This window comes from Pseudomonas sp. H2_A10 (assembly GCF_054680085.1).
Genome location: NZ_CP162821.1, coordinates 4,570,122 through 4,627,792 on the forward strand (window position 1 = coordinate 4,570,122; position 57,671 = coordinate 4,627,792).

Genomic DNA, 57,671 nt, shown 5'->3' on the forward strand with positions numbered 1-57,671 from the left:
GGATGTCATCATGGTCATTTCACCGGCGGCGGCCTTGGCCGCGCCACCGGAAATCGGCGCATCCAGATACAGCAGGCCGTGTTCGCCCAGGCGCTGCCCCAACTCCACGGCGTACGTCGGCGCCACGGTGGCGCAGCCGATCACCAGGCTGGCCGCACGTAGCGACGCCACCGCCCCGCCCTCACCGAACAGCACGGTCTCGGTCTGTTCGGCGTTGACCACCACCGTGATGATCACATCGCAGGCCTGCGCCATCTGCGCGGGCGACGCACACGCCACCCCGCCTTCGACGGCGAACTGCTGGGTGACCGTTTCACGTACGTCACACGCATGCACATTGAAACCTGCGCGCAACAGCGAGCGGGCAATGCCCAGCCCCATCGCGCCCAAACCGATCACACCGACATTCTTATTATTCATGGGGTACTCCAGGGGAAAACGGCGGCTGACACCACACCGGCGAGCCGCGTTGGAATGGCGATCGATCATCCACCAATGAACGGATTATGTGAAGTATTTTTTCAATCTAACATTTTTTAACATCGGTAGCCCTGGCCGTTGTCGCCTCGCGCAGGGCCGGCGGCATGCCCGCGTCGTCCGGCGGCCAGGCTTTGTGTGAAAGGACGTGATGGAACACAAGCAGCAACGCCCGCGTGTAGGCGGGCCGATGATGCACAGGACAAGGAAGGCGCAGGCGTGGTGTATCGAGGAGGTAGTGACGGCGTTTCGTTGAACGTACCGTACGCGTCGCGCGGCACAGGCGCGACGCGTACAGCCACGCAGATCAGCTGAACAGGTCTACCCCGAGCTGGAACGCTACCCACAGTGCCAGCCCCGTGGCGAAGAGCAGCGCGATGTTCTCGAACAGGTTATTGCGGTATTCCTTGCCGAGCAGCGACTTCTGGTTGGACATAATCAGCAGGCCCAGGGAAATCACCGGCAACCCGATGATGTTCAACGCGCTGACGCCGATGGTCAGCGTGACGAAGTCCGGCATGCCAGGCAGCGACCAGACCAACGGGGTCACCAGGATGAACAGCATGAACCACTTATGCATCGGGTCATGGTGGAATTGCTTGCCGTAACGCTCGCGCCGCCCTGGCCGTACGTGCTGGAACGCGTCGGTGATCAGCATCGGAAACGCAGTGGTCTTGCCGGAGATGCTGGCAAACAGCGTGGCGAACACGCCGATGAAGAAGATGTACCAGCCAATCGGGCCAAAGAAGATTTCCAGCGCCTTGCCCAGATCGCCCAGTGTCTTCACTTCGATACCGTTGGGCCGAAGGATTTCGGCACCCACGATCCAGATCGCCAGGTTGATCACAATGCCGACGAACACCGCAAACAGCAGGTCGTTACGCTGGATGCGCTTGTGTTGCGGGCCCGTCCACCCCTTCTGGCGCATGACATACGGGTGCACGAAGTTGGCGATCGAACCCGCCACCGCGCCGATCACCGATACCGCGACCAGCAGCGCGCCATGCACGCCCTCGTCCGGCGGGATGCTGAAACCGATCGTGCCTTTGACGATCCCTGCCATGTCCGGCCCGGACATGACCGCCAAGGCAATGAATGCCAGGGTCATGATTGCCAACAGGCCTTTCATTACGCCTTCGATCATCGAGTAGATGTTGCGCCCGACCAGCATCCACACCGCCAGCACCACCGCCACCGAACACAGCAGTGCGTAGTCGGTCTTGAAGAGCATGGCCAGGGCCTCACCCGCCCCCTTGATCATGTAGGCATTCATCAGGTGCCCCATGAGCAATGCGTACACCAGCAGGAACCAGGCAAAAAACGGGTTCAACTGGGCGTAGCCCTGCAGGATCGTCATGCCTCGGTTATTGCATAACTGGAAGCGCGCAATGATGTTGACGATCAGGTACCTGAGCAGCAGAGACACCGCCAGCACCCACATCATGGCGTAGCCATAGTTGGCGCCCGCCACCGAGGAGGTGATCAGATCACCGGCTCCCAACCAGGACAGCACGGCAATCACGCCAGGGCCAAGCAGCTTTAGAAGTCGTACAACACGGCCGGACGCAGGTGCCGCAGCCTTGCCTTCGATGGAAGGGAAACCGGTCATCGGAGAGTCTCCTTTGTTTTTTTTGTGAGAGCGCGGCTAGTCGAACACAGTTGATATGACGTCGTACAACCATAGGGGTTGGATAAGTATTAAAAAATGTTTCTTCTGCACGAGTGGCAATACAGCCCTCAATCACACGCCACGCCGTGCTGATACTCCCGTGGCGTACACCCGTACTCACGCCGGAACACGGTGTGCAGGTACTGCGCCGACTTGAAGCCGCACTGTTGGGCAATGTCGGTAATCGCCAAATCGCCGTGTTCCAGCCCCTTGGCCGCCGCCGCCAGTTTGAAACGCAGAATCTCGTCATGCACGCTGCAACCGCGCACCTTGCGAAAGTGCGACTCCAGGGATGAGCGCGACACGCCGACATAGGCCGCGACCTGGGCGGTCTTGATGCCCTGGCAGGCGTATTGCCGGATAAACAGCAGCGCCTGCATCACGTAAGGGTTGCCCAAGGGTTGATGCAAGCTGGAGGCCTGCACATTGATGGCCTCCGGCGGCACCAGGATTTGCGTACCGGCGCAAGGCTTGCCGTGCAGCATCTGATGCAATAGCGCGGCGGCGGTGCGGCCCATGGTTTCAGTGCCCTGGATCACCGAGCTCAAGGGCACGCGCGTAAGGGTGCGGGTCAGCGGGTCGTTGTCGATGCCGATCAGCGCCACCTGCTCCGGTACCGCGATACCGGCGGTAAGGCAGGCCTGCAGCAATTGCCGAGCGCGGGCGTCGGTGACGGCGATGATGCCGATGGGTTTGGGCAGGCTATGCAGCCAGGCGATCTGCAGTTCCACGGCGCTGTCCCAGAGTGGCGCGCTGGTGCCCAGGCCGCGATAGATCTCCACGTGCAAACCGTCGCGCTGCATCAGCCGGCGGAAGGCTTTTTCGCGCTCCTGGGCCCAACGGTTGGCCTGGGCTTCGGGCAAGCTGAAACAGGCAAACCGCGTCAGCCCGGCCTCGATCAGATGCTCATAGGCCAGCTTCATCAACGCGTCATTATCGGTCGCCACGTAGGGAATGCCCTTGGGGTAGGCACGCGCATCCTCATAAGAACCGCCCACCGCCACCACCGGCAACTTGATCCCCGCCAATGCTTCGCCGATCAACGGGTCGTCGAAGTCGGCAATGATGCCGTCGCCCTGCCAACGCTCTATGCCTTTGAGGCGGCATAGAAAGTCCTCTTCCAGAAACAGGTCCCACGACGCACGGGTGCTGCTCAGGTAATTGCCGATGCCGGCGATGATGCCACGGTCATAGATTTTGCTGCCGTTGAACAGCAAGGCGATGCGGTGAACGGGCGGTAGGGTTTTCATTGTTGTTGTCCTGTGGCCGGTCGCCAGAGACTAGCCCCCGCCACTCAAAATCGCACGCCCCTTTGGTGATTTTCATAATCAGCAGCCCCCAGGCCATTGCTAGTATCCAGACACCGCCAAGAACAATAAGGAAAACGCCATGCCGTACTTCCCAGGTGTCGAGAAGGTTCGCTTCGAAGGCCCCACCAGCGACGCCCCCCTCGCCTTTCGCCATTACGATGCCAACAAGCTGATCCTCGGCAAACCCATGCGTGAGCACCTGCGCATGGCGGCCTGTTATTGGCACACGTTCGTGTGGCCGGGTGCGGATATGTTTGGCGTGGGGACGTTCAAGCGGCCGTGGCAGCGCAGCGGCGACCCCATGGAACTGGCCATCGGCAAGGCAGACGCGGCCTTTGAGTTTTTCTCCAAGCTGGGCATCGACTACTACAGCTTTCACGACACCGATGTGGCCCCCGAAGGCAGCTCGCTCAAGGAATACCGCAACCACTTTGCGCAGATGGTCGACCACCTGGAGCGCCATCAGGAACAAACCGGCATCAAACTGTTGTGGGGCACCGCCAATTGCTTCAGCAACCCACGCTTTGCCGCCGGCGCCGCGAGCAACCCGGACCCGCAGGTATTCGCCTATGCCGCCGCCCAGGTATTCAGCGCCATGAACGCCACCTTGCGGCTCAAGGGCTCCAACTACGTGTTGTGGGGCGGCCGCGAAGGCTATGAAACCCTGCTCAATACCGACCTCAAGCGCGAGCGCGAACAGCTCGGACGTTTTATGCGCATGGTCGTGGAGCACAAGCACAAGATCGGCTTTAAGGGCGACCTGCTGATCGAACCCAAGCCCCAGGAGCCGACCAAACACCAATACGATTACGACAGCGCGACGGTGTTCGGCTTCTTGCATGAGTACGGCCTGGAACACGAGATCAAGGTGAATATCGAAGCCAACCACGCCACCCTGGCCGGGCACAGTTTTCATCATGAGATCGCCACCGCCGTGTCCCTGGGGATCTTCGGCAGCATCGACGCCAACCGCGGCGACCCGCAAAACGGCTGGGACACCGACCAGTTCCCCAACAGCGTCGAAGAAATGACCCTGGCCACCTATGAAATCCTCAAGGCCGGCGGCTTCAAGAACGGCGGCTACAACTTTGACTCCAAGGTGCGCCGCCAGAGCCTGGACGAGGTCGACCTGTTTTACGGCCACGTCGCCGCCATGGACACCCTGGCCCTGGCCCTGGAACGCGCGGCGGCCATGGTGCAAAACGACCAGTTGCAGCAATTCAAGGACCAGCGTTATGCCGGCTGGCAGCAGCCGCTGGGCAAGGCCGTGCTGGCGGGCGAGTTCAGCCTGGAGTCGCTGGCCGAGCATGCGTTTGCCCATGAGCTCAACCCGCAGGCCGTGAGTGGGCGCCAGGAAATGCTTGAAGGAATGGTCAACCGTTTTATCTACAGTTAAGGGGTTGTCGTGAGCGGGCTTGCCACAGGGGCGGCCCGCTAGCCACACCCACAGTGTTCGCCTAAAGTCTTCACCCAGTGTCTTTCCAACAACAATAAAAGGACGCACCACCATGAAGTCATTCAAACGTACCCTGCTCGCCACCACCCTGGCCCTGCTGACCCTGCCGGTCATGGCCGACCCGGCCCATCCGAAAATCGGCTTCTCTATCGATGACCTGCGCCTGGAGCGCTGGTCCCGTGACCGCGATTACTTCGTGGCGGCCGCGGAGAAACTCGATGCCAAGGTCTTCGTGCAGTCCGCCGATGCCAACGAACAAAAGCAGATCTCCCAGATCGAAAACCTGATTTCCCGTGGCGTCGATGTGATCGTGATCGTGCCGTTCAACGCCACGGTGTTGACCAACGCGGTGGCCGAAGCCAAGAAGGCCGGGATCAAAGTGGTGTCCTATGACCGCCTGATCCTCAACGCAGACATCGATGCCTACATCTCCTTCGATAACGAAAAAGTCGGCGAAATGCAGGCCGGCGGCGTGCTGCAAGCGGCGCCCAAGGGCAATTACTTCCTGCTCGGCGGCGCGCCCACCGACAACAACGCCAAGGTGCTGCGCGAAGGCCAGATGAAAGTGCTGCAGCCGGCCATCGACAAGGGCGATATCAAGATTGTCGGCCAGCAATGGGTCAAGGAATGGAACCCCACCGAAGCGCTGAGCATCGTCGAAAACGCCCTGACTCGAAACGACAACAAGATCGACGCCATCGTCGCCTCCAATGACGCCACCGCCGGCGGTGCGATCCAGGCCCTGGCCGCGCAGAAACTGGCGGGCAAGGTGCCGATCTCCGGCCAGGATGCCGACCTCGCCGCCGTCAAGCGCGTGATCGACGGCACCCAGACCATGACCGTGTACAAGCCGCTCAAACTGATCGCGACCGAAGCCGCCAAGCTGTCGGTGCAGTTGGCGCGTAACGAGAAGCCCACCTACAGCTCGCAATACGACAACGGCAGCAAAAAAGTCGACACCATCCTGCTCACTCCGACCCCGCTGACCAAGGCCAATATCGATCTGTTGGAGAAGGACGGGTTCTACACCAAAGAGCAGATCGGCGGGCAGTGAACGCCATGGCCGCCGACTACCTGTTGCAAATGAACGGCATCGTCAAAAGCTTTGGCGGTGTCAACGCGCTGAACGGCATCGATATCAAGGTGCGGCCGGGGGAATGCGTGGGTCTGTGCGGCGAGAACGGTGCCGGTAAATCCACCCTGATGAAGGTGCTGTCGGCGGTGTATCCGTACGGCAGCTGGGACGGCGAAATCCTCTGGGACGGGCAGCCGCTCAGGGCGCAGTCCATCAGCGAAACCGAGGCGGCCGGCATCGTCATCATCCACCAGGAACTGACCCTGGTGCCCGACCTGTCGGTGGCCGAGAACATCTTCATGGGCCACGAGCTGACCCTGCCCGGCGGGCGCATGAACTACCCGGCGATGTTCCACCGCGCCGAAGCGTTGATGCGTGAACTCAAGGTGCCGGACATGAACGTGGCGCTGCCAGTGTCGCAGTACGGCGGCGGTTACCAGCAGTTGGTGGAAATCGCCAAGGCCCTCAACAAACAGGCGCGCCTGTTGATCCTCGACGAACCCTCCTCGGCGCTGACCCGCTCGGAAATCGAAGTGCTGCTGGACATCATCCGTGACCTCAAGGCCAAGGGCGTGGCCTGCGTATACATCTCCCACAAACTCGATGAAGTGGCCGCCGTGTGCGACACCATCGCGGTGATCCGCGATGGCAAGCACATTGCGACCACGGCCATGGCCGACATGGACATCCCGCGCATCATTACGCAGATGGTCGGCCGCGAGATGAGCAACCTCTACCCCACCGAGCCCCATGCGGTGGGCGAGGTGATTTTCGAGGCGCGCCATGTCACCTGCTACGACGTGGACAACCCCAAGCGCAAGCGTGTCGATGATATTTCGTTCGTGCTCAAGCGCGGTGAAATCCTCGGCATCGCAGGTCTTGTGGGCGCCGGGCGTACCGAGCTGGTGTCGGCGCTGTTCGGCGCCTACCCTGGCCGCTACAGCGCCGAGGTGTGGCTGGACGGCGCGGTGATCGACACGCGCACGCCGCTCAAATCAATCCAGGCCGGGCTGTGCATGGTGCCCGAGGACCGCAAGCGCCAGGGCATCATTCCCGACCTGGGCGTGGGCCAGAACATCACCCTGGCGGTGCTCGACACCTACGCGCACCTGACCCGCATCGACGCCGAAGCGGAACTGGGCAGCATCGACCAGCAGATCGCGCGCATGCATCTCAAGACCTCCAGCCCGTTTTTGCCGATCACCAGCCTGTCCGGCGGCAACCAGCAGAAAGCCGTGCTGGCGAAAATGCTGATGGCCAAGCCCAAGGTGCTGATCCTTGACGAGCCCACGCGCGGGGTGGATGTGGGCGCCAAATATGAGATCTACAAACTGATGGGCGCGCTGGCGGCCGAAGGGGTGGCGATCATCATGGTCTCCTCGGAACTGGCCGAAGTGCTCGGCGTGTCCAACCGTGTGCTGGTGATCGGTGACGGCCAACTGCGCGGCGATTTCATCAACGAGGGGCTCACCCAGGAACAGGTGCTCGCCGCCGCGCTCAGCCAACACAATAACAATCGGAAGACCGCGTAGATGAATCAGCTCAAACAGCTGTTTACCCGCTACAAAATGCTCGCCCTGGTGATCGCGGTGGCCGTGATCTGGCTGTTTTTCAGTTGGCAGACCGAGGGTGGCTTCCTGACGCCGCGTAACCTGTCGAACCTGCTGCGGCAGATGTCGATCACCGGGATTCTGGCGTGCGGCATGGTGCTGGTGATTATCAGTGGCGAGATCGATTTGTCGGTGGGCTCGTTGCTGGGGCTGCTGGGTGGGTTGGCGGCCATCCTGGACGTGGTCTATCACATCCCGCTGCTGGCCAACCTGAGCCTGGTGGCGCTGTGCGGACTGATGATCGGCCTGGCCAACGGCTACATGACCGCGTATCTGCGCATCCCGTCGTTCATCGTCGGCTTGGGTGGGATGCTGGCGTTTCGCGGGATTTTGCTGGGGATCACCGGCGGCACCACCATCGCGCCGGTGTCGCCATCGCTGGTGTATGTGGGCCAGGGCTATTTGCCGCATACCGTGGGTGTGGGCCTGGGCGTGCTGCTGTTTGCGCTGACCTTGTTCCTTACCTGGAAACAACGGCGCAACCGCGCCTTGCATGGTTTGGCGGCGCATTCACGGGTGCGTGACGTAGTGCGCGTAGGGGTGATCGGCGCGGTGCTGGCCGGGTTCGTCACTACGCTCAACAGCTACGACGGCATCCCGGTGCCGGTGCTGTTGCTGCTGGTGCTGCTCGGCGTGTTCAGCTACGTCACCAGCCAGACCGTGTTCGGCCGCCGCGTGTATGCGGTGGGCAGCAACATGGAGGCCACGCGCCTGTCGGGCATCAACGTACAGGCGGTAAAACTGTGGATCTTCGGCATCATGGGCGTGATGTGCGCCCTCGCCGGCCTGGTCAACACCGCCCGCCTCGCGGCCGGCTCACCGTCGGCGGGCAACATGGGCGAACTGGACGCCATCGCCGCGTGCTTTATCGGCGGCACCTCAATGCGCGGCGGCTCGGGCACGGTGTACGGCGCGCTGCTGGGGGCATTGGTCATCACCAGCCTGGACAACGGCATGTCGATGCTGGACGTGGACAGCTACTGGCAGATGATCGTGAAGGGCAGCATTCTGGTGCTGGCGGTATGGGTGGACGTGAGCACGCGCGCGGGCCGGCGCTGAACCCATTCTCACCGACACCACATAACCCTTGTGGGAGGGGGCTTGCTACCGATGGCGGTGCATCAGCCAGCTTATCGGTAGCTGACCCACTGCCATCGGCAGCAAGCCCCCTCCCACAGTTGACTGCATTTCAAGGTTGGATCGAGGTGGCCAGTCTTATTCAAACGCCTGGCGATTCTCCGGCGTGATCAACTTGAACGGCACCCATACCACCGTCGACTCCAACACTTCGCCGCGGACCAGGCGGAGCGCGGTGTCCACGGCACCGCTGGCCTGGCCGGCGGCGTCCTGGAACACGCTGACCGCCATCTTGCCCTCGGCCATCAGTTTCAAGCCGTCCGGTGTGCCGTCGATACCGCCGACCCAATAGTCCTTGGCCTGCTTGCCAGCCTTTTCCAGACCCATGATCGCGCCGATTGCCATTTCATCGTTATTGGCGGCGACGATCGAAAAATCGACGCCCTGCTTGACCCAGTCAATGACAATCGTGGCGGCCTGACTGCGCTCCCAGTTGCCGACTTTTTTCTGTATCACTTTCATGTCCGGGTATTTGGCGACGACTTTTTCCACATCCTCCGTGCGCATCAACGAAGATGCGTTGGCCGGGTCGCCCACCAGAATCACCACGTTGCCTTTGTAACCGGCACGGCGCGCCAGTTCTTCCATCTGCAAAGTGCCCGACTCCAACTCGTTGGAGCCGACAAACGCGGTCTGCGCCGGCCACTTTTCCGGGTTCGGGTTACGGTTGACGAACACCAGCGGGATCTTGGCCTGCGAGGCCAATTGCATCATTTGCGCCGCGCTCTTGCCGTCCACCATCGCGATGATGATCGCATCCACTTTGGAATTGACCAGATTGCGGAATTGGCGCATCTGCAAATCGACGCTGTCCTTGCCGTTTTCCATAAAGATGTCGGCGTTCATGACGCCGGCCTGCTGCTGCACCCCATTGCGCAGCAGGGTCTGGAAGTTATCGTCGTATTTTGCCATCCCCACACCCAGCAAGGGCGTGGCGGCCTGGGTGGGGCCCGGAACGAACAGCGTCGCCCCCAGCGCGAGCATTAACCATGCTTTCATGTTCTGACTCCTGCGGCTCAAACGCTGAAATGATGGAGCAGCTCGCGCTGCACTTTGGCCATGTCCGACAGTTCCTGGCTGCTGACGGCGGACTGTTCGGCGCCGTTTGCGGTCAGTTGGGCCGAATCGTTGATCTGGATGACCATCCGACTGGTTTCCTGCACCGTGGCGCTTTGCTGCTCGGTGGCAGCGGCGATCTGAATATTCATGTCGCGGATACTGTCGACCGCGCCGCTCATGGACAGCAACAAATCACCGGCGCCCGAGGCCAGGGACACGCATTGGCTGGACTGCGCCTGGCTTTCGTTCATCACGTGCACCACCGAGTGAATTTTTTCCTGCATGAGCCCGATCATGTCCTGGATTTCGCTGGTCGAGGCCTGCGTACGGCTGGCCAGGGAGCGCACTTCATCGGCCACCACCGCAAAGCCGCGTCCCTGCTCGCCGGCCCGGGCCGCTTCGATCGCCGCGTTCAGGGCCAGCAGGTTGGTCTGTTCGGCAATGGTGCGAATGGCCACCACAATGCCCTCGATGTTCTGCCCGTACTTCTGCAGCTCATCGGTCACCTGCGTGGCTTTGTTCACCTGGTCGGCCTGCTGGCGGATATTGACGATGGTCTCGGCCACGCGCTCCTGCACTTTGTGCGTGAGGTCACTGGTATCGTCCACCGCCTGGCGGGTGTCCTGGGCGCGCCGCGCCACTTCTTCGACCGTGCTTTCCATCTGCGTCATGGCCGAGGCCGCCGACTGCAAACGGTCTTTCTGTTCATCCACCACGCGGGTGGTCTGCTCGCTGTTCAAGGCGTTGCTTCCAGCGGTCACGGCCAGTGCATCGGCAGAGCTGATCAATTCACGGAAGGTTTTCTGCAGGGCCTTGGTCAGTTCGTTCAGGTAGCCGCCCAACTCACCGAACTCATCTTTGCGGCTGACATCGAAACTGACTCGCATGTCGCCGGCGGTGAGTTTCTTGAGCACTTCACGGAACGCCGCCAACGGCCGCCGCAAGCTGAAGGCGACCCACGTACCAATCGCCACCGCCGCCAGCACCGCCAGCACACACGCAATCAACAGCAAGCTGCGGCTGGTGCCGATGGTGGCATTGGCCGAGTGACTGGCCTGGTTGGCGACCTCCAGGGACTGGCTGCCGAACTCGCCAATCCGCTCCAGGGTGGCTTTGAGCGCCGCATCCACCGCATCGCGTTGTTGCTGCACCTGCGTGGCGAGTTTCGCCTCCACTTGATAGGCCTGGAGCAGCCCGTCAGGGGCGGTCAGGTCCGTCAGCAGGCGATTGACCATCACGCCGGCGATACGCCCGGCTCGCGGGTCAATCGAGGTGAGGGCCTGGGCGCGAGAACTGATCACTTCGTCCTGCAGATTGAGCACGCGCTGTAATTTATCAATGGCGGGCGTGACGGTATGAGCGGCGAAGCCATCGTAGGATTTGTTGACTTCCAACAGCAGTTTTTCCGCGGCGGCCACCTGTTGCGGCTCGCCGGCACTGCGTGCCTGCGCGATGTAGTCGCGCAAGTAACTGGTCAACTGTATCGCCTGCGCACTGCTGTAGCCTTGCAGTTTGCGCGTCAGCACCAGCTGCTGCACATGCTGCAAGTGGGAGGTCATCAACGCTTGCGCCTGCTCGGCGTAGGCCGCGACCTGTTGCCGCTGCTGCGCCAGGTTCGCCCGCAGAGCCTCATGCTCGCCGGTATAGGCAAGGGTGCTGTCGAGCAACTGGTTGAACTGGGCGACGCTCTCGGTAAACGGGCGCTTGCCGTCCTCGATCTGCTTGGGGTCGGCACTGATCTGAATGGCCAGCAACGCCTGGTTGGCGCGCAGGATATGCACGTACAACTCACTCGCGGCCCGGCTCAAAGGCGCCGACTGGCCGGTGATAATGGTCAAGCGGCTGCCGATGGACTGCGTGTTCTGATAGCTGATCCCGGCCATGATCAGCAGCAACAGCACCAACACCGCAAATCCGCCGATCACGCGCTGCAATATGGTCATGGCTACCCCTTTTTGATTTTTATTGGTTGACCTGAACGACGACCAGGTATGCACCTAGTGGCTATATCGGCCTGGCGGGCGGGGACTTGAGTGCTGAAGGCAGGTTGAAACGCGGTCAAAAAAAAGTGAGAGGGGCTTGCTCCCGATGGCGGTGGGTCAGTCGATATCTACCTTGACTGACCTACTGCTATCGGGAGCAAGCCCCCACATTTGGATCGGTTTACACCTGATGGGTCAGGCTGATTTTTACACCGCGGTTACTGGCTCAACACCACATCGCGCATCGCCGGGATGTAACCGTAGTCGTAAGCCTCCTGCACAAACGAGCGATCGCCCTTCAAGACAATCCTCACCGTGGGCGCTTCGGTGCCGCCGATGCGGAAGTCGTCACCGGTGGTGGGCACGCTGTCGATAAAGGACGTCACCAGGCCGTTGGGCATCACGCAATGAGAATAGGTCTGGAACGGCTGCGAAGGTGGGTTGCCGAGTACCAGCCCGGACGCGTTCATCGGCGTGTAAGGACCAAACAGATGATCGCCAACAAAGCCGTAGACGCCATCAGGGCCGGTCACCCCATCCGCGTAGGTGAATTTATGGCTGATGGTGAACAGGTAGTATTTGCCGTCCTGGAACACATAATGCGGCCGCTCGGTTTGATCGTTCACCCCCACGGCAGTAACCAGCGGCGGCAGGATTTCCCATTCGTCACCGGCAAGGTCCTTGGCGACCGCGAGGCCGATGCAGCCGACCTGATAGCGCGCGCCACCCACGCCCTCATGCCCGGGCGGCACCAGGCCCAGCTCATCCGGGCCCACGTCGTGGGTGCCGCGTTCGCCGGCGACGTTGCCTTCAAACACCATGTACAACTTGCCATCCACCGGGTCGATAAACGGGCTGGGGTCGCGAAAGTTCCAGGTCGAGTTCTGCGCTTCGGTCTGGTAATAGGTGCCGTCCGCTTCGAATAGCGCCTTGACCTGGGTGAAACCGCGTAGCTCCACACCGTTATCGGACGTGACGACTTGGCCCCTGACCTTGGCGATGGTCGCACCTGGAGTCACACAGGTGTAATACAGGTCGATGTCGCCGCCGTTGTTGAGCAGGATCGGCGTGCCGGCCCATTCACGCGTGGTCGGCGATACCCCTTCGGCCATGACCCGGCCGCCGAAGATCCAGTCCTTGCCGGTGCGCGAGTACCAGTAGCAGATGCGCGCATGGCCATGGCGATCTTCCCAATCGCGTTTGATGTCGTAGCGGCCGTCGGCATTGATGAACTGTGGATCGTGGGGACGACGGTCGGCCGTCAGGGTGAAAATAACGGACCAGCCGTCGACCGACACCACCGTGCCATCCAGCGTGCGCAATGGCATGGTGTCCCAGATAAAGACTTTGTCGCTCATCACTGGAAAGTCGCCAGGCACCAACGGCTGGGTAGTGGTCGGGTCGTTTTCGTTGACTTTGAGCGCATCGGCGCGCGTCCAGCGAGTGGGGATGATCGTTGTGTGTTTCATCATTAAGTCCTTTTAATACCGGTGAGTTAGTCCATGACTGCACACAGTGCCTTGGGTGGCTGACATGACCCTTCCTGGGTGATCAGCACTTAAACACTGTGTTTATATACAGTATTCAGCGTTCGCCACGCCGTCAACCCTTACGCAAAAAAAATGTGGAAGGGGGCTTGCTCCCGATTGCGGTCCGTCAGTCATGGAGAGGTCGACTGAACCACCGCTATCGGAGCAAGCCCCCTCCCACAGGGGTGCTGGAGTGCCTGTTGAATCCTATTTGGAAACCGGCATCGCAAACTCCGCGCCCTGTTCGATGCTCTCCGACCAGCGCTGCATGATCGACTTCTGCTTGGTATAGAAGCGCACGCCTTCAGTGCCATAGGCATGCATGTCGCCAAACAGGCTCTTCTTCCAGCCGCCAAACCCGTGCCACGCCATCGGCACCGGGATCGGCACGTTGATGCCGACCATGCCCACCTGAATGCGCCGGGCGAATTCGCGGGCGATGTTGCCGTCGCGGGTGAAGCAACTGACGCCGTTGCCGAATTCGTGGTCGTTGACCAGTTGCACGGCTTCGGCGAAGTCGTTCACGCGCACGCAGGCCAGCACTGGGCCGAAGATTTCTTCGCGGTAGATGCTCATCTCTTGGGTGACGTGGTCGAACAGCGTCGCACCGAGCCAGAAGCCGTTTTCCAGGCCGGGTTCGGTGGGCACATAGTCGCGCCCATCGAGCAGCAATTGCGCGCCGGCCTGCACGCCTTGTTCGATGTAGCCGCTGATGCGTTCCAGGGCAGCGCGAGACACGATCGGGCCCATTTCGGCTTTCAGGTCGCGGCCGTCGGTGATGCGCAGTTGCTTGGCACGCTCGCTCAGGGCGGCGATGACCTTGTCGCCCACATCGCCGACCAGCACGGCCACGGAGATGGCCATGCAGCGTTCGCCGGCACTGCCGTAGGCGGCGCCCATCAGTGCGTCGACGGTTTTTTCGATATCGGCGTCAGGCATCACCACCATGTGGTTTTTCGCACCGCCCAGGCCTTGCACACGCTTGCCGTGACGCGCACCGGTCTCGTAGATGTATTGGGCAATCGGCGTGGAGCCGACAAAGCTCACGGCCTTGACGTCCGGGTGTTCGATCAGCGCGTCCACCGATTCCTTGTCGCCTTGCACCACGTTGAACACGCCTTTGGGCAGGCCGGCTTCGCGCAGCAGTTCGGCCATGAACAGCGATGCACTCGGATCGGTAGGGCTTGGCTTGAGGATGAAGGTGTTGCCCGCCGCGATGGCGATCGGGTACATCCACATCGGCACCATCACCGGGAAATTGAACGGGGTGACACCCGCCACCACACCCAGGGGTTGGCGCATCGTCCAGTTGTCCATGCCACGGGACACCTGGTCGGAATATTCACCCTTGAGCAGGTTGGGAATGCCGCAGGCGAATTCGAGGATGTCGATGCCACGGTCGACTTCACCCTGGGCGTCGGTGAAGACCTTGCCGTGCTCGGCGACGATGATGCGCGCCAGGTCGTCCTTGCGCTCACGCAGCAGGTGCAGGTATTGGAACAGCACACGGGCGCGGCGGATCGGCGGGGTGTCGGCCCAGCCGTCGAAGGCGGCCTGGGCGGCGGCGACGGCTTCGGCCACGGTCTGGCGGCTGGCCAGCGCGACGCGTGCGGTTTTTTCGCCGGTGGCCGGGTTGAAGACGTCCTGATAGCGATCATCGCGGCTCACGCGCTGGTCGTTGATGTAGTGCTCGATGGTGGTGGTCATGGCAGTCGATCCAGGTGGGTAGCGGTGGAACACACCTTAGGCTTTCGCTTTGTTCCAAACCAGAGCAGAATCCTGAACTTATTGTCCATAAACACGAACAATACACCCATGGAAAAAACTGAGATCGAGGGGCTTTGGACCCATATCCACTGGCTGTCGGTGCTGGAAGAGCAAGGCACCTATACCGCCGCCGCCGCGCGCCTGGGGGTGAGTAAATCGGCGGTGAGCCAGCGCATTTCCGATCTGGAAAAAGCCACCGGCACACGGCTGGTCACGCGCACCACGCGCAGTGTGCGCTTGACCGATGCGGGGCTGTCGTTGACCCGTGAAGTGCGCAGCGCCTACGCGCAAATCGCCCGCGGTTTTTCGTCCGTGCGCGACTCGGTCGGGGAGATTCGCGGGCTGGTGCGGCTGACCGCGCCGGTGGCGTTCGCCAGGCAGCAATTGGTGCCGCATCTGTCGGAATTTTTACAGCAGTACCCGCAGGTGCGTATCCAACTGGATGTGTCCGATGCCTTGAGTTCGCTGGCCGCCGAAGGTTACGACCTGGCCGTGCGCCACGGCTTCCAGGTGCCGGAAACCCACGTGGCGTGGAAGCTCTGCGACACCGGCTCGGTGCTGGTCGCCAGCCGTGATTACCTGCAGCGTCACGGCGAACCGCGCGCCCCCGGGGACTTATCCGCCCACAACTGCCTGTTTTACCCTCGGGGCACCGACCAACCGGCGTGGACTTTCGAGCGCGGCAGCCAGAACGTCGAGCGTCTCACCGTGCCCATCGCCGGCAGTTTCGCCACCAACAACAGTGAAGCCCTGCGCGATTCGGCCCTCAACCACCTGGGCATCGCCCTGCTCCCGGACTTCAGCGCCCACGCCGCGCTGGCCAACGGCACGCTGGTACAAGTGCTCAAAGACTGGACGCTCAAGGGCGCCTTTGCCGATGAGATCTACTTGATCCGGCCGTACTCGCCCCACGTACCGAAGTCGGTGAGCGCACTGGTGGGTTATTTGAAGGAAAAGTTGTCGCTTGGTTTTCGCTACGGTGGGTAAAGCTGACCGTGCACCGTTTGAAGACGTGACCAGCCATGACGTTTTTGCACAACGCATCGGTATTTTTAGGCGTTCATCTTCAGATTTATGCATGCCTATACTCGGTCCGGCCTGCTGTTGAGCCGCAGGCAGCCGCACAATAAAAAGGTCCCTACAACAATAATCAAGGACATCGACCATGACGCATCCCTTCCTGGCCGCCCGGGATTTCCTGCTCGCGCACCGCACCGACTATGCCACTGCCGTCCGTGACTTCCGCTGGCCGCAGTTGGATGCGTTCAACTGGGCCCTGGACTACTTCGATGTGATGGCCGAGGGCAATTCGGCCAACGCACTGTGGATCGTCGAAGAGGACGGCAGCGAGCAGCGCTACAGCTTCGCGCAATTGGCTGCGCGCTCGAACCAGGTGGCCAACCATCTGCGTGCCCTCGGGGTGCGTCGTGGTGAACGGGTGTTGTTGATGCTCGGCAACGACGTGGCGCTATGGGAAACCATGCTCGCCGCCTTCAAGCTCGGTGCCGTGGTGATCCCCGCCACCGCCCTGCTCAACCCGGATGATTTGCGTGACCGTATCGAGCGCGGCCAGGTGCGCCACCTGGTGGTGGGTGCGGCGCATGTCGATAAGTTCGTCGGCCTGGGCGACGGCTGCAGCCGCGTTTGCGTGGGCGCGGCGCCCGCGGGTTGGGTCGCGCACAGCGCCGCCTTCAATTACCCCGAGCAGTTCCAGGCCGAGGGCCGCACCCTGGCCACCGACCCGATGCTGCTGTATTTCACCTCCGGCACCACGTCCAAACCGAAGATGGTGCTGCACAGCCACCAGAGCTACCCGGTGGGGCATCTGTCGACGATGTACTGGATCGGCCTGCAACCGGGCGACCTGCACCTGAACATTTCGTCTCCGGGCTGGGCCAAGCACGCCTGGAGTTGCCTGTTCGCCCCCTGGAATGCCGGTGCGTGCATCTTTATCCATAACGTGGCGCGGTTCAGCGCACAGGCTTTGCTCGGCGCGCTGCAACACTATGGCGTGACCAGCCTGTGCGCCCCGCCCACGGTGTGGCGCATGTTGATCCAGGAAGACCTGGCCAGTTACAAGCCGCGCCTGAGCCTGCGCGAACTGGTGGGTGCCGGTGAGCCGCTGAACCCGGAAATCATTGAGCAGATCCAGCACGCCTGGGGCTTGCCGCTGCGCGACGGTTTCGGCCAATCGGAAACCACCGCCCTGGTCGGCAACACCCCCGGCCAAGTGCTCAAGCCGGGCTCCATGGGCCGCCCATTACCGGGCTACCGCGTGGCGCTGCTCGACCCCGATGGCGTGCCCGCCAGCGAAGGCGAAGTGGCGCTGCCCCTGGATGTGCGCCCGCTCGGCTTAATGCTGTGCTACGAGGACAGCCCGGAAAAAACCGCCGAAGTGATGCGCGACGGTTACTACCGCACCGGCGATACCGCGCAGATCGACAGCGACGGCTACATCACCTTTGTGGGCCGCGCCGATGACGTGTTCAAGGCCTCCGACTACCGCATCAGCCCGTTCGAACTGGAAAGCGCGCTGATCGAACACCCGGCGGTCATGGAAGTGGCCGTGGTGCCCAGCCCCGACCCGCTGCGCCTGGCGGTGCCCAAAGCGTTCCTGATCCTGGCCCACGATGCGCCGGGCAGTGCGGAGCTGGCCGCGCACATCCTCGCGTTTGCCCGCGAGCATCTGGCGCCCTATAAGCGGGTGCGCCGTATCGAGTTTGTGAGTGAACTGCCCAAGACCATTTCCGGGAAGATCCGCCGGGTGGAACTGCGGCAGATGGAGGTGGTGCGGCGCCAGGGGCAGACGCGGGGCGAGCACGAGCATTTCGAGGAGGATTTTTCTTGAGGGCAAAACCTGGTGTTGCGGCAGGTTACCAGTGGTACCAGATGCTCCAGATAATTGAGGCACCGAACCATATAGCTCCAAAATTATAGGGCCACAACGCCCAACGCTTAAGGGATAGGGGGATGGCGGCCAGCTCGGCTTCGGTCACATCCCCTCGCTTGATATGCGTTTTGGGCATCGCCAACAACTGATTGATCAGGCACATGCGGTGAAACCTGTCGATATGGGTATTTCTGCCCCAAAAACGTTTGTTATCGCAGACCACCTTGTTCTCGCTGAAGTAGCTTTCCAACTCTTCGAGCTTTGTGTATTCGGCGTAGAAAGTGAGCCCCGAGAAAACCAGGCACGCTGCAAATACAAGAACTGTAAAGATGAGAAAAAAATCCATGGTTAGGCGCCTTCTGGTTGATAGATAAAGTCACCATCGATCTCCAGGATGTTGCCGCCCAGAAATGCGCCCCCGTCGCCAAATATATTGCCTCCCGCATACCCTCCCGCAGCGCCGCCAATAACTGCACAGGCCAACGCACCGTTTCCTTTAGCCGCAACGCCCAAAAGAATCGTACAGACTTGAGAGGCGAATTTTGCACCGAACTTCCCTCCTCCATAAGCTCCCGCCACGCCAGCCACCAACCTCCCAGTCTCCACATACTTGGCCCGCCGACACTGCGCCTCTCGCCCTTCGACACACGCTTGCTTGATCTCCAACCCTGCCACTCCCACATCCATCGCCAATCCCACGTACGTCCCCTTCCCCAACCATTTCGACGTCTGCGCAATCGCCCGCATCCGCTGCGCATACCCGGCAATCTCGCCCTTGTGCAGATAGCTTTTGGTGGAAATCCCCAGCACCTTCTTCAACGCCTGATTGCCCCGCAACCCCGTGCCAAATCGCGCCGCGCCTTGCAGCTGGGTTTCCAGCAGCCCGAACAGGACCTTGCGCTGGTGAAAAAACGCTTCTCGATCCAAACCGCCCTCCCTCAGGCGCTGATGCAATCGCTCGATCTCCTCCAGCGTATGCGCCACCTCATCCAGATGCCGTGACCATGCCGATGTTGCGCTGCCGATGCCCAACGAGCTGTACCCCAACAGGCTTTGCAGCAAGTCATAGTCATTGACCACCTGGGTTCCGCCCGCATTGTCCAGCTCCCGGCGAATCGCCTGCGCCTGACGCACCAGCCAGGCCTCCTCCATGGAACAGCTGGCGCTGTAGGCATCGGGAATAATGACCAACTGCCCGGGCATCACCAGCCCACGGCGCAGATGATGGTTCAACACATCGAAATGGTCCGAGCGTTCCCGACTCAAACCGCTGGCCATCAAGCGGGATTTCAAGCTCTGGTAGTCCGCCGTGCGGTCGTTGATATAGCCCTGCGCCATGTCCTACATCCCAGGAGGCAATGAAGATGGCGTCGGAATATAAGCAAGGGAATAGACCCCGGACACAAGCCCAGGGGGTCTGAATTACATTTGGGAAGTTGCCTACATCGCAGGGAAAAAGCGCCTACGCAAAAGCCGCACTTGAACCTCGACGGACAACTGCCCCCATTCAGGGCAGTGCCGCCAAGCTGCGGTGTGACCGTGCGAAACCGGCCCCGCGCGAGTGGTGAAGGGGTGCCGCTTACAGGTCGTAACGCAACGCCATGCCAAAGGTGCGTGGCGCTCCCGCATCGATGATTTCGTCATCGCGGTTGTTGGTGACGTAGCGCTTGTCGAAGGCGTTTTTCACGAAGCCCGACACCGCCACGTGCTGGGTGACTTTGAATTCGCTGCTGAAATTGGCCAGCACGTAGTTGTCACTCCTGCGCTCGCCATTGACCTTGCCCGCCGCATCGAACTCGTACGCGGACGGGGTCGTGCTCTGATACGTAACGTCGGTGTTGAAGGTCAGGCGGTCGTTGATGCGATAGATGCCGCCCACCGACATCTTGTACTTGGGCGCGTACAGGAACGCCTGGCCACTGCGGTCCTGGCCATTGCCCGCGATGAAGTCCTTGTATTTGCCGTCGGTGATCGCCCCCCCGACGGTCAAGGTCAACTGCTCGCTGAGGTCTTTTTCGACGAACACTTCCAGGCCCTTGATATCACTGCGACCGGCGTTGTAGACGTCAATGATATTGGTGTTGGCCTGGCGCACGCTGACCTGTTGGTCTTTCCAGTCGGTGTAATACAGGTTGGCGCGGGCGCGCAGGGTGTCTTCGAAGAATGAACCGCGGTATGACAACTCGTAGTTGGTGGTGTACTCAGGGTCGTACGACTGGTGGCCGCTGCCGGAGCGCACATTCACGCCGCCGCCGCGATAGCCCTTTTGCACCATAAAGCCCAGGTACTGGCCGGCGGCGAGTTCGTAGTTGATACCGAGTTTGGGCAGCACGGCGGCGAACGACTTGTTGACCTTGGCGGCGTCGGACAGATCGTCCTGCTTGATGTCAGTGTCGTTGGTCTCGTGGTCGTAGCGCAGGCCGGTGACCAGCGTCCAGCGCGGGGCAAAGGTCCAGTTGACTTCACCGAACAACGCTTTGTTTTCGATAGTCGTGTCGCCTTTGACCGTCGCTGCCAACTCACCAGCAGACAACAACCGGTCGTGGAAATTGTTGGTGTTGTGGCCGTAGTAGGCCCCGATGAAACTCTTCACCGTGTCCGAGCTGTAGTTGAGGCGCAGTTCCTGGCCGAACAGTTTGCCATCCTGCTTGCGCAGAATGACGTCGTTGTCCACGGCGTTCTGGTCGAAATCCAGGCGGTTGCTGTAGTCCGAATTCGTGTTGGTGGTGAGGCTGGTCAGCGACCACTGGTCGTCGAGGCGGTAGTCGAGTTTGGCGCTGACGGTGTCCTGGAGAAGGTTGTCGAACGCCTGGGTGTTGGAAGACACCTTGTAGTAACGCACCTTGTCCGGGTTGCGGATGACCGAGTTGTCACCCTGGCGGTGTTCGTTGTGGGCATAGGTGAGCAAGACGTCGAGGTCGTCGCTGGGCGTGATCAGCAGCTTGCCGCGTGCATTGCTGGTGCGATGGGGGTTGGCGTCCTTGCCGAGCGCGATGTTATCGATATAGCCATCGCCATCCTGGTAATCCAGGGCGATGCGCCCGGCGATCTTGTCATCGACAATGCTCCCGCCGCCGGCAACCGCCGCGCCTTTTTCACCGTAGTTGCCCACGTTGGTTTGCGCCGAAAAACTGGGTTGGAACGTCGGGTTGCGGGTCTGCACCACCACCGCACCGGCCAGGGAGTTGCGCCCCTGGGTGGTTGATTGCGGGCCGAGGAAGACCTCGACTTGCTCGACATCCCACAATGTCGTGGGGCTCAGGGTCAGGGTACGGTTGGGTTGCACGGCGCCGTCCACATACACCGACACAGCGCCGTTGAGGGTGGCCGGGCCCTGGTCGTCGAAACCGGACACCGGCACACCGCGAATACCCCAGTTTTCGTTACCGGCCTGGCTGTACACGCCCGGCGTACGAGCGAAGACATCGACCAGGCTGTGGTCGGCCTTGTCGCGCAGTTGCTGTTCAGTCACCACCACTACGCTGGATTGGGTTTGCTCAAGGCTGCGGTTGATTTTTTCCCCGCTCACCGTGATCGGGGCAATTTCCAGGGGGGCCGTTTCAGCCGCCCAGGCGCCACCTGTCACGCACACCACCGACCCTACCGCCAGTGCAATTGTATTCTTTTTGAAATTCACGCCCGCGCCCCTGTGACCGATCATTATTGTTTTTGCGGCGTGCCAAAAAGCAGCCAAACGCCAGCAGGGCGGAGTTTAAGGGATACCCAACAGGAAGTGAATGTAATTGATAAACAATATCATTCGTCATGAATGCGCATTCGTGTATCCGATTGATTACATCGGCCCTGCGTCAGCGTGATCCGGCCGCAACGCAGTCAGAAATCGACCGTGGCCGACAGCTGCAACGTACGTGGATAACCCGGCGAAAACGCCCCATACGACGCCACACCCGACCAATACTCGCGATCAAACACGTTCTGTACGGTCGCGCGCAAAGTGGTGGGCCGCCCTTCTATCTTCGTCACATACCGCGCGCCCGCGTCGATGCGCGTCCAGGAATCCAGCGCCTGGGTATTGGCCTGATTGACGTATTGGCTATCGGTGTAGATCGCGCCGCCGGTGAGGGTAAAGCCTTCCAGCCACAGGGTGTCGTACTCGGCCCACAGGTTGGCCTGGATGTCCGGCACGCCCACGGGTTTGTTGCCACGGTTGGCTGCGGTGGCGGACTTTGTCAGCTCACCCTCAAGAAAGGTCACGCCGCCCATCAACCGCGTGCGGGGTGCCACTTCGCCGTACGCGCTCAGTTCGACGCCACGGTTGCGCTGCTCGGCCTGTACCGAATACACACCATTGGCGCCCAGTTCGCCGCTGGGCTTTTCGATCTGGAACAACGCCACGCTGGTCATGAAAGTACCGTGCTCATACTTCACGCCCAGCTCATGCTGCTTGGACTTGTACGGCGCAAAGGTGTCGCCGGCGTTGCTCGCCGTGCCTGGGGCGGTGTCGCCTTTGCTCAGGCCCTCGACATAGTTGTAGTAGAGCGACACGTCATCCCACGGCTTGACCACCACGCCCACCAGCGGCGTGGTCGCGTTGTCTTTGTAGCGTGAGCTGACCGCGCCCGCGGCGTTGTAGTTACGTGACTCAATCGCCTGGCGACGCACGCCCAGGGTCAGTTGGATGCGCTCATCCAGAAAGCCCAGGGTGTCCGTCAGCGCCACGCCGGACAAATCCGATTCGGAAACGCGCAACACCCGGGGCGCGTTGATTGATTGCTTGGGCGCGTCCACCGGGTGATACAGATTGGAGCGAACCAGCGTGCCACTGTTGATGCCACGGGACAGTTCGTCCTGGTAACGGGTTGCCATCAGCGTAGCGGTATGGGTCACCGGGCCCGTCGCGAACAACCCGCGCAGGCCCACATCGGCGGTGGAGCGGTCAACGTTGAACTTGTAGTAACCGGGCGTGTTGCTGGTATCACCGGCGGCGTTGAGAATTTGTGGCACCTGGTCGGACATGCGCTTCACATCCGACCTGCCGCCACCGGCGTGGGCGAACACGGTGAGCGAGTCGCTCAGGTCATATTCGCCGCCGAGCAACGCCGACTGCTCCTTGGTGTCCGACCAGCCCCACTTCTGCGGCAGGCTGGTGCGGCCGTTCGCGGCAGACGGCACGTCCGCGCCCGGCGCAATGGTGAAAGGCCGCGAAGCGCCTTCAAAGCTCTCTTTCTGACTGAGGTAATCGAGGTTCAGGCGCAGCCGCTCGCCGCGATAATCCAGGGCGATGGCGCCGATACCGACATCGCGGTTCTGGCTGTCCACGGCAGTGTCGCCGCCCTGGAGGCTACCGTTGAAGCGCACGCCAAACTGGTTTTCGTCGCCAAAGCGCCGGCTGATGTCCAGGTGGCCACCCACTTGGGTATCGGAGGCGTAACTGCCGGTGAAGCGGGTCAAGTCCTGATCCAGCGGGCGCTTGGGCACGATATTGATCACCCCGCCGACGCCGCTGTTGGGTGAAATGCCGTACATCAACGCTCCCGGCCCCTTGAGTACTTCGACGCGTTCGGCGTACTCGGTAAATGCACGGTAGTTGGGCGCCACGCCGTACACGCCGTCATACGCCAACTCGCCCAGGTTGCCCTCGCCGATCGCAAAGCCACGCACGAAAAACGAGTCGACGATACCCCCGGTCTGCCCGGTGGAACGCACCGAGGGGTCGCGCTCCAGGGCATCGGCCACGGTCACGGTTTGCAGGTCGGCGAGGGTCTTGGCGGTGTAGCTGGTAACGCTGAACGGCGTGTCCATCACATCCTTGTTGCCCAGCATGCCCAGGCGCGCGCCACGGGCCACCTGGCCACCGGCGAGCACATCGGGCAGGTCGGTGGGGCCGGTGTAGCGAGCGTTGACGTTCGTCGCGTCAAGGGTCAGGGGCGGCGGGCTGTCGTCGGTCGGCTCGGCGATAGCGGCCCAGGCGTTGCTGCTGGCAGCCGCCAGCAACAGGGCGGTACGAATGGCGAGTGTTAACCGGCTGGCAACAGGCATGGCGTCAGGGTCCTTTCATCGAGAGCAGAGGGGAATTACTGCTGATGCCAGCCGACGCGCGAAAAAGTATCACCTGCCCTGCGTTTTCTTTCGAACCAGGCGGTCGCCGCGTGCGCGATTGCAATGCGCGGCGGTTGTCACTTAGTATTGGGAATACTTCTCAGTTGCACGAATCCGCACCATGAGCGACAGCCTCCCCGCCCCCAACACCTCTCACCTGCGTGCAATCGAGGCGCTGTACAGCGGCCATCACGGCTGGCTGTACGCCACGCTCAAACGCAAACTCGGCAACGCCATGGATGCGGCGGACCTGGCCCAGGACACCTTCACCCGCATCCTCGCCTCCCAGGTCACGGTGATCGACCAGCCCCGCGCTTATCTGACCTGCGTGGCCAAGGGCATCCTGGTCAACTGGTACCAGCGCAAGGCGTTGGAGCGTGCGTACCTGGAAGCGCTCGCCAGTGTCCCGGCCCACGAGGTGCCGTCACCGCAAGCGCACTTCATCGTGCTGGAGACCCTGCACGAAATCGACGCGATGCTCGACGCGCTGCCGCCGCTGGTCAAGCGTGCGTTCCTGCTGTCGCAGCTCCACGGTCTCAAATACCAGGCCATCGCCGAGCAACTGGGCGTGTCGCTGATCACCATCAAGCGCTACATGAAACAGGCGTTCATGCAATGCCTGATGCGGGTCGAATAAGTGCTCAGCCTGGGCAAGGAACCGCCGCTGCCCGCCGATGTTCTGGAAGAAGCCGCCGAGTGGCTGATGCGCCTGAGCGAAACCGACCTGAGCGCCAGCGAGCGCGCCGAATGGGAACGCTGGAAGGTCAGCAGCCCCGAACGCGCTCGCGCCTGGGCTCGGGCCCAATTGCTGCAAAGCACGCTCGGTGGCCTGCCGCCGTCCCTGGCGATGTCGACCCTGGACCGCCCAAGCAACCCGCAACGCCGCGCCGCCCTGGGCAAACTGGCGCTGCTGTTGGCGGTGATGCCGGTAGGCTGGGGCAGTTGGAAGCTGACACAGTCCCAGCAATGGACAGCCGACCACCGCACCCGCGTCGGCGAACGCCGCGAACTGACCCTGGCGGACGGCTCGCGCGTGACCCTCAACACCGACACCGCCATCGACGTGCTGTTCGACAGCCAGCAACGCCTGCTGCACCTGCGCGAAGGCGAAATCCTGGTGCAGACTGCCGCAGACACCGCACGCCCGTTTCTGGTCAGCACGCGCGAGGGCCGCCTGCAGGCCCTGGGCACGCGTTTTACCGTGCGCGAACTGAACGAACGTACCCACCTGGCTGTGCTCGAAGGTGCCGTTAAAGTAGTGCTGGCCGAAAACGACCAGCGGCCGCCGTTGATCGTCAACGCCGGGCAACGCATAGACTTTTCCACTCAACATTGGGGCGCGCTCAGCCCCACGGATCGCAATGTCGGTGCCTGGACCCAAGGCATGCTGATGGCGGACAACATGCGCCTGGCCGACTTTGTCGCCGAACTGACGCGCTATCGCCGTGGCTTCGTGCGCTATGACCCGGCGATTGCCGACCTGCGCATTTCCGGCGCGTTCCCCATCGCCGACACCCAGCGCACCTTGAACATGCTGGTGCAAACCTACCCGGTTCTCGCCAGCGGCCATCTGAACGGCTATTGGGTCACCCTGTCCCCGGCCTGACAGCCGCAACAATAAATCCGCGCCGGGTGATACTTTTTTTGATCTCGACTGGCAAACACAAGCCCCCTTCCCTCTTATCCATAGGGCTGCCTTCCATGCTTGTCATTCGCAGCGCGCTGCTCAGCCTGGCCCTGGCCGGTACCGCCCTGGCGGACGTGCCGGCGCCATTGGAGACGGCGCGGGTGCGTGCTTATCAGATTGCCCCCGGCCCGCTCGGAGCCACGCTGTCGAGTTTTGCCATGGAGGCCGGGATTGCCCTGTCGTTCCTCCCTGCCCTCACCGAAGGCCTGACCAGCCCGGGTTTGTCCGGTAACTACTCGCCCCGGCAAGCCATGAGCCGGTTGCTGGCCGGCAGCGGCCTGGAGGCGGTACTGCGCAACGACGGCAGCTACACCCTCGTATTGCGCCAAGTCACGCTGTCGGACACCACGGTCAGCGGCGTCGAGCCACGCACCAACAGCCTGCCACCGCTGTACTCCGGCAACCAAGTGGCCACCGGTGGACGCCTGGGCATGCTCGGCAATACCGACATCATGGACGCGCCTTTCAGCGTCAGCACCTACAGCGCGGCGTTGATCAAGGACCAGCAGGCGACCACCGTGGGCGATGTGCTGGAACGCGATTCCTCGGTACGCTCCACCGGGCAGACGGGCGGCATTGTCGACTCGTTTTTCATCCGTGGTTTTCCGGTAGGTGAAGGCAACCTCGGCGAGTTGGCATTCGACGGTGTGTACGGCGTGGCATCCAATTACCGCGTGTTTACCGATTACGCCGAGCGCATCGAAGTGGTCAAGGGCCCCGGCGCGCTGCTGTACGGTATGGCGCCCAACAGCGCGGTAGGCGGGGTGATCAACATCGTGCCCAAGCGCTCTCTCGATGAAGACCTGACCCGTTATACCGCCAGCTACGCCCAGGATGCGCACTGGGGCAACCACCTCGATATCAGCCGACGGCTTGGCGAGGCGCGGCGCTTGGGCGTACGCATCAATGCCAGCGTGCAGAATGGCGACACGGTGATCGACCAACAGTCGCGCAATATCGACATCGGCGCCCTGTCTCTGGACTACCAGGGTGAACGCCTGCGTACCAGCCTCGACCTGATCTCCCAGCAAGAGACCTTCGATGCGGCCTCCCGCCCGTTCCTGATCGATAGCGGCGTGGCCATCCCAACCGCCGCCAACGGCCGCACCAACGTCAGTCAGGACTGGGGCTGGTCGCGCACCCGGGACAAATCGGCTTTGCTCAGCGGCGAATACGACCTCACCGACGCCCTCACCGTGTTCGCCCACGCCGGCGGCGGCAAATCGGCCGTGGCGCGCCTGTCCGACCAGACCCCGAGCATCGTCAACGCCGCCGGCGACACCTCGTCGATCCCCGGCTACTACCGCTTCAACGTGCAGCGCTACACGGTCGACGTCGGAGCATGGCTGCGCTTTGACACGGGGCCGATCAGCCACCGCAGCACGCTACAGGCCAGCCGTTATCGCGATGAACTGTCGCGGGGGATCATTTCTGGTGCGCCGGTACTGTCGAATATCTATCACCCGGTGAACCGGCCAGAACCGTCGATTGCCAAGCCGGATATGCCCAAAGTCTCGGCCTCCGAACTCTCCGGCGTCGCCATCGCCGACACCTTGTCGATACTCGACCAGCGGGCGCAGATCACCCTCGGCCTGCGCCAGCAGCGTATCCAATCGAGCAACTACAACAACGCAGGCGCCGTCACCAGCGCCTATGACGACAGCCAGATCACACCGCTGTTTGGCGTGGTGCTCAAGCCCTGGGAGCATGTGGCGTTCTACTACAACGCTCTCGAAGGCCTGAGCAAAGGTGACGTGGCGCCCTCCAATGCCGCGAACGCGGGGGAGGTCTTTGCGCCTTACGTGTCCAAACAACACGAAGTCGGGGTCAAGATCGACTACGGCACGTTCATGTCGACCCTCGCACTGTTCCAGATCCACAAGCCCAGCGGCGAATTGGCCGCCGGGCGCTTTTCGGTACAGGGCCAACAGCGCAACCGCGACCTCGAACTGAGCGTGTCTGGCGAAGTCACCCAAGGCACGCGCCTGCTCGGCGGCGTGACCCTGCTGGACGCGCGACTGACCAAGACCGCGAATGCCGCCAACCAAGGCAACGCACCGGTGGGTGTGCCCAAGGTGCAAGCCAACCTGTGGGCCGAATGGGACACGCCATGGGTCGAGGGCCTGACGCTCACCAGCGGCGCGCTCTATACCGCCCGCCAGTACGCCAACCAGGCCAACACGCAACAGCTCGATGCCTGGACACGCTTCGATATCGGCGCGCGCTTCAGCACCCGCATCGCCGAACAGCCAACCACATTTCGCGCCACGGTACAGAACCTGTTCGATCGCCAGTATTGGTCAGGCGTTGCCTCATACGGCGCGTTTTCCCAAGGCTCGCCACGCACGTTGTCGTTGTCGGCTACGGTTGATTTCTGATCGAGACCGACAGTCAAGGCCACACAAAAAAAGCCCGCAAGCGCACCCACATGCACTCACGGGCAACACCAAGCGACCTGCTTCAAAAACGTGGTTTGACGGTTTTCCAGTCCGGTTGATAACGCCGCATCTGTTTCACATCGTCGCGCTGGCGAATGCCGCAGCTCAGGTATTGATCGTGCAGCATGCCCAACTGGTCATGGTCCAGTTCCAGGCCCAGCCCCGGTGCGCGGGTGACCTGCACGCAGCCATCGATGATCGGCAATTTGCCGCCCTTGATCACTTCCTCGTCCGGTTCCTGCCACGGGTAATGGGTGTCGCAGGCGTAGTCGAGGTTGGGCACCGACGCGGCTACGTGGGCCATGGCCATCAGGCTAATGCCCAGGTGTGAATTGGAATGCATCGACACGCCCAGGCCAAAGGTCTGGCACATCTTCGCCAGCACCTGTGTGTCACGCAGGCCGCCCCAATAGTGGTGGTCGGCGAGTACGATCTGCACGCTGTCCAAGGCCACGCTGCGCCGAAATTCGTCAAAGTCGGTCACGACCATATTGGTCGCCAGGGGCAAGCCGGTGCGTTTGTGCAGCTCGGCCATGCCGTCCAGGCCGGGGGTCGGGTCTTCGTAATATTGCAGGTCGTCACCAAGAAGTTCAGCCATGCGAATCGAGGTTTCCAGCGACCAGTTGGCGTTCGGGTCGATGCGCAATGGCACGCCGGGGAAAGCTTTCTTCAAGGCCTTGATGCACGCCACTTCATGTTCGGGCTCCAGGGCCCCGGCCTTGAGCTTGATGCTTTTGAAGCCGTAGGTTTCGAGCATGCGCCGGGCCTGGGCGACGATCTGTTCTTCGTTGAGCGCTTCGCCCCAACTGTCGGGCTTGTAGGGCGAGTCGATGTGCTGGGCGTATTTAAAGAACAGGTAGGCACTGAACGGGATCCGATCGCGAACCGCGCCACCGAGCAGGTCCACCAGCGGTACATTCAGCGAATGCGCCTGCAAGTCGAGAAACGCCACCTCGAACGCCGAATAGGCATTGCTCACCGCCTTGCTCGCGTGGGAGCCCGGCGCCAGCTCGGCACCGGCCAGGCTTGCCGGTTTATGCGCCGCCACCGTGGCTTGCACAATGGCGCGCAGTTGGTTGAGGTTGAACGGATCGAGCCCGATCAGCTGCGACTGCACCTGTTGCTGGATCGCCAGCGCCGGGGCATCGCCATAGCTCTCGCCGAGGCCGATGTAGCCGGTGTCGCTCTCGATCTCGATGATCGAACGCAGCGCGAAGGGTTCGTGAATACCGCTGGCGTTGAGCAATGGCGGGTCACGGAAAGCAATCGGGGTGACGGTAACGCGGACAATTTTCAAGAGGCGGCTCCCTGTGGACCTGGACGCATGGCGTGATGATGAGAAGAAGGAGTTGGCCCTCGAGGCGTGGCGCGGGCAAAGAACACCATCACCGCAGCCACCAGCGAGGTCGCGGCGAGGCCATACAAACCACCCTCGATGGACCCGGTGGTCTGCTCCAGCAACCCGAAAGTGGTGGGCGCCACGAAACCGCCCAGGTTGCCCACCGAATTGATCAAGGCAATTACCGCCGCCGCAATGCGCGCATCCAGGTAGCCCTGAGGGATCGGCCAGAACAGCGCCGAAGCCGCCTTGAAGCCGATCGCGGCAAAACAGATGGCGACGAAGGCAAACACCGGCCCGCCGGTGGTGGACATGAACATGCCGAACGCGGCGATCACCAGCATCAGCGACACCCACGCCTGCTGGTGTTTCCACTTGCTGGCCAGGGATGCGAACCCGTACATGGCGACGATCGAAATCAACCACGGAATCGAGTTGAACAAGCCCACCTGGAAGTCGCCCAGATTGCCCATTTTCTTGATCATGCTCGGCAACCAGAACGTGGCGCCGTAGATGGTCAGGGCGATGGAAAAGTAAATAAAGCAGAACAGCGCGATCTGTTTGTCGGCCAGCAGCTTGAACATCGATGGCCGCACGCTCTGGCTCGCCTCGCGTGCCTGCTGCTCAAGCGCAATGGCGCTGACCAGCGCGTGTTTTTCGTCGTCGCTGAGCCACTTGGCCTGCTGCGGGTGGGACTGCAACCAGAACCACACACACCCACAGAGCGCGATGGAAGCAAAACCTTCGATCAGGAACATCCACTGCCAGCCGTGCAGGTTAAGACCGCTGACATTAAGCAACGCCCCCGACACCGGCCCGGAGATCACCGAGGCGATGGCCGAACCACTGAGAAAAATCGCCATGGCCTTGCCGCGCTCGCTGGCCGGCAACCATTGTGTGAAGTAATAGATGATGCCGGGGAAGAAACCGGCCTCGGCGGCGCCCAGGATGAACCGCAAGATATAGAAGCTGGTTTCCCCGCGCACAAACGCCATCGCCATCGCCGCCGCGCCCCAGGTGAACATGATGCGCGTCAGCCAAGCCCGCGCGCCGTAGCGCTGCAGCAGCAGGTTGGAGGGCACTTCGAAGATCGCGTAGCCGATAAAAAACAACCCGGCCCCCAAGCCGTAGGCCGCCGCGCCGATGCCCAGGTCGGTTTCCATATGGCTGCGTACGAAACCGATATTGACCCGATCGATGTAATTGACGATGAACATCACCACGAACAGCGGCAGCACATGGCGCTTGACCTTGGCCGCCGCGCGGGCAAGCACGGTCGGGTCTGGCGGACTCTGGAGGATATCCACGGGCAACTCCCATTGATTGTTTTTTTAAGGGACGAGTCGATGATGGACGCCGAGGATTGTTCCCGTCTAATCTAACCTGACATGCGATTGATACCGGAATTAGATCAATGTTTGAGCTGACGCAATTGCGCTGCTTCACCACCGTGGCCACCGAGCTGAATTTTCGCCGCGCCGCCGAACGGCTGAACATGACCCAGCCGCCACTGAGCCGGCAGATCCAGTTGCTGGAGCATCACCTGGGGGTGGAACTGTTTACCCGCACCACCCGCAGCGTCGCGCTCACCGCCGCCGGCCGGGCCTTTTTCATCGAGGCGCAGAACCTGCTCGAACGCGCCCAGCAAGCGGCCATCACCGCGCGGCGCTTTGCCGAAGGCGATATCGGCACGGTCAATATCAGCTTCGTCGGCAGCGCGGTGTATGAGTTCCTGCCCAAGGTGATCGCCGAAGCGCGGCTCAAGCAGCCGCAGGTGAAGATCGACCTGTCGGAGATGAACACCTACCAGCAATACGAAGCCCTGCGCGCCCGGCGTATCGACCTCGGCATCGTCCGCGCACCGCTGCTGGAACCGGGCTACGCCACCGAATGCCTGGTGCGCGAACCGTTTGTACTGGCGGTGCCGAGCAGCCATCGGCTGGCACACGCCGATACGGTGAGCGTGCAGGACCTGGATGCGCAGCCCTTTTTGATGTACGCCCACGCCGCCTACCCGCCGTTCAACGAACTGCTCACCGGCCTGCTGCGCTCGGCCCGCGTCGCGCCGCAATACGTACAGTGGCTGGGCTCGTCACTGACCATCCTCGCGCTGGTCAACGCCGGCATGGGCCTGGCCCTGGTGCCGCGTTGCGCCAGCAGCGTGGTGTTCAAGAACGTCATGTTCCGCGACATCGACCTGGGCGAAGGCGCACAGAGCGAACTGCACCTGATCTGGCGCGAAGACAATGACAACCCGGCGTTTGCCATGTTGCTGGAAGGGATTCGCAGCGCGGTGCGCGAGGGCTGGGCGTGAGTGTCGATGACCGACAGGCCATTGTGGGAGGGGGCTTGCTCCCGATAGCGGTGGGTCAGAAGAAAGTCACGTGACTGATTCACCGCTATCGGGAGCAAGTCGAATCATCGCACCGCCCCACCCACATTTGCAGCACGTTCGGCGTTGCATACCGGTCGGCTCTAAGGCCGCCGCGCTTTTGATCTTGATCTTGGATCGCCCCGACAAACACGCTGGCCGAAATTCGATATTGATTGGGGGGGGCAAACCGGCAGGGATGCCGGTTTAGCCGCCCCGCGCCATGGATGGCGCGTGGCGGCGGCCCCCCCAATCAATGTCGGATTACGGGCACACCGAGCCTGAGCGAGGTGCCGAGTGTTGGGGCGAAGGCTTTTTGGTTACTTTTGTCTGGGCCGGCTTCCGGACTTTACAAAAGTGACACGCCGTAAGGGCGTAACCCTAAGTGGCCGTTACCGCAGCAACGGATATGTACTCGATCTGATCCAACATCCTGGCCGGCTGTCAGGCTGCTATCGGGAGCAAGCCCCCTCCCACAGGGGATCTGCGCTTGACTGACTGGCATTGGGGCAAGCCCCCTCCCACACAGGCAGCCAACCACCAAAGCCCGACGCAGTCACCCAATCCTGTTGAATACTTGCCTGATCCTCTGAACTTGAGCCCCATCAGATAGATAGCCCTTGCGCCGTAGTCTAGAGTTCGACGATGGGCGACCTGCGGTCGCACCCTCCTATAAGAAACCCGCACCACCAACCGATGATCAGCAGGTGAGCCCGCCATGGAATTACGTATCAACCAAAAGGCCTATCAGGTCGATGCCGACGCCGACACGCCACTGCTGTGGGTGATCCGCGACGATCTGGGCCTGACCGGTACCAAATACGGCTGCGGCCTGGCCCAGTGCGGCGCCTGCTCGGTGCTGGTGGACGGCAATGTGGTGCGCTCGTGCGTGACGCCAGTGGCCGGGGTGGTCGGTCGCGAGATCACCACCATCGAAGCCATCGAAGCCGATGAGGTGGGCAAACGCGTGGTCAGTGCCTGGGTCGAGCATCAGGTCGCGCAATGCGGTTATTGCCAGTCCGGCCAGGTAATGGCGGCCACAGCCCTGCTCAAGCACACCCCTGCCCCCACCAAGGGCCAGATCGACGCGGCGATGGTCAACCTGTGCCGCTGCGGCACCTACAATGCCATCCATGCCGCCATGGATGACCTGGCCGCCGGGAAGGAGACCGCCTGATGAACACGCCTGAACTGATTCCCGGTGTGCCCCTGGGCGAGCCGATCAACCTGTCGCGTCGACGCTTCCTGGCCAGTACCGCCGTGGGTGCGCTGGTCATCGGCTTTGGCCTGCCACTCGGGTCTGGCCGGGTGCAGGCCGCCACCGGCGTGGAGCGCGGCACCCAAGTGCCGGCATTTCTGGAGATTCGCCCGGACGGTACGGTGCGCCTGCTCAGCCCGTTCATGGAAGGCGGCCAAGGCACCCACACCGCCATGGCGCAAATCGTCGGTGAAGAACTGGATGCCGACCCGGCCACGTTCATCGTCGAAGCCGCGCCGCCCGGCGATGCCTACGTGGTGATGGACAACGGCATGCGCATCACCGGCGGCAGCATGTCGGTGCGCATGAGCTACCCGACCATGCGCCGCCTCGGCGCCCTCGCCCGCGCCATGCTGCTGCAGGCCGGCGCCGAGCAACTGCGCGTGCCGCTGAGCGAACTGAGCACCCAACCCGGCCGCGTGGTACACGCCGCGTCCGGCCGCTCCGTGGGCTACGGCGAGTTGGCCGCACGCGCGCTGGATATGCCGGTGCCTGACCCGGCCACTATTACCTTGCGCGACCCGAGCCAGTTCCGCTGGATCGGCAAACCGGTCAAACGCGTGGACGCCTACGACAAATCCACCGGCAAGGCGCTGTACAGCATCGATTTGAAGGTCGACGGCATGCTCCACGCCGCCGTGCAGCACGCGCCGCGCCTGGGCATGACCGTGGGCGTCCTGCGTAACCAGGCACAGGTCGAAGGTATGAAGGGCGTGCATTCCGTGCACACGTTGCCTGGCGCGGTGGCCGTGGTGGCCGAACGCTGGTGGCATGCCAAGCGCGCGGTGGAGGCAATCCAGGTTGACTGGCAAGAACCGACTGCCGACTCCACAGTGCGCACCATGCCCGCTGAGTTTTCCAGCGATGGCTACCGCGACTTCCTTGCGACCCAGCAAGGCCCGGCCCGCGACGATGAAAACGAAGGCGACGTGGCCGCCGCGCTGAAAAACGCCAAGACCCAGGTCGAAGCCACTTACCACAACCAATACGTCAACCACGCCCAGTTGGAGCCGCCTTCCGCCCTGGCGCGTTTCAACCCCGACGGCTCGTTGGACATCTGGTTGCCCAACCAGGCACCGGACATGTTCCGCGCCGACATCGCCAAGCGCACCGGCCTGGCCCTTGAGCAGATCAACCTGCATTCGCCGCTGCTCGGCGGCTTTTTCGGCCGCCACTTTCTGTATGACTCGGCCAGCCCTTACCCACAGGCCATCGCGTTGGCCAAGGCCGTGGGCCGCCCGGTCAAGCTGATCTGGAGCCGGGAAGAAGAGTTCCTGCGCGATGTACTGCGCCCGGTCGCGGTGGTCAAGTTCCGCGCCGCGCTGGATGCCGACGGCTTGCCGGTGGCCATCGAAGCAGTCAGCGCCACCGAAGGCCCCACCGAAGCCATTGCCGGCAAACAGGGCGATAAAATCGACCCCACGGCCCTTGAGGGGTTGTCGGGCAAGAGCTACGCCATCCCCAACAAACGCATCGCGCAGATCTACGTCAAAGGCCCGGCGATGCTCGGCTACTGGCGCTCGGTGGGCAACTCGCTCAACGACTTTTTCTACGAAGCCTTCCTTGACGAACTGGCCGACACCGGCAAACGCGACCCGTACGAGCTACGCCTGCATTTGCTGCGCGACAATCCGCGGCTGACCACCCTGCTCAAGGCGGTGGCCGAGTTGTCCGGCGGCTGGAAGCGCGGCCCCTACACCGCCGAAGACGGCACACGCCGTGCACGTGGCGTGGCCATGGCCTCACCGTTCGGTTCACACGCGGCGGTGATCGCCGAGGTGTCGATTGAAAGCGGCCAGGTCAAGGTCCACCACATCTGGGAAGCCATCGACCCAGGCAGCATCGTCAATCCGGCGATTGTCGAGGCGCAGGTCAACGGCGCGGTCGCGCTGGGGTTATCGCAAACCTTGCTGGAAGAAGCGGTGTATGTGAACGGCAAGCCACGGGCGCGCAACTACGACCTTTACCCGATCCTGCCGCCCTCACGCATGGCGCAGGTACACGTGAAGATCGTGGAGAGTGGCGAAAAGATGGGTGGCATCGGCGAACCACCGCTGCCCGCCGTGGCACCGGCCGTGGCCAATGCCGTGGCGCAGTTGACCGGCCAGCGTATTCGCAGCCTGCCCCTGAGCCGATACACCTTCAGCTAACCGAGCGAGACCGCCCATGAACACCCGTCGATTCGCAAGAACCGCAGGCTGGCTCGCGCTGCCCTGCGTGGTCGCCGCCGGCCTGCTGGCCTGGTACGTCACCCGTCAACCCGCGACACCGTTTGAACAGCAACAAGCCGTCAGTTTCGACCCGGCCCAGGTCAGCCGTGGCGAGTACGTCGCGCGCCTCAGTGACTGCGTGGCCTGCCACAGCCTGCCGGGCAAGGCGCCGTTTGCCGGGGGCCTGGAAATGGCCACGCCGCTGGGGGCGATTCATGCCACCAATATCACGCCGGACCGCGATAACGGCATCGGCACCTACAGCCTCGCCGACTTCGACCGGGCGGTGCGCCACGGCGTCGCGCCGGGCGGCCGCCGGCTCTACCCGGCCATGCCGTACCCGTCTTACGCCAAGCTCAGCGACGACGACATTCGGGCGATGTATGCGTTTTTCATGAAAGGTGTGCAACCGGCCAGCCAAGCGAACATCCCCAGCGATATCCCCTGGCCGCTGAACCTGCGTTGGCCCATCGCGCTGTGGAACGGCCTGTTCGCGCCAACCGCCCCCTATGCCGCCAAGGCTGATCAGGACGCGTTGTGGAATCGCGGCGCCTATGTCGTCCAGGGCCCCGGCCACTGCGGCAGTTGCCACACGCCGCGTGGGCTGGCCTTTAACGAGAAAGCGCTGGATGAATCCGGCAAGCCGTTCCTCGCCGGTGCCTTGCTTGATGGCTGGTATGCACCGAGCCTGCGCCAGGACCCCAACACCGGGCTGGGCCGTTGGGGCGAGCCGCAGATCGTGCAGTTCCTCAAGACCGGGCGTAACCGCCACGCCGTGGTCTACGGGTCGATGACCGAGGCGTTCAACAACTCCACGCAGTTCATGGCCGACGATGACCTGGCCGCCATTGCCCGCTACCTCAAGTCACTGCCCGGCGACCCGCAGCGTGACGGCACGCCCTGGCAGTACGTGGCCACCGAGGTGCGCCCGGATACCCCCGGCGCCCACACCTACGCCACCCGCTGCGCTTCTTGCCATGGTGCCGACGGCAAGGGCCAGCCCGACTGGATGCCACCGCTGGCCGGTGCCACTTCGGCATTGGCCAAGGAAACCGCGTCGGCGATCAATATCACCCTCAACGGCTCGCAACGCGTCGTGGCTGCCGGGGTGCCGGACGCGTATCGCATGCCGGCGTTCCGTGAGCAGTTGTCCGACCAGCAAATCGCCGAGGTGCTGACCTTTGTGCGCGGCACCTGGGGTAATCAGGCGGGTGCGGTGGCCCCCGAGGCAGTGGGCACGCTGCGCGGGCACACCGACCCGGCCAGCAGCAGCCCGATCATTTTGCATATGCGCTGATGCCTAGCCGCGCAGGGAAGCGAGAATCTCTGCGCGGCACACCTGGAGAATTTCGTCGGCGAGGGGCGAATCATCCGGGCAGGCGCGCGAGAGGATGACGGCACCGACTGCATGGGCCAACGTGTCGAGCATTTTTGCACGGCTGTCCTGCCCCGTTGCCTGGGTATCCGCCGAGACGCTTTGCTGCAGCGCCCGCACTGTGTTTTCAACGCCGTCGGCAAAGGTCGTCTTCAGCGCACCGGATTGACGCGCGGCGTCCGCACACAACGCAGCCAAGGTGCAACCGTCGCCCCGTCCGTCGCGGTGCTCGCGCGACACGTACAACTGGATAAATTGCTCTACATCGAGGCCTTCGGTGCTGGCCAGCGATTGCGCAAGACTGTTTTGCGCCGCCTCGGCCATCAGGTCCGCCTTGGAACCGAAGTGCTTATAGAAGCCGCCCTGGGTGAAACCGGCGGTGGCCATCAGCTCTGCCACCCCCACCCCATCGTAGCCACGCTCGCGAAACAGCTCTGAAGCCGTCTGCACGATATGCGCGCGGTTGGCAGCCGATTGCGTCTTGGTGATTTTCATGGACCTGTCCCTCTACGGCCTAAAACAATGGCCTGAGCATACTATGATTACGACCATAATCAAAACTGTTGACAGCTTTGATTATGGTCGACATCATAAAACCGCCAACGCAAATTGTTGCCGGCATGGCGCACGTCGCCCTCCCCTGTATTCGAGGATCCATTCATGAGCAGCTCCAAGACCGTTCTTATCACTGGCGCTTCCACCGGCATCGGCGCCACCTACGCCGCGCGCTTTGCCCAACGTGGGCACGACCTGGTATTGGTCGCTCGCGACAAGGGGCGACTGGACGCCTTGGCAGCCAAGTTGCGCGAGGCGCACAACGTTAATGTTGACGTGATCCAGGCCGACCTGACCCAAACCAGCGACCTGAACCGCGTAGAAACCCGTCTGCGCGATGACGCGGCGATCGGCATCCTGGTCAATAACGCCGGCGCCGCGCAGTCCGGTAGCTTTATCGAACAGTCCACCGACAGCGTGGCGCAGTTGGTCACGCTCAACACCACCGCCTTGGTGCGGCTGACCAGCGCCATCGCCCCACGCCTGGCCCAGGCCGGCGACGGCGCGATTATCAACATCGGCTCGGTGGTGGGCCTGGCGCCGGAATTCGGCATGACGGTATACGGCGCGACTAAAGCCTTCGTGTTGTTCCTGTCCCAGGGCATGAGCCTGGAACTGACGCCCAAAGGCGTCTACGTACAAGCCGTACTGCCGGCCGCCACGCGCACCGAAATCTGGGATCGTGCCGGCATCGACATCAACACCCTCAGCGAGATCATGGAAGTGGGCGACCTGGTCGATGCCGCGCTGGTCGGTTTCGACCGTCGCGAGCCAGTGACCATTCCGCCCTTGCAGGACGCTGCGCGTTGGGATGACTTGCAGGGCGCCCGCCAGGGCTTGCTCGCGCAGATCAAGCAATCCCAGGTGGCCGAGCGCTACACGGCCAAGGCATAAACCGCACTACACTCACTTCGGCGCACTGAGAGTTGAATCACCATGAAGGCATTTTTGATCGACCGTTACGGCAAACACAACGGACGCATCGGCGAGGTTCCCACGCCTGAGGTGGGCGACCATGACGTATTGGTCCAAGTGCGCGCCGCCAGCGTCAACGTGCTGGATTCGAAGATCAGAACGGGCGAGTTCAAGCTGATCCTGCCGTATGCATTCCCGCTGATATTGGGCAATGACCTGGCCGGCGTGGTGATCCAGGTGGGTGCCGCCGTGAGCGGTTTCAAACCCGGCGATGAGGTTTATGCACGTGCGCCCGACGCGCGCATCGGCAGCTTCGCCGAGTTGATCGCGGTGCATGAAGACGCGCTGGCGTTGAAACCCGACAACATCGACATGGAACATGCCGCCGCCCTGCCCCTGGTGGCGCTGACGGCATGGCAGGTACTGGTGGAAACCGCCCAGTTGAAAAAAGGCCAAAAGGTGTTTATCCAGGCCGGTTCCGGTGGCGTCGGCAGCATCGCTATCCAACTCGCCAAGCATCTGGGTGCCTTCGTCGCGACGACTACCAGCAGCGCCAATGTGCAATGGGTCAAGGCGTTGGGCGCGGATGTTGTCATCGACTACAAACAGCAGGACGTCTACAGCGCCCTGCACGATTACGACGTGGTGTTGCATAGCCTGGGCGCGGACGAACTGGAGAAATCCCTCGGCATTCTCAAGCCGGGTGGCCGCCTCATTTCCATCTCCGGGCCGCCGACACCGCAGTTCGCCCAGGCGCACACGCTGCCCTGGGTGCTGGGGTTGGCCATGCGTGTGTTGAGCAGCGGTATCCGCCGCAAAGCACGCAGGAAAACCCTCAACTATGACTTCGTTTTTATGCGCCAGAGCGGCGCCCAACTGAAGCAGATCAAACAGCTGGTGGAGGCCGGCGCGATCAAACCGGTGGTTGACCGCGTGTTCCCGTTCGACGCGACCGCCGATGCCCTGGGCTATGTGGAACAGGGACGGTCAAAAGGCAAGGTGGTCATCAGCCTGAAATGACCGCCCCCTCACACCGCAGTGCCCTACTGGGGTGCCGGCTGCACTGCTTCGAAACTCAATCCTGAACTGCCCGTCACCTGCCAGGGGTTGGCGGCGCCGTAGTGGCTGAACACCACGTTTTCGAAGCGCGAATTTTTCAACCCGTCGATCCGTGCCCCGGCGGCGCCACGAAAACGCACGCGCTGGAACACCAACCCCTCGTGGTAGGCATTGTGCTGGCTGTCGCCCTTGACCTCGATGGCCCGGCCCTGGGCGTCCTCGACGCTCACATCGCTCACGTGGATGTCCTTGAACTGCCCGGCCACTGTGGAGCGCTGGTAATCGAGTTTGGCGTTGGGGTCGTTGTAATCCAGGGTAAAGATGAACGCCTGCTTGACCGTATTGCGCAGCGCCGAATCACGGAAGATGACATTGCGCGCCCCGCCGCCCATGAAGTTGGTGCTCTTCATGCGCAGCCCGGCGTCGGTGCCGTCGGAGACGTTGTCTTCGGCCAGGATGTCCTGGATCCACGCACCGGTATGACTGCCGGCCACCACCATGCCGTGACCTTTGCGGAAGTAGTTATTGAAAATCCAGGCGTCCTGCTGGGGCGGTTGATGCACCGCATTCGCACCGGTGCCGGCGGCGAAATTGACGCAGTCGTCGCCGGTATCGAAGACGTTGTTGAACACCATTGCGCCTTTGCTGTTGGCGAACTCGATGCCATCGCCGTTGTTGGCGTCGTAGGTCGTATGGGTGGTATTGGCCAGCACCACGTTTTCGCTCTCCAGGTTCATGATGCCGTGGAACGCCGGGTTCACCACGGTGAAACCGCCGTAGAACACGTTCTTGACGTTGCGCAGGGTGATCAGCGACGAGCGCATTTGCCCGTAGGCATCCTTGACATTCATGCCCCGCGCCACGGCTTGCTCCACCTGGGCTTTGGCGAGGATGCCGTCCTGGGCATATCGGGTGTTGTCGCTGGGCAGGTAAAACGGCAAGGCCCGGCCTCGCTCATCGATCACATCCGGGTTACGTTTCCAGCCATTGCCGTCGAGGGTGCCTTTGCCGACGATGCGGATATTTTCGAACGCCTGATGCGCGCGCGGATCGCGCGGCAGGGCATTGATCAACGACGCCGGGCGCACGGTGGTGGAATAGGGATATTGGATGTAGCCCGCCAACGGGTAATCCTCGGCGCGCTCAGAGCCGAGCAAGGTTGCGCCTTCGGCGATCTCCAGGGTCATGTGGCTCTTGAGGTAGAGCGCGCCACTTTTGTAGATACCTTTGGGTAGCAAGACCTTGCAGCCCGGCGTGCACGCATCGATCGCGCGCTGGATCGCCAGCGTGTCGAGGTGGCTGCCATCGCCCTTGGCGCCGTATTTTTTCACGTCGAACAGCGCCGCCACAGGGGTGGTGCGCTGCACGACGGCGGGGCTGTCGGCAGACTCCGCGCCGTTGCCATCCACCGAACGTACGGTGAAGCGGTACGCGGTATCGGGCTTGAGGCCCTGTGCGGTGTAGCTGTGGATGCCGATGCGGTGGTGAAAGTGCGCGGTGTCTTGGCGGTAGAACTGGTCGATATAGGGCTTGGCCGGCGACACCTGATCATTATTGGCATGGGCGCTGCCCAACAGCGTGCCGTTGGCGTAGACCCGGTAGTCCTGGATATCGGCATGATCGGTGGGTTTTTCCCACACCAGAATAATCTGCCGGTCATCGTAAGCCAGCGTCGGCACTTGCAGCCCGGACGGCGCCTGCAGCGCCCAGGACAGCGGGCTGCAACCGAGGGCGACGAGGGCCAGGGCAGCGCGTGCGAAGGTGTCTCGAGGGGGTTGGTACGGCATGTTGTTCTCCTTGTTGTTGCCGGTTATCCGTGTTGTGTGGCTGGCGTGCTTCAGCCGACCTGGCGGCGTTCCGACGCCTGGCTGAAGTCACGACTGGCCTGCACCAGCATGCGCGTGTAATCGTGCACCGCCTGGTCCTGGCTGAGCGCCTGGCAGTCGAGCAGTTCAACGAGCTTGCCGTGTTGCATCACCGCCACCCGGTCGCACAGGTGCGTGACGACGCCCAGGTCATGGGTGACCAGCAGGTAAGTGAGTTTCTCGCGCTGGCGCAGGTCTGCCAGCAGGTTGAGGATTTCGGCCTGCACCGACACGTCCAGGGCCGAGGTCGGCTCATCCAGCAACAGCACGCGCGGTTCCAGGATCAGCGCGCGGGCAATGGCCACGCGCTGGCGCTGCCCACCGGACAATTGGTGCGGGTAGCGAAAGCGAAAACTGTCGTTCAGGCCGACCTTGAGCAGGATCTCGTTGATGCGGTCATCCTTGTCCCCTACCCCATGGATAATCAGCGGCTCACGCAGGGCGGTGTCGATGGTGTGCCGGGGGTGCAGGGAGCCGTAGGGGTCCTGGAAGACCATCTGCACCTTGCGAAAATGTTCCTTGGGGATTTTGTGCTGCAACGGTGCGCCGGCAATGCTCAGCGCGCCGCTCCAGTGCCGGTACTGCCCGGCCAGGCAGCGCAGCACGGTGGTCTTGCCCGAGCCGGACTCCCCCACCAGGCCGAACGATTCGCCGTCGGCCACACTCAGGTTCACGTCGTGCAGCACCTGGTTGATGGCGGCACCGGTGCCGAAGCTAAGGTTCAAGGCGTGTGCTTGGATCATGGGCATGCTCAGGGTCCTTATTGGGTCAGCCAGAGGGGGTCGCGCTTGAGCACCGGCAGGTGCGCGCGGCGGTTGTCCATGCTTGGCAGCGCGGCCAGCAGGCCCCGGGTGTAGGGGTGTTCGGCGTAGTGCAGGTCGCAGGCCGCGAGGGACTCGACGACGCGCCCGGCGTACATCACCAGCACGCGGTCGCAGTAGTTACGTACCAGGTTGAGGTCGTGGCTGACAAAGATCAGCCCCATCTGCTGTTGGTCCACCAACTCTTCCAGCACGTTGAGCACTTGCTGGCGCACCGAGACATCCAGCGCCGAGGTGGGCTCGTCGGCGATGATCACTTCGGGGCGGGTAATCACCATCATCGCGATCATGATGCGCTGCCCCATGCCGCCGGACACCTCGTGCGGGTACAGGTTGTACACGCGCTGGGGGTCGCGAATGTGCACCTGTTCGAGCATCCGCAGCACACGCTCGCGGGCATCGCTGCGGCTAGCCTTGTGGTGGGCCAGGTAGGCTTCGGCGATCTGCTCGCCCACCTTGACCACCGGGTTCAGCGAGTACTTGGGGTCTTGCATGATCATCGAGATGCGCTGGCCCCGGATCTTCTGCATGGCCTTTTCACTGGCCGACAGCAAGTCCACTTCGCCAAACGTCATGGCCTTGGCGGTGATCTTCGCACTGGGCGGATGCAGCTTGAGCAGGCTGCGCCCGACGGTGGATTTGCCCGAGCCGGACTCACCGACAATCGCCAGTTTCTCGCGCCCCAAGGTGAAGGACACATCGCGCACGGCGTGGGTTTCTTTCTGGCCACTGACAAAGCGCACGTCAAGCCCTTGGACATTCAATTTAATCGCGGACATCAGGTGGTCCTCCGGTTATTCGCTACGCGGATCAAGGATGTCCCGCAGGCCATCGCCCAACAGGTTGAAGGCCAGGCTGACCAGCATGATTGCCGCGCCGGGAACCGCCACCAGCCACCAGCATTCGAGCATGTAGCGCCGGCCGGTGGAGATCATTGCGCCCCATTCGGGCAACGGCGCCTGGGCACCCAGGCCGAGAAAGCCCAGGGCGGCGGCCGTGAGGATGATCCCGGCCATATTCATGGTCAGGCGGATGATCACCGACGACAGGCACATCGGCACGATATGGCGCAGGATGATCCGCGCCGGCGACGCCCCTTGCAGCTCCACCGCGACCACAAAATCGGCATTGCGCAGCGACAGGGTCTCGGCCCGCGCCAGCCGCGCAATCGGCGGCCAGGACGTCAAGGCAATCGCCACCACCGCATGCTCCAGGCCAGGGCCGAGGGCTGCGATAAACGCCAGCGCCAGGACCAGGCTGGGAAAGGAAATAAAGATATCGGTCAAGCGCATGAACACGGTGTCGACCGCCCCGCCGAAATAGCCCGACACCGTGCCGATAAACAGGCCGATCGGCCCCACGATCACCGTGACCAGGCCAATGATGTACAGGGTAATGCGCGAGCCGTAGACCAGGCGGCTGAAGATGTCCCGGCCATATTCATCGGTGCCGAACCAATGCGCCGAGCCTGGCGCCTGCAAGGCATTGGCGAGGTTCTGCGCCACCGGATCGTGGGTCGCGATCCACGGTGCGAAAGCCGCCACCACCACCAACAGCAGCGCCACCAGCAGGCCCGCCAGGGTCATGGGGTTACGCAACAGGTGTCGCAACACCCGCACGCCGCTTTTGCACAAGGCGTCGAAGCTCGAGCCCGGGGAGCGATCCACCGGGCGCTTCGCCGCCGTTTCCATGGAAGACAGATTGGCATTCATAAGCATCTTCTCTGTGTGAATTCTGGAAGCACTCAACGCTGCTTGTAGACACCCAGGTAACGGGTGGCCTCGGCATCGTCACCGCTGAAACCCTTGACGTCGGCCGCGCTGACCACGGTGTCGGTCATCTGCGAGATCATCAGGATCGGCCCCACCTGCTGGTCGTAGAGGTGCTGCGCCTGGTGGTACAGGCTGATGCGCTGCGCCGAGTCGCGGGTGACCCCGGCCTGGTCGATCAGGCTGTTGAGCTGCGGGTTGAAGAACGAGGCGCGCCAGCCCTGGAAGTTCGGCAAGCCGGCATCGTCGCTGTTGTTGGGGTTGTAGGCGAAGGTGCGCAGGCTGAAATACGGGTGCGGATAACGCTCGGCGCCCCGCGCCACGATGATTTCGAAATTGCGCGCACGCATCGCGCCGTACACCTGGTTGCCGGTGCCGGTGACGATGCTGGCCTTGATCCCGCCTTCAGCCAGGGTCGCTTGCAGGCGCGCCGCGATATCAATGAACGGCGGCTCCGACAAGGTGCGAATGGTGGTGGTGAAACCGTTGGGATAGCCCGCCTCGGCAAGCAGCTTTTTCGCCTTGGTCACGTCCATGTGATAACCCGGGTCCGGCAAGCGCGCCTCCAGCCCCAACTGCATCGGTTGCTGATTGAGCTTGCCGTAGTACGGCATCACCTGTTCATCCAGGCCCTTGTAGTCGATCAGGTTGCGCACCGCTTCACGCACCTGGGGCTTGGCAAACTCGGCTTGCTTCATGCTCATCGCCACGTAATACATGGTGCCCCGTGGCAATGACTGCACCTGGATCTTGTCCGAGCCGTCGATGGCGCGAATGTCCGGCGCGGCCATGCCATAGGCCAGGTCGAGATCGCCACGTTCAAGCATCAGGCGCAGCGACTGCGATTCGGTCATGTGCCGCACCACCACGCGCTTGAGCTTGGCCGCGCCGCCCCAGTAACCGTCGAAACGGGTCAGCAACAGCGAGTCGTTGGCGCTCCATTTGCTGAGCACGAACGGGCCGCTGCCCGCTTCGTTGGTCACCAGCCAACCGGCGCCCAGATCGCCGTTCTTTTCATGGGCCAGGGCGGTCTTGCGGTCCACCACCACGGCGCTGGGCGAGATCGCCAGGGAATCCACCAGCAGCAGCGGGTCCATGGTCTGCGGCAGGTCGACCACCAGGGTATGGGCATCGGTGGCGCGAATCAGCGATTGAATGTTGTCGAGGTTGTAGCCATAGGCCTTCCAGGTGGTGGCCAGGCCGAAGTTGAGTTTCATCACGCGGTACAGCGACCACGCCACGTCCTCGGCGGTCAGCGGGTTGCCCGAATGGAACTTAACGTCCTGGCGCAGGTGGAAGGTCACCTGCTTGCCGTCCTCGCTGATGTCCCAGCGCTCGGCCAGTTGTGGCAGGTGTTTTTCCGGGTTGCCCTGGTCACGCTTGATCAGCGTGTCGTAGAGGTTGGCGTTGACGCCGGACGCATCCAGGCCAGGCGCGTTGGCGGGGTCGATGGAAAACAGGTTGACCATGCTCATGCCGACGATCAGTTGATCGGCCGGGGTTTTGGCGTGGGCCATTGTCATCGGCCCGAGGGCGAGAACGGCCGCGAACAGGCCAAGGTGCAGTGTCGAAAATGTCATGGAAAATTCCTTGTTTTTATTGGTTTTATCCGTGCCGCGTTTTGGGTTAACGGGTGCGCGGGTCGAATACCTTGTACAAGGCATCGCTGATCAGGTTGAGTGCGACGAAAATCAGGCCGATCACCAGCACGCAGCCCATCACCGCATTCATGTCACCCAGCATCAGGCTGCTGGTCAGGTACTGGCCGAACCCCGGCCAGGCAAACACCGTTTCGATCAACACCGCGCCCTCCAGCAACGAGCCGTAGGCCAGCGCCACCACCGTCAGCAACTGCACGAGGATGTTGCGAAACGCATGCCCCCACACCACTTGGCGACGGGACAAACCCTTGACCCGCGCGGTGATGATGTACTCCTGGGACAGTTGCTCCAGCATGAAGCTGCGGGTCATGCGGCTGATGTACGCCACCGAGTTCAAGCCCAGGATCAGCGCCGGCAACACGATATGACGCAAGGCGCTCGCGAAGGCGTCCCAGTCGCGCGCCAGGCTGGTGTCGATCAGCAGCAGGCCGGTGACCTCGGGCACCATGCCGTCATAAGCCAGGTCGATGCGCCCCGCTCCACCGGCCCACCCCAGCCAGGCGTAGAACACCAGCAGGCCCATCATGCCCAGCCAGAAAATCGGTGTGGAGTAGCCGAACAACGTGATCACCCGTGCGACGTGATCGCCGAGGCGGCCTTGGTTACTGGCCGCGCACACGCCCAGTGGCAAGCCGATAAGTACGCCGAACAGGATCGCCAGGGTGGCCAACTCGATGGTCGCCGGGAACACGCGCAGGATGTCGTCAAGCACCGGGTGGCCGGTCAACAGCGCATTGCCGAAGTCACCGTGGAGCAGGTCGTTGAGGTAAAGCCCGAACTGGATCCAGATCGGTTTGTCCAGGCCCATTGAGCGGTACACCTGGTCGTAGGTGGACGCGTCCGCGTCGGGCCCGACCACGGCCAGCACCGGGTCCAGCGGCATGACGCGGCCGATGATGAAAGTCAGCGCCAGCAGGCCGAGCAAGGTCACCAGCACGGTGCTGGCGCGCCGCAGGGTGTTGGAAGCGCGAGCGCCCATGACAGAGGCAGTCATAACAAACATAGTGAGCTCCTGATTAATCGATCAGCGCTTTTTGTAGACGTCTTTGTAGCGCGTGGTCGCAGCGGTGTGGCCCTGGAAGTCGGCTACGTCGGTGTATACCACCACGGTGTCGGTCATTTGCGAGACGGGCAAAATAGCCCCCACCTGCTGATCGACTTGCGCCTGGATATCCCGGTACTGGGCCAGTTGCTTGCCGGCGTCGGGCTCGACTTCCGCGCGCTCGATCAGTTGATTGAGTTCAGCGCTGTAAAAAGAAGTACGCCAGCCCTGAAAGTTGGTGAGCTTGGCTTCATCGCGGTTATCCGGGTTGTACACCAGGGTGCGCAGGCTGGAATGCGGATGCCGCTCTGCGCCGCCACCGCCGCGTCCGACAATGATGTCGAAGCTGCGCTCACGCATCGCGCCATAGATCTGGTTGCCGGTGCCGGTAATGATGCTGGCCTGGATACCGGCCTGGGCCAGGGTCGACTGCAGGTTGGAGGCAATGTTGATGAATGGCGGCTCGGCCAGCACGCGGATGGTGGTCTTGAAGCCGTTCGGGTAGCCGGCTTCGGCCAGCCAGGCCTTGGCCTGCTCGACATTGAGCGTATAGCCGGGGTCGGGCAGGCGCGCGGCCAACCCGAGCGGCATCGGCCGTTGGTTGATCACGCCGTAATGCGGCATGACCGTCTGGTTGATGCCCTGGTAATCGATCAGCGAACGCACGGCCTTGCGCACGCGCGCATCGGCGAACATCGGCTGCTTTACGCTCAGCGCCACGTAATACAGCGTGCCGCGTTGCAGGGTCTGGGTGCGCACCTTGTCGCTTTTTTGCAGGGCTTCGATGTCCGGCGCGGACATGCCTTTGGCGATGTCCAGGTCGCCGCGCTCGATCATCAGGCGCAACGACTGCGACTCGGTCATGTTGCGCATGACGATGCGCTTGAGCTTGGCCGGGCCACCCCAGTAACCGTCGAAACGGCTCATCAGGATGACATCGTTGGCGCGCCAGTCATTGAGCACGAACGCGCCACTGCCGGCCGCATGCGTCACCAGCCAGGCGGCGCCCATGTCGTTGTTTTTCTGGTGTTCGAGGACTTTTTCGCGGTCGAGGATAAACGCACTGGGCGAGGTCGCCAGGGTGTTGAGCACCAGCAGCGGATCGGTCGGCCGTGGCAGCTCTATCACGAAGGTCGCGGCATCGGTGGCGCGCATATAGCGTTCGACGTTTTCGGCGGTGAAGCCGTAGGCCTTCCAGGTCGACGCCAGGGCCAGGTTGAGTTTGAGCACGCGATGCAGCGACCAGGCCACGTCTTCGGCGCTCAGGGTGTTGCCGGACTGGAACCTCACCCCGTCGCGTAAATTGAAGGTCAGGGTCTTGCGGTCATCACTGACCTGCCAGCGTTCGGCCAGCGCCGGCACCAGGCGGTCAGGCTGGGCGACGTCCTGCACCAGCAGCATGTCATAGAGGTTGGCGTTGATCTCCGACACGTCCAGGCCGGTGGCGGCCGCCGGGTCCAGGGACAACAGGTTGATCATGCTCATGCCGACAATCAGTTGATCAGCCGGGGTTTTGGCAAAGCTCTGGGGTACCGCGGTCACGGCCAGGGCGGCGACGAATACCCGCGCCCACAGCGAAGGGAAAATAGTCATAACAAGAGTGCCTTTTTTATATTTATAGGGCTCTCGGCCAGCCCGGCTTATGCCGAACGGGCCGTGTATACGTCAGAAGCTCTTAAGCGTGTTGGTCTCGATGTAGTTGAAGTCGATGTCTTCACCCAGGCCCGGCAAGTCGGACAGGTGCACAAAACCGTCATTGTCCATCGGGTCCACCAGGCGCTTGAGGTAGGCCGGAACGTCGTCGTAGTCCAGGTACGGGTGCAGCAGGCCGCGTTCGTACCAGGTGCAGTTCTTGATGGCGCCGACCACCGCCAGGTTGGCGGCGCCGTTGCCATGGATCTCGCAGTCCATGCCAAACGACTCAGCCAAATGCGCCACCTTCAGGCACGGTGCAATACCGCCGACGCCCGCCACGCCGGCACGCAAGATATCGCAGACATCGTGCTTGACCCAGCTGGCGCGGCTCAGGTGCTTGCCGGACAGGGTTTCCGGGCCCAGCACTGGTATATCCAACTGCCCCGCGAGCCAGGCATAGGACTCGGCGGACTCTTCCATCATCGGCTCTTCGAACCAGGCAAAGTCGAGCTTCTCCAACTCGCGCCCGATGTACAGCGCCTCGGTGCGGCTGTACCAGTGGTAACCATCGAGCATCAATGCAATGTCCGGCCCGACAGCTTCGCGCACGGCCGCACAGGCTGCGACATCGATGCGCGGGCTTGGCGCAAAAGACACCGGCGGCATCCACGTGTGCAATTTGATGGCCTTGTAACCGCGCTGCACCAGGGTTTCGGCGAACCGGCCGTAGTCGTCGGGGGTCGCCAGGCCGCCGGGCAACTCATCGCCGCACATGGTCGAGCCATAAGCCGGCACCTTATCGCGGAACCCGCCGATCAACTTGTGCACCGGCACGCCCAGTGTGCGCCCCGCCCAATCCCACAGCGCCTGCTCAACCAGGGCCAGCGCGCGGTCAGTCAACTGGCTGGCGCTGCCGCGCTGCCAATGCGCCAGGTCGTGCCAGATCTTCTCGCGGTCAAACGCGTTTTGGCCCACCAGCACTTTGCGCACAAAGCCGTCCAGCACATAGGGGCGGATCAACTCGGGGGCGCCAAAGGCATAACCCTCCTGGCCATCTTCGGTCTGGATACGCAGCAGCGCCATCTGCGCCTGGGAGACATCACCGGGGTGAGCATGGCCGGCGCTGTCCACTGCGCGGCGGGTCGGGTAGGAAAACACCTGGACGTTGACTGCTGTGATTCTCATGGACGTCTTAAGCCTTCTTATTGGATTTGAGACAGGAATGTCGTCTGTTGCGACCGATCATAGGTCATCGTACAACACTTGAAAAGACCCAATAATCCGCCTCCATTTCTGCGGTTTTCTCGGCAAAACCCCACATAAGCCCGATTTTTAAAGACAACCAAAGAATAACAGGATTGGCTGTAAAGCCCTATTCACTGGGCACATATATTTCAAGATGTTTCAAAACCACCGATAACCCGTAGACGAGTCGTCTTGTCGTACGATAACGTATATCGGCAGCATAGATGAGATCCATACGCAACAACGTACTGCCGCAGCATCCTCAAACGACCCTAACAAAAACAAAAAAGAAGACCGTATGAACACCACCCTACGCACGCTCGTCACTGCCCTGGCCCTCAGCCTGCCGCTCTATGTCAGCGCTGACTCTGCCAGCATCAACTACCGCCACCAGTTCACCGAGGAAGACAGCGCCCACGCTGATCGAATCAAGCTCAATTACCGCCTGGACAGTGGCCTGGGTTTTGAAGCGGAAATGAAATACCGCACCGCCGGGGACCGCGAAGACGTCGCCTATGACAACCTGGTCAACAACGGTCACGAGTTCACCGTCAGCTACAACTACAAGCTCAGCCCGCAGTCGACGTTGACCCCGGCATTCCAGATGGACAGCTCGAAGGACTCGACCACCTACAAGCTCGGCCTCAAGTACAACTACAAGATCAACGATGCTTTCTACGCGGCGACGCGCTACCGGCTGGATACCAAAAAACTCGATCGCGACCAGGTCGACGAAGACCTGCCCGACCACATCAAGGATGACCAGACCACCCACCGCTTTGAGGGCTGGCTCGGCTATACGCCGGCGAGCAAATGGGCGTACGAATACCAGTTCATCTATTTCAAGACGGACTACATTCGCTACGACAACAAGAAGAACGACTACGAACAGAACCTGATCGTCAAATACAAACTGACCAAGGAATGGGCACCGTTCATGGAGATCGGCGACGTGAAGGTCAACGCCACCTCTGAAGACCGCCAGGCACGCTGGCGCCTGGGTGTGCAGTACAACTTCATGTAATGCCCCGCGCCACTTGCCTTGCTTGTGCGCATCGCTCGCCAGGCAAGTGGCACGCAGTCAACCAGCAGTAAAGCGCCACGAGCAGCCTGCCTCCGTTGGGCCGGGCTGCCGGCTCAGGGCCGCGCGGTTACTACGGCCGGGCCGTGCGACAACTGCGCGGCAGCCGCTTCGTAGGCACGGCGCATACGCTCGCGGCTGTTGGACAGGTGCAGGCGCATCGCGGCACGAGCGGCGTCGGCATCGCGCCGCAGGATGGCTTTGTAGATATCCTCATGCTCACGACTCAAGCGCTCCAGGTAGGGCTCCTTGTTGTCGTTGGCCAAGCGTTTGGAGTGCAGGCGCGTACGCGGCAGGATGTTGACCCCCAGGTGCAGCATGATATCGGTGAAGTAGCGATTGCCGGTGGCCAGCGCGATCTGCTGGTGAAACTGGAAGTCCGCCGATACCGCATAATCGGCACTCACCGCTCGCGAGTTAAGCGCATCCAACGAGTCGCGCATCACCCGCAACTGCTCATCGGTACGCCCCACACACGCCAGCCCCGCCGCCTCCACTTCCAGACTGATGCGCAACTCAAGCACCGCCAGCACATCCTGCAAGGTCACGATGGTCTCTGGGTCGATCCGGAACCCACTGGGGCTGGGCACATCCTTCACAAACGTGCCGACGCCATGCCGGGTTTCGACCAGGCCCGCAGCTTGAAGACGCGAGATGGCCTCACGCACCACGGTGCGGCTCACGCCGTGCTCGGCCATCACTTGCGATTCGGTCGGCAGCTTTGTGCCACGCGCCAGCTCACCGGCGCAGATGCGTCGGGAAAGTTCGGTGACCAGCTCTTCGGCCAGGCTTCGGTGTCGGCGGCGAACCGTGGGCTGGACGTTCGGGTTGTCCATCAAGAACACAAGTCTCGGTTTACGAAGGAAGGCGCATCATAGCGCATTGGTTGTACGACAACGTAGACGCGCGTGATGGACACCCCGGTTACTTGCTCTCTTGAGCCTTGCCCTCCTGCATTTGCACCGACGATTTGCTGCCATCGGTGTTGTTCTTGGTGGTGTTATCGGCGCTGTCGAAACAGCCCTGAAGCATCAACATGCTGCACATTACCAGGCAGAATCTGTTCATGACGGGTCACCTGCTGACGGGTTTTATGAACGAGCCAAGCAGTGGCTCAGCCCCTTGATTTATCAGGCCGCCCGACCGACCCATACGTTCAACAAAACCGCTCAGGGCCTGACAAGTGGTTGCGGCGGGCAACGCAAAACCGGTGGCAAGCCGTATTACCCATTAAAAAAAGCTGCCCTTTGGCACCGATAACATCGTTTCTCGGGCGCACAGCCAGTCCCTATATTGAGCCGCACTATCCAGTGAACGAACCAACGTTCACGCCTCTTCAGTGCGAGTAGTCTCAATGAACAAAAAACCTGACAGCGCAGGGCTTGATAATGCGGGCGCCGGGACCCGAGCGGTCTGGGGTGGAGAGCAAGTCAGGCACCCCTACAACGCCACCCAAACCCCCATCGTGGTCAGCGCGGCTTACGGTTACGACGATATCGACGTCTGGTATGACGTGGCGCTGGGCAAGGCTCCAGGCTTCATCTATAGCCGAATGAGCAACCCGACGGTCGAAACCCTCGAAGCCAAAATCAGCGAGCTGGAAATGGCCGAGTCCGCCGTCGCGTTCAGCAGCGGCATGGCGGCCATCAGCAGCGTGCTTTACACCTTCCTGGCCCACGGCGATCGCGTGGTGTCCACCAAGGACAGTTATGGCGGCACCAACAAGATTTTCGAAGAATTCCTGCCGCGCATGGGCGTGGAGGTCACCTTGTGCGAAACGTTCGACCACGAGGCCATCGAACGCGAAATCGCCCGAGGCTGTCAGGTGCTGTACCTGGAAACGCCGACCAACCCGACCCTCAAAATCCTCGATATCCAGCGCCTGGTGGCAGCGGCCAAGCGCGTCGGCGCCCTGGTGGTGGCCGACAACACGTTCGCCACACCGCTGAATCAGAACCCGCTGGCGCTGGGGGTGGATGTGGTCATCCACAGCGCGACCAAATTCCTCAGTGGCCACGGCGACGTATTGGGCGGCCTGGTCTGCGGCGCTCAAGCGCTGATGAGCAAGGTTCGGCATTACCGCGAAATCAATGGCGCGACGCTCGACCCGTTCTCGGCCTACATGATCATCCGCGGCATGAAAACCCTGGTGCTGCGCATGCGCCAACAACAACGCAGCGCCCATGCCCTGGCGGAGTTTCTGTGCACTGAACCCTTGGTCGCGTCCGTCAATTACCCCGGCTTGCCCAGCCACCCGAACCACGCAGTGGCCTGCGCGCAAATGGGCGGTTTTGGCGCCATCGTCAGTTTTGTGCTGATTGGCGGCATGGACACGGTCAAGGTGCTGCTGCCGCGCCTGCGATTTGCTCACTGCGCCGGCAACCTCGGTGCGGTCGAAACCATCTACGGCCCGGCCCGCACCACCAGCCACGTGGAAAACACGCTTGAAGAACGCCTGGCGCTGGGTATTTCCGAAGGGCTGGTGCGTGTTTCGGTGGGGATCGAGGACACCGACGACTTGCTCGACGACCTGAAACAGGCGTTCGCGTTTGTGCGCTGCCTGCGCGAGGAAACAAGCCACCAGCCTGCCTGAACGCAAGTCTCAAACCCCACGACAGGGCCGTCTGTGGGGCGTTTCATGAAGAGGAATAATAATAAAACCAAGTGGCGAGGTTCCGACCTGCCCTAACAACTTTCATGAGAACAACCATGTCCATAAAAGAACAAAAACTCAACGCGCGCGCCGGTTTCAAACAGGAAATGCAGACCCGCCACATTGTCATGCTGGCCCTGGGCGGCGTGATCGGCACCGGGCTGTTCCTGACGTCCGGCTATACCGTCAACCAGGCCGGCCCCTTAGGGGCGGTCATCGCCTACATCATCGGCGCACTGATGGTCTACATGGTCATGATGTGCCTGGGTGAGCTGGCGGTGCAGATGCCTGAAACCGGCTCGTTCAGCACTTACGCCACGCGCTTTCTCGGCCCCGGCACCGGCTACACCGTGGCCTGGCTGTACTGGCTGACATGGACCGTGGCCATTGGTTCGGAGTTCACCGCTGCCGGTATCTTGATGACACGCTGGTTTCCGGACACGCCCGTATGGATCTGGAGTGCGCTGTTCGCCGGCACGGTGTTCCTTACCAACGTGGTCTCGGTCCGTCTGTTTGCCGAGACCGAATTCTGGTTGTCGCTCATCAAAGTGGTGACGGTGGTGGTGTTCCTGGCCATCGGCGGCGGGGCCATTCTCGGGCTGCTGAATATCGACCAGGCGCACAGCATCGGCTTGGCTAACTTTACTCGCGAAGGCTTGTTCCCCACCGGTTTCATGTCGATCGCGATGACCTTGCTGGCGGTCTCGTTCGCCTTCTCGGGCACCGAGTTGATCGGCATCGCCGCCGGCGAAACCAAAGACCCTCAACGCAATGTGCCGCGAGCCATTCGCACCACCGTGCTGCGCCTGGCGGTCTTTTTTGTCGGCACCATCTTTGTGCTGGCCACCCTGCTGCCACGCGAACAGGCCGGTTTGGTGGAAAGCCCCTTCGTAACGGTGTTCACCTACATCGGTATCCCCTACTCGGCCGACATCATGAACTTTGTGATCATTACCGCGCTGTTGTCGGCGGCCAACTCCGGGCTTTACGCCGCCTCACGGATGCTCTGGACCTTGAGCGACCAGGGTCACCTGCCCAAGCAGTTCTCGCAGCTGACCCGCATGGGTACGCCGTTGAATGCCATTATCCTGAGCATGATCGGCGGCGGCGCGTCCCTGCTCAGCAGTGTGTTCGCCGCCGACACCGTTTACCTGGCACTGGTATCGATTTCCGGGCTGGCGGTGGTGGTGGTGTGGATGAGCATCGCCGCCAGCCAAATTGCCTTTCGCCGGCACTATGTGGCCAACGGCGGCGATGTGCGCGCGCTGAAGTTCCGCGTCCGGGGTTACCCGTGGGTGCCGCTGGGCGCGCTGGCCTGCTGCAGCCTGGCCTGTGTGGGGATCGCTTTTGACCCGGAACAGCGGGTCGCGCTGTACTTTGGCGTGCCCTTCATCGCCTGGTGCTACTTCGTGTATTACATTACCCGCAACAGCCGCGAGCGACGCTTGTCGCTCGCCTCCACAGTGCAACCGTCCGATGCGTTCTAGGCTCGTTCGACGCCGTGGGTCAGCGTGCTCAGTGCAGCGTCAATGAGGTCCAGACCATGAAGCAAAAGCCGCTCCCCCCTTGAACTGGCTGCGGGCCTTCGAGGTGTCCGCCCGCTGCTTGAACTTCACCCACGCCGCCGACGAACTGTGCTTGACCCAGGGCGCGGTCAGCCAACAGATCCGCCAACTGGAAAGCCATCTGGGGGTGGCGCTGTTCAAACGCCTGCCTCGCGGGCTGGGCCTGACCGAAGAAGGCCAGGCTTATCTGCCGGTGGTGCAGGATGCGATCACGCGATTGGCGGTGGGTACCAGCGAGATTTTTGGTCAGCACAAACGCCGCCCCATCAAGGTGCGCGGCAGCCTGGCGTTTTTCGTGCACTGGTTGGCGCCCAAGCTGGTGGACTTCCGTCAGTTGCACCCGCACGTCGATATCCGCTACATCAGTAATATCTGGGTCAAGGAACTCGATGGCGAAGACGATATGGAGATTCGCTGGGGCCATGGCCAATGGCCCGGCCTGGTGTCCCAGCGCCTGACCTGGGATACCCTGTTTCCGGTCTGCTCGCCGGCCCTGATGACGCGCTCGCCCCTCAAGGCGGCAAGCGACGTGGCCCAGCACACGCTATTGCATGTGCTGGGGTACGAAGAGGGTTGGGGCTACTGGCTGAAGATGGTCGGCGCCGACGCGGTCGACTCATCGCGCGGCCTGCAGTTCGATACGCTGATCTCGACATTGCGTATGGCGGAATTAGGGCAAGGCATTGCATTGGCCCGCTCTTCAATGGTCGACGAAATGCTCCACGACGGGCGCCTGGTTGAACCCTTCGACCAGCGCATCGAAGCCAGCGAATCGTTTTACCTGGTACGCGGTTCCGGCGCCGACGAGCATCCCGACGCCGTGATGTTTTCCACCTGGCTGGTCGAGCAGGCACACCGTTATAAATAAGTGGCCGGAGCCAAACCATGCGCTACGTGAGTACCCGAAACACGGCCGTGCAGGCCGACTTCGAACAGGTTGTATTATCCGGCATCGCCGATGACGGCGGGTTATTCGTCCCTTTGGCGCTGCCGTTGTTCGCGCCCCAGGACATCGCTAACTGGTCAACCCTGCCCTACGCCGAACTGGCGTATCGGATCATCCGACCGTTTGTGGGGGCGGCGATTGCTGAAACAGACCTCAAGCGCCTGCTCAACGCAGCCAGCAGTCGGTTCCAGCACCGTGCCGTAGCGCCGTTGCATCAGGTCGACCGCAATGAATGGGTGCTGGAGCTGTTCCACGGCCCTACCTGTTCCTCGAAGGATTTTGCCGCGCAACTGCAGGCGCAGTTGGTGCAGCATTTTCTGCAGCAGCGGGGTCGACGCGCAGTGCTGCTCGGCGCCACCAATGGCGACACCGGCCTGGCCGCCATCGAAGCGTTCAAACACAGTGCCGAGGCCCACGTGGTGGCGCTCTATCCCGAGCGCGGCGTGCCCCCGCATCAGTTGCAGGCGCTGTTGGCGGTGGCGCAGCCCAATGTGCATCTGTTCGCTGTCGACGGTAGCTTCGATGAGTGCCAGGGCATTGTGAGCGGGTTGTTCAAACAGTGGCCGTGCGCGCCGTACGCGGCGATCAGCTTCAACTCCAGCAACTGGGTCAACGTGCTGGCACAACTGGTGGTGTATTTCCACGCGGTCCTGCAACTGGGCGGCGGCCAGCGGCCGATCGGCTTCAGCGTGCCGGCGGCGAGTTTCGCTGAAGTCTATGCCGGCTATATCGCCCAGAAGATGGGCTTGCCCATCACCCAACTGATCGTCGCCACCAATACCAACGACGCCCTGCATCAGTTGTTTTTGAAGAACCATTATTCCAGGCTGCGCGCCAACAAGACCTTGTCACCGGCCATGGACCTCTCGACCTTCTCCAACCTGGAGCGTTTTCTCTGGGAGGTATACGAACACGACGCCGACGCGGTGCGCGCGTTGATGGACGGGCTGGAGTCCAGCGGCGAAATGACCATCGCCAATGACTGCTGGCTGCGGGCGCGAGTGATCATTGACTCCTATGCGGTCAGCGATGAGGAAACCCTGAACGAAATAATCGCGCTGCACCGTGACACCGGCTACATTGTCGACCCCCACACCGCCACCGGCGTGATTGCCGCCCGCCTGTACCGGCGCAGCCTGGTGGCGCCCATGGTCACGCTGGGGGAAATCTCGCCGGTCAAATCGGCGGCGCTGCTCGACGAACTGGGGATCAGTGTGCCGCGCCCGGCGTGCCGCAGCGCGCAGCACAACGGCCCGGCGCATCAGCGGATCAGGCCCGACAATATCGCCCTGCTCCTTCAACAGCTCGACGCGCTGTGAGGGCGCTGTCACTGGAGGCTCAATGAAGCGCATTCTGGACCCTCTCGATGAACGCATCATCGCCGAGCTTAGGCTCAACGCCCGGGCCGCCCACGCGGAGCTGGCGGCCAAGGTCAACCTGTCGCGCAACGCTGTGCGCCAGCGTATCGAACGTTTGGAACGTGACGGCGCCATCCTGGGCTATACGGTGCTCACCGGCGACGGGCGACAAGCCGCCGCGCAGATCAATGCGGTGATCTTCGTCTATCGCTATGACCGTATGCGCGGCGAGGATGTATTGCAGGCACTGCGCGCAATACCCGAAGTCATCCAGTGCGACGTGATGAGCGGTGAGTTCGACCTGATGCTGCGCGTCGGCGCAACGAGCCCGCAGCGGGTGCACCAGGTGTGGACCCAGATCTCGGCGCTGGCGGGCGTGGAAAACACCGTGACGTCCTTCGTCTTATCGTCTGTGGTCTGAGCCGTCGCTGCGATAAAAAAGCCAACCTGCGTTGGCTTTTTTTATGCCCGGCGTATGCGCCGCTCCTTGGTCAAAACGCCCATAAAATAGAGCAAATCGGCATATTTCACTGCCCTGGTAGCGCCCTTAACCTAGAGCACAACCACTCCTCACCCAGATCAGGGGCAATAAAAAAATGACTGAATACAAACTGGCGCTGGTCGGCTTCGGCGGTGTCAACCGGGCCTTGGCGCAACTGATTGCCGAGCGTAATGAGCGCTGGAAAACCGAGTTGGGTTTCAGCCTGACAATCGTCGGCGTTACCGACTTGTTCCAAGGCTCGGTGATCAACCGACAAGGGCTGGATGCCGCCGCATTGGCCGCGCTGCCCGTGGTCGAAGG

General features: G+C 62.0%; 46 protein-coding genes and 1 pseudogene (2 of these 47 cut by a window edge). 22 read left to right on the forward strand and 25 right to left on the reverse strand.

Translation table 11 applies throughout. From position 1 onward, the window contains the following. The 3 genes from ltnD to AB4O23_RS21215 all read right to left on the reverse strand — a co-directional run. On the reverse strand, positions 1-420 hold the 5' portion of the coding sequence (gene ltnD / locus AB4O23_RS21205; RefSeq protein WP_017528370.1) for an L-threonate dehydrogenase. Its footprint begins 486 nt before the window's first position; 420 of the gene's 906 nt are visible here — the first part of the coding sequence; it begins with the start codon at positions 418-420; its stop codon lies off the left edge, out of view. 364 nt (positions 421-784) lie between these two features. Continuing rightward, on the reverse strand, positions 785-2,086 hold the full coding sequence (locus tag AB4O23_RS21210) for an Nramp family divalent metal transporter (RefSeq protein ID WP_017528369.1): 1,302 nt from the start codon (positions 2,084-2,086) through the stop codon (positions 785-787). Positions 2,087-2,214: 128 nt separating this feature from the next. Then, entirely contained in the window at positions 2,215-3,396 is a 1,182-nt protein-coding gene (locus AB4O23_RS21215) for a XylR family transcriptional regulator (RefSeq protein WP_017528368.1), read from the reverse strand. A 139-nt stretch (positions 3,397-3,535) separates the two neighbouring features. On the opposite strand from AB4O23_RS21215, the gene xylA reads away from it, so the two are divergent. From xylA to AB4O23_RS21235, 4 genes are all read left to right on the forward strand, one after another. Continuing rightward, positions 3,536-4,852 (forward strand): xylose isomerase, encoded by a 1,317-nt coding sequence (gene xylA, locus AB4O23_RS21220; protein WP_017528367.1) that lies wholly within the window; start codon positions 3,536-3,538, stop codon positions 4,850-4,852. A 112-nt stretch (positions 4,853-4,964) separates the two neighbouring features. Beyond that, positions 4,965-5,966, forward strand: coding sequence for a D-xylose ABC transporter substrate-binding protein (gene xylF, locus AB4O23_RS21225; RefSeq protein ID WP_017528366.1), 1,002 nt, complete (start codon positions 4,965-4,967; stop codon positions 5,964-5,966). Positions 5,967-5,971: 5 nt separating this feature from the next. Then, positions 5,972-7,519, forward strand: coding sequence for a D-xylose ABC transporter ATP-binding protein (xylG, locus tag AB4O23_RS21230; RefSeq protein ID WP_032883461.1), 1,548 nt, complete (start codon positions 5,972-5,974; stop codon positions 7,517-7,519). After that, positions 7,520-8,656, forward strand: coding sequence for a sugar ABC transporter permease (locus AB4O23_RS21235; RefSeq protein WP_017528364.1), 1,137 nt, complete (start codon positions 7,520-7,522; stop codon positions 8,654-8,656). It abuts the gene before it with no gap. A 156-nt stretch (positions 8,657-8,812) separates the two neighbouring features. Here AB4O23_RS21235 and AB4O23_RS21240 read toward each other — a convergent pair whose 3' ends face one another. From AB4O23_RS21240 to AB4O23_RS21260, 5 genes and pseudogenes are all read right to left on the reverse strand, one after another. After that, positions 8,813-9,733 (reverse strand): substrate-binding domain-containing protein, encoded by a 921-nt coding sequence (locus AB4O23_RS21240; protein WP_017528363.1) that lies wholly within the window; start codon positions 9,731-9,733, stop codon positions 8,813-8,815. 17 nt (positions 9,734-9,750) lie between these two features. Further along, the gene (locus tag AB4O23_RS21245) at positions 9,751-10,680 is read right to left on the reverse strand and encodes a methyl-accepting chemotaxis protein (protein WP_460064018.1); all 930 of its coding nucleotides are present in this window, start codon (positions 10,678-10,680) and stop codon (positions 9,751-9,753) included. After that, positions 10,657-11,736: pseudogene (locus AB4O23_RS21250) on the reverse strand (CHASE3 domain-containing protein); the annotation flags it as partial. The gene AB4O23_RS21245 and the pseudogene AB4O23_RS21250, both read right to left, overlap by 24 nt. 257 nt (positions 11,737-11,993) lie before the next feature. After that, the gene (locus AB4O23_RS21255) at positions 11,994-13,244 is read right to left on the reverse strand and encodes a glycoside hydrolase family 68 protein (protein WP_065877868.1); all 1,251 of its coding nucleotides are present in this window, start codon (positions 13,242-13,244) and stop codon (positions 11,994-11,996) included. Between the two features lie 267 nt (positions 13,245-13,511). Further along, positions 13,512-15,011 carry a CoA-acylating methylmalonate-semialdehyde dehydrogenase gene (locus AB4O23_RS21260; protein WP_017528360.1) on the reverse strand — a complete coding sequence of 500 codons (1,500 nt, stop codon included), beginning with the start codon at positions 15,009-15,011 and terminating at the stop codon, positions 13,512-13,514. Between the two features lie 108 nt (positions 15,012-15,119). On the opposite strand from AB4O23_RS21260, the gene AB4O23_RS21265 reads away from it, so the two are divergent. Both AB4O23_RS21265 and AB4O23_RS21270 read left to right on the forward strand, forming a co-directional pair. Continuing rightward, a complete protein-coding gene (locus AB4O23_RS21265) occupies positions 15,120-16,058 on the forward strand; it encodes a LysR family transcriptional regulator (protein ID WP_017528359.1) in 939 nt (312 codons plus the stop codon). Positions 16,059-16,236: 178 nt separating this feature from the next. Beyond that, a complete protein-coding gene (locus AB4O23_RS21270; RefSeq protein WP_368949598.1) occupies positions 16,237-17,919 on the forward strand; it encodes an AMP-binding protein in 1,683 nt (560 codons plus the stop codon). A gap of 25 nt (positions 17,920-17,944) precedes the next feature. On the opposite strand, the gene AB4O23_RS21275 is transcribed toward AB4O23_RS21270, so the two are convergent. The 4 genes from AB4O23_RS21275 to AB4O23_RS21290 form a co-directional block, all read right to left on the reverse strand. Beyond that, entirely contained in the window at positions 17,945-18,307 is a 363-nt protein-coding gene (locus AB4O23_RS21275) for a hypothetical protein (protein ID WP_065877864.1), read from the reverse strand. A gap of 2 nt (positions 18,308-18,309) precedes the next feature. After that, positions 18,310-19,299 carry a hypothetical protein gene (locus AB4O23_RS21280; protein WP_065877862.1) on the reverse strand — a complete coding sequence of 330 codons (990 nt, stop codon included), beginning with the start codon at positions 19,297-19,299 and terminating at the stop codon, positions 18,310-18,312. Positions 19,300-19,540: 241 nt separating this feature from the next. Further along, on the reverse strand, positions 19,541-21,598 hold the full coding sequence (locus tag AB4O23_RS21285) for a TonB-dependent receptor (RefSeq protein WP_065877900.1): 2,058 nt from the start codon (positions 21,596-21,598) through the stop codon (positions 19,541-19,543). A 197-nt stretch (positions 21,599-21,795) separates the two neighbouring features. Beyond that, complete coding sequence (locus AB4O23_RS21290) at positions 21,796-23,961, reverse strand: TonB-dependent receptor (RefSeq protein WP_068932187.1); 2,166 nt, start codon at positions 23,959-23,961, stop codon at positions 21,796-21,798. Between the two features lie 181 nt (positions 23,962-24,142). Here AB4O23_RS21290 and AB4O23_RS21295 point away from each other — a divergent pair, with 181 nt between their 5' ends. From AB4O23_RS21295 to AB4O23_RS21305, 3 genes are all read left to right on the forward strand, one after another. Beyond that, positions 24,143-24,658, forward strand: a complete 516-nt coding sequence (locus AB4O23_RS21295; RefSeq protein ID WP_017528353.1) for a sigma-70 family RNA polymerase sigma factor — start codon at positions 24,143-24,145, stop codon at positions 24,656-24,658. Next, entirely contained in the window at positions 24,659-25,627 is a 969-nt protein-coding gene (locus AB4O23_RS21300) for a FecR domain-containing protein (protein ID WP_065877858.1), read from the forward strand. Positions 25,628-25,722: 95 nt separating this feature from the next. After that, positions 25,723-28,086 carry a TonB-dependent siderophore receptor gene (locus AB4O23_RS21305; RefSeq protein ID WP_460150244.1) on the forward strand — a complete coding sequence of 788 codons (2,364 nt, stop codon included), beginning with the start codon at positions 25,723-25,725 and terminating at the stop codon, positions 28,084-28,086. An 82-nt stretch (positions 28,087-28,168) separates the two neighbouring features. Here AB4O23_RS21305 and AB4O23_RS21310 read toward each other — a convergent pair whose 3' ends face one another. Together AB4O23_RS21310 and AB4O23_RS21315 are read right to left on the reverse strand one after the other, a co-directional pair. Continuing rightward, on the reverse strand, positions 28,169-29,443 hold the full coding sequence (locus tag AB4O23_RS21310; protein ID WP_017528350.1) for a glucarate dehydratase family protein: 1,275 nt from the start codon (positions 29,441-29,443) through the stop codon (positions 28,169-28,171). Beyond that, positions 29,440-30,792 carry an MFS transporter gene (locus AB4O23_RS21315; protein WP_065877848.1) on the reverse strand — a complete coding sequence of 451 codons (1,353 nt, stop codon included), beginning with the start codon at positions 30,790-30,792 and terminating at the stop codon, positions 29,440-29,442. Before AB4O23_RS21315 ends, AB4O23_RS21310 begins: the two co-directional genes overlap by 4 nt. Positions 30,793-30,899: 107 nt before the next feature. On the opposite strand from AB4O23_RS21315, the gene AB4O23_RS21320 reads away from it, so the two are divergent. The 4 genes from AB4O23_RS21320 to AB4O23_RS21335 all read left to right on the forward strand — a co-directional run bounded on the left by AB4O23_RS21320 (position 30,900) and on the right by AB4O23_RS21335 (position 36,621). Beyond that, entirely contained in the window at positions 30,900-31,799 is a 900-nt protein-coding gene (locus tag AB4O23_RS21320; RefSeq protein ID WP_017528348.1) for a LysR family transcriptional regulator, read from the forward strand. A 775-nt stretch (positions 31,800-32,574) separates the two neighbouring features. After that, positions 32,575-33,033, forward strand: coding sequence for a (2Fe-2S)-binding protein (locus AB4O23_RS21325; RefSeq protein ID WP_017528347.1), 459 nt, complete (start codon positions 32,575-32,577; stop codon positions 33,031-33,033). Continuing rightward, positions 33,033-35,264, forward strand: a complete 2,232-nt coding sequence (locus AB4O23_RS21330) for a xanthine dehydrogenase family protein molybdopterin-binding subunit (protein WP_065877846.1) — start codon at positions 33,033-33,035, stop codon at positions 35,262-35,264. The genes AB4O23_RS21325 and AB4O23_RS21330 overlap by 1 nt, the downstream gene beginning before the upstream one ends. A 16-nt stretch (positions 35,265-35,280) precedes the next feature. Continuing rightward, complete coding sequence (locus AB4O23_RS21335; protein WP_017528345.1) at positions 35,281-36,621, forward strand: c-type cytochrome; 1,341 nt, start codon at positions 35,281-35,283, stop codon at positions 36,619-36,621. Positions 36,622-36,624: 3 nt separating this feature from the next. On the opposite strand, the gene AB4O23_RS21340 is transcribed toward AB4O23_RS21335, so the two are convergent. Beyond that, positions 36,625-37,194 (reverse strand): TetR/AcrR family transcriptional regulator, encoded by a 570-nt coding sequence (locus tag AB4O23_RS21340; protein WP_017528344.1) that lies wholly within the window; start codon positions 37,192-37,194, stop codon positions 36,625-36,627. 165 nt (positions 37,195-37,359) lie between these two features. Between AB4O23_RS21340 and AB4O23_RS21345 the strand changes: the two genes are divergently transcribed. After that, positions 37,360-38,148, forward strand: coding sequence for an SDR family NAD(P)-dependent oxidoreductase (locus tag AB4O23_RS21345; RefSeq protein ID WP_460069215.1), 789 nt, complete (start codon positions 37,360-37,362; stop codon positions 38,146-38,148). Between the two features lie 42 nt (positions 38,149-38,190). After that, on the forward strand, positions 38,191-39,189 hold the full coding sequence (locus AB4O23_RS21350; protein ID WP_017528342.1) for an NADP-dependent oxidoreductase: 999 nt from the start codon (positions 38,191-38,193) through the stop codon (positions 39,187-39,189). A 23-nt stretch (positions 39,190-39,212) separates the two neighbouring features. Here the strand turns inward: AB4O23_RS21350 and AB4O23_RS21355 are convergent, their stop codons facing one another. The 8 genes from AB4O23_RS21355 to AB4O23_RS21390 all read right to left on the reverse strand — a co-directional run bounded on the left by AB4O23_RS21355 (position 39,213) and on the right by AB4O23_RS21390 (position 49,206). Then, on the reverse strand, positions 39,213-41,015 hold the full coding sequence (locus AB4O23_RS21355) for a glycosyl hydrolase family 28 protein (RefSeq protein ID WP_017528341.1): 1,803 nt from the start codon (positions 41,013-41,015) through the stop codon (positions 39,213-39,215). Between the two features lie 50 nt (positions 41,016-41,065). Further along, positions 41,066-41,842: an ABC transporter ATP-binding protein gene (locus tag AB4O23_RS21360; protein WP_065877842.1), complete on the reverse strand. Its 777-nt coding sequence runs from the start codon at positions 41,840-41,842 to the stop codon at positions 41,066-41,068. A gap of 11 nt (positions 41,843-41,853) precedes the next feature. Next, positions 41,854-42,693: an ABC transporter ATP-binding protein gene (locus tag AB4O23_RS21365; RefSeq protein ID WP_068932190.1), complete on the reverse strand. Its 840-nt coding sequence runs from the start codon at positions 42,691-42,693 to the stop codon at positions 41,854-41,856. A 15-nt stretch (positions 42,694-42,708) separates the two neighbouring features. Further along, positions 42,709-43,626 carry an ABC transporter permease gene (locus AB4O23_RS21370; RefSeq protein ID WP_065877840.1) on the reverse strand — a complete coding sequence of 306 codons (918 nt, stop codon included), beginning with the start codon at positions 43,624-43,626 and terminating at the stop codon, positions 42,709-42,711. Positions 43,627-43,658: 32 nt separating this feature from the next. Further along, positions 43,659-45,263 carry an ABC transporter substrate-binding protein gene (locus AB4O23_RS21375; protein WP_065877838.1) on the reverse strand — a complete coding sequence of 535 codons (1,605 nt, stop codon included), beginning with the start codon at positions 45,261-45,263 and terminating at the stop codon, positions 43,659-43,661. A 46-nt stretch (positions 45,264-45,309) separates the two neighbouring features. Then, complete coding sequence (locus AB4O23_RS21380) at positions 45,310-46,323, reverse strand: ABC transporter permease (protein ID WP_460064021.1); 1,014 nt, start codon at positions 46,321-46,323, stop codon at positions 45,310-45,312. 45 nt (positions 46,324-46,368) lie between these two features. After that, on the reverse strand, positions 46,369-47,979 hold the full coding sequence (locus AB4O23_RS21385; protein ID WP_068932191.1) for an ABC transporter substrate-binding protein: 1,611 nt from the start codon (positions 47,977-47,979) through the stop codon (positions 46,369-46,371). A 72-nt stretch (positions 47,980-48,051) separates the two neighbouring features. Next, the gene (locus tag AB4O23_RS21390; RefSeq protein WP_026067292.1) at positions 48,052-49,206 is read right to left on the reverse strand and encodes a mandelate racemase family protein; all 1,155 of its coding nucleotides are present in this window, start codon (positions 49,204-49,206) and stop codon (positions 48,052-48,054) included. Positions 49,207-49,564: 358 nt separating this feature from the next. Between AB4O23_RS21390 and AB4O23_RS21395 the strand changes: the two genes are divergently transcribed. Continuing rightward, a complete protein-coding gene (locus AB4O23_RS21395) occupies positions 49,565-50,290 on the forward strand; it encodes an oligogalacturonate-specific porin KdgM family protein (RefSeq protein WP_017528335.1) in 726 nt (241 codons plus the stop codon). 113 nt (positions 50,291-50,403) lie between these two features. Here the strand turns inward: AB4O23_RS21395 and AB4O23_RS21400 are convergent, their stop codons facing one another. Continuing rightward, positions 50,404-51,183 carry a FadR/GntR family transcriptional regulator gene (locus tag AB4O23_RS21400; protein ID WP_017528334.1) on the reverse strand — a complete coding sequence of 260 codons (780 nt, stop codon included), beginning with the start codon at positions 51,181-51,183 and terminating at the stop codon, positions 50,404-50,406. An 88-nt stretch (positions 51,184-51,271) separates the two neighbouring features. Then, the gene (locus AB4O23_RS21405; protein ID WP_017528333.1) at positions 51,272-51,415 is read right to left on the reverse strand and encodes a hypothetical protein; all 144 of its coding nucleotides are present in this window, start codon (positions 51,413-51,415) and stop codon (positions 51,272-51,274) included. A 286-nt stretch (positions 51,416-51,701) separates the two neighbouring features. On the opposite strand from AB4O23_RS21405, the gene AB4O23_RS21410 reads away from it, so the two are divergent. From AB4O23_RS21410 to AB4O23_RS21435, 6 genes are all read left to right on the forward strand, one after another. Beyond that, complete coding sequence (locus AB4O23_RS21410; RefSeq protein WP_017528332.1) at positions 51,702-52,940, forward strand: cystathionine gamma-synthase family protein; 1,239 nt, start codon at positions 51,702-51,704, stop codon at positions 52,938-52,940. Positions 52,941-53,056: 116 nt separating this feature from the next. After that, positions 53,057-54,487, forward strand: coding sequence for an amino acid permease (locus AB4O23_RS21415; RefSeq protein ID WP_017528331.1), 1,431 nt, complete (start codon positions 53,057-53,059; stop codon positions 54,485-54,487). Between the two features lie 103 nt (positions 54,488-54,590). Further along, positions 54,591-55,433: a LysR substrate-binding domain-containing protein gene (locus tag AB4O23_RS21420; protein WP_460060471.1), complete on the forward strand. Its 843-nt coding sequence runs from the start codon at positions 54,591-54,593 to the stop codon at positions 55,431-55,433. 17 nt (positions 55,434-55,450) lie between these two features. After that, positions 55,451-56,830 carry a threonine synthase gene (gene thrC, locus AB4O23_RS21425; protein WP_065877834.1) on the forward strand — a complete coding sequence of 460 codons (1,380 nt, stop codon included), beginning with the start codon at positions 55,451-55,453 and terminating at the stop codon, positions 56,828-56,830. Positions 56,831-56,852: 22 nt separating this feature from the next. Continuing rightward, positions 56,853-57,290: an Lrp/AsnC family transcriptional regulator gene (locus AB4O23_RS21430; protein ID WP_017528328.1), complete on the forward strand. Its 438-nt coding sequence runs from the start codon at positions 56,853-56,855 to the stop codon at positions 57,288-57,290. A 175-nt stretch (positions 57,291-57,465) separates the two neighbouring features. Beyond that, positions 57,466-57,671: the 5' portion of a homoserine dehydrogenase gene (locus AB4O23_RS21435; RefSeq protein ID WP_017528327.1), read on the forward strand. The gene runs 853 nt beyond the window's last position; only the first 206 of its 1,059 coding nucleotides appear in the window; its start codon is at positions 57,466-57,468; its stop codon lies beyond the right edge, outside the window.

What these genes read in the sequence shown, in the direction of transcription:
- xylA (WP_017528367.1), top strand. Translation starts at nt 3,536, where the DNA reads ATGCCGTACTTCCCAGGTGTCGAGAAGGTTCGCTTCGAAGGCCCCACC.
- AB4O23_RS21415 (WP_017528331.1), top strand. Translation starts at nt 53,057, where the DNA reads ATGTCCATAAAAGAACAAAAACTCAACGCGCGCGCCGGTTTCAAACAG.
- AB4O23_RS21360 (WP_065877842.1), bottom strand. Translation starts at nt 41,842, where the DNA reads ATGCCCATGATCCAAGCACACGCCTTGAACCTTAGCTTCGGCACCGGT.
- AB4O23_RS21245 (WP_460064018.1), bottom strand. Translation starts at nt 10,680, where the DNA reads ATGCGAGTCAGTTTCGATGTCAGCCGCAAAGATGAGTTCGGTGAGTTG.
- thrC (WP_065877834.1), top strand. Translation starts at nt 55,451, where the DNA reads ATGCGCTACGTGAGTACCCGAAACACGGCCGTGCAGGCCGACTTCGAA.
- AB4O23_RS21215 (WP_017528368.1), bottom strand. Translation starts at nt 3,396, where the DNA reads ATGAAAACCCTACCGCCCGTTCACCGCATCGCCTTGCTGTTCAACGGC.
- AB4O23_RS21260 (WP_017528360.1), bottom strand. Translation starts at nt 15,011, where the DNA reads ATGACCACCACCATCGAGCACTACATCAACGACCAGCGCGTGAGCCGC.
- AB4O23_RS21275 (WP_065877864.1), bottom strand. Translation starts at nt 18,307, where the DNA reads ATGGATTTTTTTCTCATCTTTACAGTTCTTGTATTTGCAGCGTGCCTG.
- AB4O23_RS21255 (WP_065877868.1), bottom strand. Translation starts at nt 13,244, where the DNA reads ATGAAACACACAACGATCATCCCCACTCGCTGGACGCGCGCCGATGCG.
- AB4O23_RS21370 (WP_065877840.1), bottom strand. Translation starts at nt 43,626, where the DNA reads ATGAATGCCAATCTGTCTTCCATGGAAACGGCGGCGAAGCGCCCGGTG.
- AB4O23_RS21330 (WP_065877846.1), top strand. Translation starts at nt 33,033, where the DNA reads ATGAACACGCCTGAACTGATTCCCGGTGTGCCCCTGGGCGAGCCGATC.
- AB4O23_RS21265 (WP_017528359.1), top strand. Translation starts at nt 15,120, where the DNA reads ATGGAAAAAACTGAGATCGAGGGGCTTTGGACCCATATCCACTGGCTG.
- AB4O23_RS21340 (WP_017528344.1), bottom strand. Translation starts at nt 37,194, where the DNA reads ATGAAAATCACCAAGACGCAATCGGCTGCCAACCGCGCGCATATCGTG.
- AB4O23_RS21400 (WP_017528334.1), bottom strand. Translation starts at nt 51,183, where the DNA reads ATGGACAACCCGAACGTCCAGCCCACGGTTCGCCGCCGACACCGAAGC.
- AB4O23_RS21355 (WP_017528341.1), bottom strand. Translation starts at nt 41,015, where the DNA reads ATGCCGTACCAACCCCCTCGAGACACCTTCGCACGCGCTGCCCTGGCC.
- AB4O23_RS21335 (WP_017528345.1), top strand. Translation starts at nt 35,281, where the DNA reads ATGAACACCCGTCGATTCGCAAGAACCGCAGGCTGGCTCGCGCTGCCC.
- AB4O23_RS21290 (WP_068932187.1), bottom strand. Translation starts at nt 23,961, where the DNA reads ATGCCTGTTGCCAGCCGGTTAACACTCGCCATTCGTACCGCCCTGTTG.
- AB4O23_RS21395 (WP_017528335.1), top strand. Translation starts at nt 49,565, where the DNA reads ATGAACACCACCCTACGCACGCTCGTCACTGCCCTGGCCCTCAGCCTG.
- AB4O23_RS21380 (WP_460064021.1), bottom strand. Translation starts at nt 46,323, where the DNA reads ATGGGCGCTCGCGCTTCCAACACCCTGCGGCGCGCCAGCACCGTGCTG.
- AB4O23_RS21375 (WP_065877838.1), bottom strand. Translation starts at nt 45,263, where the DNA reads ATGACATTTTCGACACTGCACCTTGGCCTGTTCGCGGCCGTTCTCGCC.
- AB4O23_RS21385 (WP_068932191.1), bottom strand. Translation starts at nt 47,979, where the DNA reads ATGACTATTTTCCCTTCGCTGTGGGCGCGGGTATTCGTCGCCGCCCTG.
- AB4O23_RS21280 (WP_065877862.1), bottom strand. Translation starts at nt 19,299, where the DNA reads ATGGCGCAGGGCTATATCAACGACCGCACGGCGGACTACCAGAGCTTG.
- AB4O23_RS21325 (WP_017528347.1), top strand. Translation starts at nt 32,575, where the DNA reads ATGGAATTACGTATCAACCAAAAGGCCTATCAGGTCGATGCCGACGCC.
- xylF (WP_017528366.1), top strand. Translation starts at nt 4,965, where the DNA reads ATGAAGTCATTCAAACGTACCCTGCTCGCCACCACCCTGGCCCTGCTG.
- AB4O23_RS21390 (WP_026067292.1), bottom strand. Translation starts at nt 49,206, where the DNA reads ATGAGAATCACAGCAGTCAACGTCCAGGTGTTTTCCTACCCGACCCGC.
- AB4O23_RS21235 (WP_017528364.1), top strand. Translation starts at nt 7,520, where the DNA reads ATGAATCAGCTCAAACAGCTGTTTACCCGCTACAAAATGCTCGCCCTG.
- AB4O23_RS21410 (WP_017528332.1), top strand. Translation starts at nt 51,702, where the DNA reads ATGAACAAAAAACCTGACAGCGCAGGGCTTGATAATGCGGGCGCCGGG.
- AB4O23_RS21210 (WP_017528369.1), bottom strand. Translation starts at nt 2,086, where the DNA reads ATGACCGGTTTCCCTTCCATCGAAGGCAAGGCTGCGGCACCTGCGTCC.
- AB4O23_RS21405 (WP_017528333.1), bottom strand. Translation starts at nt 51,415, where the DNA reads ATGAACAGATTCTGCCTGGTAATGTGCAGCATGTTGATGCTTCAGGGC.
- AB4O23_RS21295 (WP_017528353.1), top strand. Translation starts at nt 24,143, where the DNA reads ATGAGCGACAGCCTCCCCGCCCCCAACACCTCTCACCTGCGTGCAATC.
- xylG (WP_032883461.1), top strand. Translation starts at nt 5,972, where the DNA reads ATGGCCGCCGACTACCTGTTGCAAATGAACGGCATCGTCAAAAGCTTT.
- AB4O23_RS21305 (WP_460150244.1), top strand. Translation starts at nt 25,723, where the DNA reads ATGCTTGTCATTCGCAGCGCGCTGCTCAGCCTGGCCCTGGCCGGTACC.
- AB4O23_RS21345 (WP_460069215.1), top strand. Translation starts at nt 37,360, where the DNA reads ATGAGCAGCTCCAAGACCGTTCTTATCACTGGCGCTTCCACCGGCATC.
- AB4O23_RS21270 (WP_368949598.1), top strand. Translation starts at nt 16,237, where the DNA reads ATGACGCATCCCTTCCTGGCCGCCCGGGATTTCCTGCTCGCGCACCGC.
- AB4O23_RS21240 (WP_017528363.1), bottom strand. Translation starts at nt 9,733, where the DNA reads ATGAAAGCATGGTTAATGCTCGCGCTGGGGGCGACGCTGTTCGTTCCG.
- AB4O23_RS21350 (WP_017528342.1), top strand. Translation starts at nt 38,191, where the DNA reads ATGAAGGCATTTTTGATCGACCGTTACGGCAAACACAACGGACGCATC.
- AB4O23_RS21320 (WP_017528348.1), top strand. Translation starts at nt 30,900, where the DNA reads ATGTTTGAGCTGACGCAATTGCGCTGCTTCACCACCGTGGCCACCGAG.
- AB4O23_RS21365 (WP_068932190.1), bottom strand. Translation starts at nt 42,693, where the DNA reads ATGTCCGCGATTAAATTGAATGTCCAAGGGCTTGACGTGCGCTTTGTC.
- AB4O23_RS21430 (WP_017528328.1), top strand. Translation starts at nt 56,853, where the DNA reads ATGAAGCGCATTCTGGACCCTCTCGATGAACGCATCATCGCCGAGCTT.